This is a genomic window from Amycolatopsis thailandensis, assembly GCF_002234405.1.
Lineage (GTDB): Bacteria > Actinomycetota > Actinomycetes > Mycobacteriales > Pseudonocardiaceae > Amycolatopsis > Amycolatopsis thailandensis.
The window spans coordinates 1-43976 of the sequence record NZ_NMQT01000163.1 but is presented as its reverse complement, the minus strand read 5'-3'; the positions used below and the strand labels follow the sequence as shown (position 1 = coordinate 43976).

Sequence of the window (43976 nt, the reverse complement as noted above, 5' to 3'; positions counted from 1 at the left end):
CCGTGCGCGGAACCGGACATATGGGCATTAAGGGGATGGGTATCCCATAGAATCGTCCTTTGTGGACACTTTGATCGGCAGTGTGCCGAAGTCCCTGCCCGTGACCGCGACAAGGTTGTCGTATCTCTCAAACAGAGTCAGCCTTGTCCTTCGTGAGCCGGGTGGATGGCGCTGAACATGTCCTGAAGGGTTCCTTTGAGGTAAGTCCGCCGCGACTGGGTCGAACCCGGGCCTTCGGCCTCCACGCCTTTCGTGGGTTGCGAGCGTGAGGCCCATCACGTAGCGTCCCGGCCACGAACATGAAGTCGGTTCATGTTCGTGGCCGGGAGGTGCGACTCATGACGGTGAGCCGGAGGCGGGTTCTCGCGGGTGTGGCGGCCTTGCCCGTCGCGGCGGGTGTGCTCGGCGCCCCGCAAGCGCAAGCGGCGTCGGCAAAGGGTTTCCGCGTCGGCGCGGGCATCTCCGACGTCACCGGCCCGGCCGCCGAGAACGGCATGATGGGCTACTCGATGCCGCAGCAGCAGACCGCCGGCATCCACCTCCGCACCAGGGCGCGGGCCTTCGTGGTGGACGACGGCGCCAAGCGGATCGCGTTCGTCACCGCCGAACTCGGCGCGCTGTTCCAGTCGGTGCACCAGGGCGTGATGCGCAAGCTCCAGGCCGCGTACGGCGACCTGTACACCGAACAGAACGTCCTCCTCAACGCCACGCACACGCACTCCGCGTGCGGAGGCGATTCCCACTACGCCGCCTACGATCTGGCGATCCTCGGGTTCCAGCAGGAGGTCTACGACGCCGTCGTCGACGGGATCTTCGAGGCCATCAGCCGGGCCCACGCGAACCTCGCGCCCGGGTCGATCCGGCTCGGCCGCGCGGAACTGACCAAGGCGAGCGTCAACCGCTCCCGCAAGGCTTTCGATCTGAACCCGCAGGCCGACAAGGATCACTTCCCGCAGGCGATCGACCCGGCCGTCACGGTGCTGCGGTTCAGCCAGAACGGCGTCGACGTCGGCGCGATCAGCTGGTTCGCCACGCACGGGACGTCGATGAGCAACGGCAACCACCTGATCAGCGGCGACAACAAGGGTTACGCCGCCTACGAGTGGGAGCACGACCACGCCGGCGTGCGCTACCTCGACGGGAACCCGCGGTTCGTCGCCGCGTTCCCGCAGACCAACACCGGCGACATGAGCCCGAACCTGAACCTTTCGCCGGGGACACCGGAGACGGAATTCGAGAACACCCGCACCATCGGCGATCTCCAGTTCCGCGCGGCGAAGAGCGCCTTCGACGCCGCCGCCGAAGCCGTGACCGGCGGTGTCGACCACCGGATGTGCTACGTGGACATGTCCGATGTGGCCGTCGACGCGAAGTACACCCCGAACGGACGGCCACAGCGCACCTGCACAGCCGCGATCGGGGTGTCGATGCTCGCGGGCAGCCGTGAGGACGGCCCCGGCCTGCCGCTTCCGGAAGGCGTGAAGAACCCGTTCATCGACTGGCTCGGCGGCATCGACGCGCCGATCCCGCAGGCGCTCGCCGACGCGCACGCCCCGAAGGTGATCGCGGTGCCGTTCGGCGCGATGAAGCCATATCCGTGGACACCGGAGGTCCTGCCGCTGCAGATCGTCCGGATCGGACAGCTGCACCTCGTGGCCGTGCCCGCCGAACTGACCATCGTCTCCGGACTGCGCTTGCGCCGGACCGTCGCCGGCGAACTCGGTGTCCCGCTGGAGAACGTGCTCGTCCAGGGCTACTCCAACGCCTACAGCCAGTACGTCACCACGCCCGAGGAGTACGACTCGCAGCAGTACGAAGGCGCGTCGACCCTCTACGGCCGGTACACGCTTCCGGCCTACCAGCAGGAATTCGCCAAGCTCGCGGCCGCCATGAAGGCGGGGAAGACGGTCCCGCACGGCCCGACGCCGCGGGATCTGCGCGGCAAGCTGATCAACTTCCAGCCCGGGGTCGTCTTCGACAGCGCGCCCGCGTTCAAGAACTTCGGTGACGTCCTGGTCGACGCGAAGAGCACCTACGCCCGCGGAGAGCAGGTCGCGATCGAGTTCGTGACCGGGCATCCGAAGAACGACCTCCGGCGCGGCGGCACTTTCCTGGAGATCCAGCGGCTGGTCGAGGGCAAGTGGGTCCGGCACGCCGACGACGGCGACTGGGATACGAAATACCACTGGGCGCGGACCTTCGTCGCCGAATCGAAAGCCGTCGTCCACTGGAAGATCCCCGCGAACGCCCCGATCGGCAAATATCGCGTGGTCCACTTCGGCAACTGGAAGAACGGCTGGAACGGAGCGATCTCCGCGTTCAGCGGAACCTCCCGGACGTTCGTCGTCTCCTGACATCGAAAGGGTCTTTCGTGCGGAAGCTCGCCGTGGTCGCCATCGCCGCCGCCCTGTTCGCCGGAACCGCCGTGCCCGCCCAAGCGGCGGTCTCGGTCAAGGTCATGGCGTTCAACATCTGGCAGCTGCCCTGGATCGCCAGCCCGAACACCTCGGACAAGCAGGCCAGGGCCCGCGCCGCGGAGGACGTCATCCGCGCGAACGACGCCGACGTCGTCGTCCTGGACGAGGCTTTCAGCGCCCAGGCCGAGGAAATGCGGAACCGGCTGAAGGACGTCTGGCCCTACCAGACGCCACTCGTCGGCCAGTACTGCAAGACGTCGCCGGGCTGGACCACGGTGAACGGGAACTGCTCGAATTCGCCCGTGGTGGTCAACGGCGGCGTCACCGTGCTGAGCAAGGCACCGGTGACCGAGCAGCACCAGCTGGTCTTCCGCAATTCCTACTCGGGCACCGCGGACTACCTGTCCAACAAGGGCGCCGCGCTCGCCCGGCTGGTCGTGAACGGGAAACCGCTCTGGATCGCGGGCACCCACATGCAGGCCGACGAGGGGCCGGAGACACTGCCGAAGGCGCACGACGTCCGGATGGCGCAGCTCGGCGAGATCCGTGACCTGGTCACGAAATACGCGCCGCCGGCCGAGCCGGTCGTCATCGCGGGCGACCTGAACATCGAGTACTGGGCCGGGCAAGCGCGCAAGGACTCCCTCGGCCGGACCCAGGTCCAGCAGGGCGAAGCCTTCCTCGGCGGCGTCCTCCGCACGACCGGCGAAGGCTCTTACACCTTCGACGCGGCGACGAACCCGAACGCCGCGAAGTCCGTTCCGGCGACCTACCGCGACTCGCTGGACTACGTCGGCGCCGTGCGCGCGGGCGGCCGTCCACTCGCCGCTGTCGGCCCGGTACAGCTCGTGCATTACGACGGTGGCACGATTCCCTCCGACCACTACCCGGTGGTGGCCAAGATCCAATACTGAGGCCTTCATCGGGAGAATCGCCTCGAGGAGGATCATGGCAGCCCTGCCAGCACGGACGAGGTACCGCTACTCGCTCGGCTCGTTCGTCACCGGCCCCTTCGGCACGGTTCCCGGCCTGCTCCTCCTGAAGTACCTGACCGACACGATGGGCGTCGCGGCGGGCGTCGCCGGGGTGATCGTGTTCGTGCCCAAGGCCTGGGACGTGCTGTTCAACCCGATCGCGGGCAGGCTGTCGGACGCGGACATGGTCCGCACCGGCAGCCGCCGCCGGTTCCTGCTCTTCGGCGGTATCGGCGTCTCGATCCTCTTCGCCGCCCTGTTCGCGCACCCGGGCTTCGGCGGCCCGGTGCCCGACGCGATCTACGTCGTCGTCGTGTTCCTGTTGTGCGCCACCGCGTACGCGTTCTTCCAGGTGCCGTTCAACGCCCTGCCCGCCGAGCTGACCGACTCGGCCGACGAACGCACGAAACTGACCAGCATCCGGATCGGCTTCCTCGCGGTCGCCATCCTGATCTGCGGCGGCGGCGCCCCCGCGATCACCGAGGCCGTCGGCGGCATCGCGGGCTACCGCGTCATGGGCGTGTTCATCGCCGTGATCATCCTGCTGGCGACCCTCGGCGTGTACTTCGGCCTGAAGGACGCCCCGGTCGGCGCGTTGCGGCCGAACACGGTGAGCCCGCGCGAACTGCTCCGGACGCTCGCGCAGTGGCGGCCGTTCCGCTGGCTGCTCGGGGTCTACTTCGTCCAGGCGCTCGGCATCGGCACGGTGCTGGCCGCGATCCCGTACTTCGCCGAGCGGATCCTCGGCAGCTCCGGCTACTCGACGCTGCTGTTCGTCGGCTTCGTCGGCCCGGCGCTGCTGACCATGCCGCTGTGGCCGAAACTCGGCGCGAGCGTGGGGAAGCTGGTCGGGTTCCGGCTCGCCACCGCCGCGTTCGGCATCGGTCTCCTCGGCCTGCTGGGCGCCAAGCTGTTCGGGCTCCCCGTCACCATGGTGTTCGTCGCCTTCTGCGGGGTCGGCTACGCGGGGATCTCGGTGTTCCCGCTGGCGATCCTGCCGGACCTGATCAGCGACGAGGAAGAGCGGACCGGGGAAACCAGGGCGGGCGTCGCGGCCGGGGTCTGGACGGCGTCGGAGACGCTGGGACTCGCGCTCGGCCCGGGTATCTGGGGTCTGGTCCTGCAGTTCGGCGGCTACCAGGCCAGCCTCGCCCCGGGCGCCGCCCAGCCGGACAGCGCGCTCACGGCGATCCTGCTCGGCGCGTCGATCCTCCCGGCGGTGCTGATCCTGTTCGGTATCCCGCTGCTGCGGAAGTCCGTGCTGGAGCGCCGGTCGTGACCGCCGAGGAGGTCCTGGCGGAGTTGCGGGAACTGCGCGCGGGCGACCTGCCGACGCATGGCGGCCGGACGCTCGCCTACGTCTACGACAGCGGTCTGTCCGAAGTGGACGAACTCGGGGCGGCGGCACACGCGCTGGCGTCGTCGGCCAACGGCCTCGACCCGACGGCGTTCCCGAGCCTGCTGCGGATGGAGAACGACCTCGTCGGTACCGCCGCGCGCCTGCTCGGCGGGACGGCGGAAACGGTCGGTTCGGTGACCTCGGGCGGCACGGAGTCGTGCATGCTCGCCGTCCTGGCCGCTCGCGACGCGCGTCCCGACGTGTCTTCGCCGAACATCGTGCTGCCCACGACGGCGCACGCCGCGTTCAACAAGGCGGCGCATTTCTTCGGTGTCCGCGCGGTTGCGGTGCCGGTGGACCCGGTGACCTTCCGCGCCGTTCCCGAGGCGATGGCCGCCGCCGTCGACGAAAATACGGTGCTGGTCGTCGCGAGCGCCCCGTCGTACGCCCACGGCGTCCTCGACCCGATCGCGGAGATCGCGGCACTGCTGGACGGCGTCCGGTTCCACGTCGACGCCTGCATCGGCGGCTGGGTGCTGCCGTACCTGAAGCCCGGCCCGTTCGGCTTCGACGTTCCCGGGGTCACCAGCATCTCGGTGGACCTGCACAAATACGCGTACTGCCCGAAAGGCGTGTCGGTTCTCCTGCACGCGGACGCCGCGTTGCGCCGCTCGCAGTACTTCGCCAGCGCCGACTGGCCCGGCTACACGATGCTGAACACGACGCTCCAGAGCACACGTTCCGGTGGTCCGCTCGCCGCGGCGTGGGCGGTCGTACGCCATGTCGGCGACGAGGGTTACGCGAAGCTGGCGGCGGCCGCGCGCGAGGCCGCGGTGGAGATCCGCGCCGGGGTCGAGGCGCTGGACGGGCTGCGCGTCCTCGGCGACCCGGTGTCGACCCTGCTCGCGTTCACGGTGGACGCGGATGCCGGGTTCGACCTGTTCACCGTGGCGGACGAGATGCGGGAACGCGGTTGGTACGTCCAGCCGCAGTTCGCCCACGAGGCCTCGCCCGCCAACCTGCACCTGACCGTGACGGCCGCGAACCGGGGGAGCGAGAAGGAGTTCCTGACCGATCTCGCCGCCTCGGTCGCCGCCGCCCGCGAGTCCGGACCGGTCGTCATCGATCCGCAGGTGGCCGAGTTCGTCGCGGCGCTGGACCCCGCGACCTTGACGCCGGAGCAGTTCGCCGGCCTGCTGGCGGCCGCGGGACTCGGCGGCGACGGCGGCCTGCCCACCCGGATGGCGGAGATCAACGCCCTGCTGGCCACGGCACCCGGTCCGCTGCGGGAGCGGCTGCTGCTGGAGTTCCTCGGCGCGCTGTACAAGGCTTCCTGAACCGACCTTGACGCAATCGGGCGGTTGCTATACAAAGTTATAGCAACCGATTGATTGCTACTTGAGGAGGAAGTCATGGGATTCCCCGATCGCATCGAACGCACCGTCGAAATCGCCCATCCGCCGGCGAAAGTGTGGGCCGCGCTGACCACGGCCGAAGGGCTCGGCACCTGGTTCGGGAACCAGGCGAGCATCGACCTGCGGCCCGGTGGCGACGCCGAGATGAAGTGGGACGAGGGGCACCAGGCGAACATGCGTGTCGAACGCGTCGAAGAGCCGGAGGTCTTCGGCTTCACCTGGAACATCTACGGTCTTCCCGACGACGACCCTCGCCGCACCTACGTCGAGTTCACCCTCGCACCGGCCGGCGCGGGCACGCGGCTCACCGTCGTCGAGACCGGTTTCTCCCAGCTGCCGGACGAAGTCCACAGCGTCGCGTTCGAAGGGAACACGAAGGGGTGGGCGGCCGAGCTGGGCGAACTGATCGAATACCTCGATGCCGTCTGACATCGAAGCGATCGCCGAACAGGTCTTCGTCGCACTGGCCGACCCGAGCAGGCGGAGCATTCTCGCCACCCTCGCCTCGGGCGGCCCCGCCACGGCGACCGACCTGGCCGACCGGCTGCCCATCACGCGGCAGGCCATCGCCAAGCACCTGGCGCTGCTCACCGACGCCGGACTGGTGACCCCGGAGCAAGGGGAGCGGCGCCGGGTCCGCTACGCGCTCCGCTCCGCCCCGATGCAGGTCGCCCAGCAGTTCCTCGCCGCGCTCGCCCGCGATTGGGACGGGCCGCTCGCGGCTCTGAAAGACCATCTGGAAGGTTCAGCATGAGCTTCACGACGAGTTTCACCGTGGACCGGACGCCACAACAGGTCTTCGACGCCTTCACCGACGTCCGCCGGTGGTGGTCGGAGGAGATCGAGCACGCCGGCGACGAGTTCGAGTACCACTACGAAGAAGTCCACCGTTGCCGCGTACGGGTCACGGAGTCCGTGCCGGGCCGGAAGGTCACCTGGCTGGTCCCGGAGTACGAATGCTTCGACGTCTGCCACAAGGCCTGGACCTTCTACGTCGGAACCAGTCTGAGAGACCTCATCACCACTGGTGAGGGGCAGCCGAACCGGCGGAATGTCCTGCCCGCGGAGCCGGCGCGATGAACACGGTGTCCCAGGCCGAATGGGAAGAGGCCCGGCTTCGCCTGCTGGTCAAGGAAAAGGAGCTGACCCGCGCCCGTGACGCGCTCGCGGCCGAGCGTCGGCGGATGCCGTGGGTCGCGGTCGAAAAGGCGTACGAGTTCGAGGGGCCGTCCGGGCCGGTGAGCCTGCTCGACCTGTTCGAGGGACGCCGTCAGCTGATCGTCTACCGGGCCTTCTTCGAACCCGGTGTCGAGGGTTTTCCCGACCACGCCTGCCAAGGCTGCTCGCTGGTGGCCGACCAGGTCGCCCACGTCGCCCACCTGAACGCCCGCGACACGACGCTCGCCTTCGCCTCACGCGGGCCGCAGCCGGACCTCGCGCGGATGAAGGCCCGGATGGGCTGGACGATGCCGTGGTACACGATCACCGGTGACTTCGACACCGACTTCGGGGTCGGGGAATGGCATGGCACCAACGCCTTCATCCGCGAAGGCGACCAGGTTTTCCGGACGTACTTCGTCAACGGTCGCGGCGACGAGGTCATGGGTGGCACGTGGAGCTACCTCGACCTCACCGCGCTGGGGCGGCAGGAGGAGTGGGAGGACTCGCCGGAGGGATACCCGCAGAGCCCGCCGTACGAGTGGTGGAACTGGCACGACTCGTACGAGGATTCCGCTTCGTCGGGCGAAGGGTGCTGCTCGGGGTCGTGAGCCTGGGTTAGGGTCCGGCCGGTGGAGAGTTTGTTTCTGACCCGGGTGCTGGACGCGCTCCGCTCGGGCGGCGAAGAGGCGCTGTTCGTCCAGGACGGTGTGGAGACCGGGTACGGGCAGGCGTTCGAACTGCTGCGCCGGCTGTACGCCGGATTGCCGGAAGGCGGGGTGGTCGCCATCGACGCCGGTAACCGGCCTGAAACCGTCCTCTTGCAGATCGCCGCACAGCTACGGGGTTCGACGGTGCTGCTCATCGCCGCGTCGGCGAGTTCTCCGGATCGCCTCGCCGCGGTCGAGATGGCCGGTGTCACCACCCTGGTGGCGGAGAACCCGGAGGACTGGCCCGCCGGCGACGCGAGGGTGACCACATTCGGCGAACTGGTGGACCGCGACGGTACCGACCCGGTGGGGCTGCCGGGGTCGGTCACCGTCGTCTTTCCCTCCGGCGGCACCACCGGAACGCCGAAACTCATCCGGCACAGCGGGATCTACGACGGGATGGCCCATATCTTCGCGCCGGATCCGTCCGCGCCGGGGCGCACCCTGCTGATCGCGCCGATGACGCATATGACCGGCAACGCCACCGTGCTGGGGGCGATCCTGCGGCGGGAAAGCGTGGTGCTGCTGCGGGACTTCGACGCGGGCGCGGTGCTGGACGCGATCGCGGAACACCGGATCACCACGTTGTCGCTCACCCCGGCACGGCTGGCCGCGGTGCTCGATCATCCGGCCATGACGTCGTGCGACGTCAGCAGTGTGCGCGGGCTTTCGCTGGGCGCCGCCCCGCTTTCGCCGCGGCGGCTGGCGCAGGCGCTCGACGTGTTCGGGCCCGTGGTCGGGCAAGGATACGGGCTCACGGAGGCGCCGATGATCGCGAGCATCTCCGCGGCGGAGCTCGACGGCAGGCCGGAGCGGCTCGAATCCGTGGGCCGGATCGTCCCGGGTATGGAGGCCCGGATCGAGGACGGAGAGGTCCTGGTGCGCGGACTGTCCATGATGGACGGCTACCACGGGGCGGAGCCGATCGGGGACGGCTGGCTGCGGACCGGTGATCTCGGGCGATTCGACCAGGAAGGGTATCTCTACCTCCTGGACCGGGCGAACGACGTCATCGTCACCGGCGAGCACGGCACCAAGGTGCACTCGACCGTGGTCGAGGACGCGCTCGCCCGGCACCCGCTGGTCCGTTCCGCGGCCGTGTTCGGTGTGCCGGGCGAGGACGGCGAGCTGGTCCACGCCGTGGTGGTCCCGGTCGCGTCAGGAGCGCTGTCGGCCGACGAGGTCCGGGCACACGTCCGGGAGTTCTTCGGGCGGGAGCATTTCGTACCGTCCGATGTGGACTTCGCCGAGGCGCTGCCCCTGACCGCGATCGGCAAGGTCGACAAGCAGGCGCTCCGGGCGCCGTTCTGGGCCGGGCGTCGTCGCCACATCGCCTGAACCGGTACCGAGACGGCCCCCTTCCTTGCGCTAGACGCAATGGTCTCGGCAAAGTCGCCTCTCCGCTGGTCAAGTAGGTTGTGAAAGCCACTTTCGCAACGTTGAAGGTTGCGAAAGTGGCTTTCGCGACACAACCACCCCGGCCCAGCGGTTCCGGCGGCATTGAGCGTCGCGAAAGCCACTTTCGGGACACTGGACGTTCTGAAAGCGGCTTTCGCGACCCGGCGCACTGAGCCACTGAACGCCCCGGGCCGCCGGACCGGCGCGATCCCGACACCATTAACGACACCCGCTTACGCGACTTTGCCGAGACCCTGGCGCTAGACGCAAGGAAGAGGGCCTTCATGTACCCGGGGCCGGACCTGTCAGTGAGCGTGTACCGCTTCCCAAGCCGGAAACGGATCCGCGCCGGCCGAACCGGTCGCCAGGCAAGCCCGCAGCGAGTCCAGCAGCGCGTCCTTCTCCAGCCCCACCCCGATGAACACCAGTTCCTGCCGCGGCGCGTCCTCGACACCCTGCGGTTCGAACCGCGCGACCGACCCGGCCTGCGACCACAGCCCGGTCACCCCGGGCCGCGACGTCAGCGAGAAGAACCCCTTCGATCGCAGGACGGTCCCGAACTCCCCGGAATCGAGCCTGCCGAGAAAGTCCCACAGCCGTTCCGGATCGAACCCCGAAGCAGCGCGGAAGACCACGCTGGAGATCCCGTACTCCTCGGTCTCCGGGACGTGGTCGCCGTTGAGTTCGGCCACCCAGCCGGGCGCTTCCTGCGCCCGTTCGACGTCGTAGCGCCCGGTGCCGAGCACCTTGTCGAGCGGGACCCGGCCGTGCGTGGAGACGACGACCTCGGCGGCCGGGTTGAGCCGCCGCAGCACCGCGGTCAGCCGCTCCAGTGAGGCGGCCGCGACGAGGTCCGCCTTGTTCAGCAACAGGACGTCCGCGAACTCGATCTGGTCCATCAGCAGGTCGCTCACGGTGCGGGAATCGTCCTCGTACTGGTCCAGCCCGCGTTCGGTCAGGGCGTCCCCGGACGCCAGTTCCCGCTCGAAGTTCACCGCGTCGACCACGGTCACCATCGTGTCGAGCCGCGCGGAGTCCAGGAATGAGAACGTCGCCGCCACGGGCATCGGCTCCGAGATCCCGCTCGACTCGATGAGCAGGTAGTCGAACCGGCCGTCCGCGCAGAGCCGCGACACCTCTTCCAGCAAGTCGTCACGCAGGGTGCAGCAGATGCAGCCGTTGGTCATCTCGACGAGCCGCTCCTCGGTGCGGGACAGGCTGTTCCCGTCCCGCACCAGCGCGGCGTCGATGTTGACCTCGCTCATGTCGTTCACGATCACCGCCACCCGCAGCCCGTCGCGGTTGCCGAGGATGTGGTTGAGCACGGTCGTCTTGCCCGCGCCGAGGAACCCGGACAGCACCGTGACCGGCGTCGTCACTCTCCACCCTGATGGAAGTGCTTCATCAGCTTGCGCGGCACGAGTTTCGTCTCGCCGTTCACCTTGATCGGCACCAGATCCGGCACGGCCGCCTTCCACTGCGACCGCCGGGACCGGGTGTTGCTGCGCGACATCTTCCGCTTCGGGACGGCCATTACTTCGAGCCTCCCCGGCGACCGTAGCGGCGGTGGAACTTCTCCACCTGGCCGGCGCTGTCCATGATCCGCTGGTTACCGGTCCAGAACGGGTGCGACCACGAGCTGATCTCGACGTTCACCACCGGATAGGTGTTGCCGTCGCTCCATTCGATGGTCTGCTCCGACGTCGCGGTGGACCGCGTCAGGAAGGCGTCCCCGGTGGAGAGGTCCTTGAACACCACGGGGTGGTAGTCGGGGTGGATTCCGGGTTTCACTGCGTTTCGTCCTTTCGGTTCGACGCGTTCACGTCGTGCTTTTCAGGGTCGGTCTCCGTGTCTTCGCACGGTTCTTCGTGCCACTCGCCGAACGGATCCGGGTAGCGGAGCCATTCCCGTTCACCGGCGGCGAGTTCGTCTTCGGTCAGCAGCGCCCCGTTCAGGGCTGCCTCGATCTCGTCGGGCGTGGCCTGATCGGTGACGACGACCAGTTCCTGCGCGCGATCGCCGAACGTCGGGTCCCAGCGCAGGGAAGCGAGCGTGCGGCGCTCGGGGGAGACGTCGGCCCAGTCCGGCCCGCCGGGGGCGGCGAGCCACGCCCCCGCGTGCCCGACGCCGAGGCCGCCGCCCGCGGACTCGATCCACAGCGCCATGTCCGGCTGGCTCGCCACCCACAGCCGTCCCCGGGTGCGGACGACGCCGTCGAGCAGGACGTCGATGGCGTCGTGGAGACGCTCCGGGTGGAACGGGCGCTGCGAGGTGAAGGTGAGCAGCCCGATGCCGCAGTCGGTGTGCAACGGCGGTTCTCCGCGCAGCAGCGGTCCGTGCATGTCGGTGACCTCGCCACGCCGGGCGTCGGCCGGGACAGCGTGGAGCACGGTCCCACCGTCCACCGCGGACAGTTCGACGCGGGGAATCGAGGGCGCGACCCTGTCGAGCACCGCCGACGCCTTCGCCGCGGACCAGGCGTCCGTCGCCGAGCCGGCGAGGACGAGCAGGTCGGCGAACTCGACTTGGGACAGAGCGACCTGGGCGACGGTGCGCTCGTCTTCGGGGCTGGCCCGGATGTCCCGTTCGGCCAGGGTGTCGTCGCCGGTGCTGTCGGCGAGCCAGGTCGCACAGTCGACGACGGCCAGCACGGCCTGGAGATCGACGTCCTCGATCACCGGTCGCTCGCCGACGAGGACGTTGTGCAGCGCCCAGCTGACCGGCTCGGGCTCCATGGCCTCGTCGAGCCGCACCACGATCCGCCGCACCTGTGGCATCCGCGAAAGCTTGCGCAGCAACGGAAGGAGGTCTTCGCGCAGCGTGCAGGAGACGCAGCCGTGCGCGAGTTCGAGGACGGTCAGCTGGTCGCGGTCGCCGAGCCGGATCCGCCGCCTGACCACGCCGGAGTGGATCTGCCTCAGGTCGTGGTGCACGACGGCGGTGCCGGGTTCGGCCAGGCGCAGCCGCTCGGCGAGGTCGGCGTTCGGTCCCGGTGCGAGGCCACTGATCAGGACGAGGGGCACGCGGGGGTTGTCGGTCACTGAAGCTCCGGGGCGTCGAGGGCGTTCGGGTTCGGCTGTGTAGAGTAAATGAAAACGACAACCGATATCAACTCGGGAGGGTGTATGTCCGCCGTGTGCCAGGTCACCGGCCGCAAACCGGGCTACGGGAAGCAGGTGTCGCATTCGCATCGGCGCACGTCCCGGCGCTGGGAGCCGAACCTGCAGGCCAAGCGGTACTTCGTGCCGAGCGAAGGGCGCTGGGTCCGGCTGCGGGTTTCGGTGAAGGGCATGAAGACCATCGACAAGCGGGGGATCGAGGCCGTCGTGGCCGAACTCCGCGCGAAAGGGGTGAAGCTCTGATGGCCAAGAGCACCGACATCCGGCCGATCATCAAGCTCCGCTCGACGGCCGGCACCGGCTACACCTACGTCACGAAGAAGAACCGCCGGAACGACCCGGACCGCATGGTGCTGCGCAAGTACGACCCGGTCGCACGCAAGCACGTCGAGTTCAAGGAGGAGCGCTGATGGCCAAGAAGTCCAAGATCGCCAAGAACGAGCAGCGCAAGGTGGTCGCCGCTCGTTACGTGGAGAAGCGCCGTGAGCTGAAGGCCACCATCGCCTCGCCGTCCGCGTCCCCCGAGGAGAAGGCGGCCGCGGTGTCGGCGCTGCAGGCGATGCCGCGAGACGCCAGCGCGACCCGGATCCGCAACCGCGACACCGCCGACGGCCGCCCGCGCGGCTACCTGCGGAAATTCGGGCTCTCGCGGGTCCGGATGCGGCAGATGGCGCACAACGGTGAACTGCCCGGCGTCACGAAGTCGAGCTGGTGAGCGCGATGGCCAAGCCGAACCGGGACCGCCCCGCCAAGCGTAAGACGAACTTGTTGCACGCCAACAAGATCACCGAGGTCGACTGGAAGGACGCCGATCTGCTGCGGAAATTCATCTCCGACCGCGGCAAGATCCGCGCCCGCCGGGTCACCGGGCTGACACCCCAGCAGCAGAAACAGGTCGCCACCGCGATCAAGAACGCCCGCGAGATGGCTTTGCTGCCCTACCCCAACGCGGCTCGCTGACACCGCCGGTCCGGGCGGTGCGACACGCCGCCCGGACCCCGGTTCCTGTGGAAGAATCGTTCCCATGACGGAGAACCCCGGACAGGCCGAGGAAATCGATCCCGAACTGCTGGAGCTGTGGGCGAAGGTGTTCGGTTTCGCCCGCTCGGGAGCGACGGCGGAGATCATCGCGTACGTCGACGCCGGCATTTCGGCGAATCTGACCAACGACCGGGGTGACACCCTGGTCATGCTCGCGGCCTACCACGGGCACGCGGACACGGTCGCGGCCCTGCTCGAACGCGGCGCCGACCCGAACCGCGAGAACGACCGTGGTCAGAGTCCCCTCGCGGGCGCTGTCTTCAAGAACGAACCCGAGGTCGTGAAGGCGCTCCTCAAGGGCGGCGCGGACGCGGCGGCGGGGGAGCCGTCGGCGATCGACGCGGCCAAGATGTTCGGCAACACCGAACTGCTGGCTCTGCTGGAGGGCTGAAGTGGTCGGCGGAGCTCGGGACATCGGATAGCCAAATGGCCCCGCGCCTGAACCCGCGACCGCTATCGCGGGTTCACCGATGGATGCTGAGGCGGTTCTCACTCGGATCGCGGTCCGGGCCTCTGAATCCTTACACTGCCCCGCATGGATGACCCGCACTACCTCTCCGGCCTCGACCTGGCAGGCCGTCGTGTCGTGATGATCGGCGGCGGGACGGTCGCCCAGCGCCGCCTGCCCCGGCTGATCGGCGCCGGCGCGCGGGTCGAACTGGTCTCGCCGCACACCACGCCGTCGGTGAGCGCCATGGCCGACGCCGGGGAGATCGTCTGGCACGAGCGCCACTACACCGAGGGTGACCTCGCCGACGCCTGGTACGCGCTGGCCTGTACGAACGATCCCGAGGTCAACGCCGCCGTCTGCGCGGAGGCCGAGAGCGCGCGAGTGTTCTGCGTCCGAGCCGACGACGGGGACCTCGGCAGCGCGGTCACCCCGGCGTCGGGCAGGCACGGCGGACTGCTGGTCGGCGTCCTCTCCGGGGGCGAGCCGCTGCGGTCGGCCTCCGTCCGGGACAGCATCCTCGACGGCCTTCGCGCCGGCACCGTCGCCGACGGCCGCGTGCCGGACGAGCGCGACGACCTCCCCGGCGTCGCCCTGGTGGGCGGTGGTCCCGGCGACCCGGAACTGATCACCGTGCGCGGCCGCCGTCTCCTCGCCAGGGCCGACGTCGTCGTCGCCGACAGGCTCGCCCCGCGCGAGCTGCTCGACGAACTCTCGCCCGAGGTCGAGATCGTCGACGCCGCGAAGATCCCGTACGGCCGCGCCGCCAGCCAGGACGTGATCAACTCGACGCTGATCGATCGGGCCAAGGCGGGCAAGTTCGTCGTCCGGCTCAAGGGCGGCGACCCGTACCTCTTCGGCCGCGGCTTCGAAGAAGTCCTCGCCTGCGCGGAAGCGGGCATCCCGGTGACGATGGTCCCCGGCATCACGAGCGCGTTCTCCGTCCCCGCCGCCGCGGACGTCCCGGTGACCCATCGCGGCGTCGCCCACGAGGTCGTGGTGGTGTCCGGTCACGTCGCGCCGGACGACGAGAAGTCACTGGTGGACTGGGGGCTGCTGGCGAAGATGCGCGGCACGATCGTCCTGATGATGGGCGTCGAGCGGCTTCCGCTGTTCACCAAGGCGCTGCTGGAAGGGCGGCCCGGGGACACGCCGGTGGCGATCGTCGAGGACGGCACGATGCGCACCCAGCGGGTTCTTCGCTCTACTTTGGACAGTGTGGTCGAGGACGCCGCCGCGGCGGGCGTCCGGCCGCCCGCGGTGATCGTCTTCGGGCCGGTGGCGGGGCTGGCTCAGCCTTCGGAGACGTAGAGCCAGTCGGTCCCGTCGTCGCCGGGGGTGTCGAGGTGCTCGGCCCTGGCCAGGCCCGCCCGCAGCGCCACCCGCTGCGAGGCGAGGTTCCCCGGCCGGACTCGGGCGATCACGAGGTCGTCCGGCCGGTGGGCGCGTGCCCAGTCCACCGCCGCGCCGGCGGCCTCGCTCGCGTACCCGGAACCCCAGGCGGACGGGAAGAACCGGTAGAAGAGGTTCAGGACCGGCCCTCGCCGGAAGCCGACGATCTTCACCCCGCAGAAGCCCAGCGCCTCCGCCGAGTCGTGCCGCCGGACCGTCCAGTACCCGAAGCCGTACCGGTTCCACTGGTGCGACCAGCGGAGCAGCAGCAGTTCCGCGTCCTTGCGCGTTTCCAGCAGGTCCGAGGGGTTGTGCGCGCAGGCCTCCGGATCGGTGTGGAGAGCGAAGATCGCGTCGAGGTCTCCGGGCCCGGGACGGCGCAGGAGCAGACGCCCGGTCCGCAGCTCCTCGGCGCCCGTGTCCCGGGTCGGTGCCGGATCAGCGGTCATGGCACCGGGCCGAGAAACCGGTGATGGCGTCGGTCAGGCGGGTCGGGTCGAAGCGCAGCTCGACCGGGCTGCGGGCCTGGACGAACTCGGCCGCCGGCATGTCCGCGGCCAGCGTGTCCGCGTCGCCGAAGGGATGGATCGGGTCACCCTCGTGCCCGATGACCAGGGCCGGGGTCTCGATCTTCCGCCGGATCGACTTCGGCGGCGCGATCCGGCCGAAGAGCACGCCGTGCAGGAGCGCGGCCATCGGCGCGGGCTCCTGGGACAGTGTGTCGGTGACGACGTCGACCCACTGGTTGCCGTGCGGGACGAGCTTCGCCGCCAGCGCCACCCCCTGCACGGTCACCGGCAGGAACCGGGCGGCCATCAGCAGCGGCGCGAAGGTGATCAGCCCGGCGACGATCGCGTTGTCCAGCACCGGCATCTCGACGATCAGGCCGAGCGCGCGTTCCGGCGCGCTGACCGCCACTTCGAGCGCGACGTTGGCGCCCAGCGACGTCCCGCCGATCACGGCGGCGTCGATCTCCAGGTGGTCGAGCAGCGCGACGGTCTGCTCCGCGAACGCGGGCATCGAGTACAGCCACGAGTCGGTGGGCCGGTCCGAGTCGCCGTGCCCGAGGAGGTCGAGGGTGATGGCCCGGAAACCGGCCCGCGCCAGCCTGCGGGCGAGCGGCGCGTGCATCCGCCTGGTCAGCATGATGCCGTGGGTGAGCACGACGACCCGGTCGCCGGAGCCGAACTCGGTGTAGGCGAGCCGGTGACCCTCATGAGTGAAAGACCCCGAGAGCTCGATCGGGCGTGAGGAACGTTCTCGCCGCCGCCCGGGGATGAGTGCGGGCAGGTCGGCGACCGCGGTGGCGCTGCTGGCCGGGCTCATGTCCCACCGTCCTTCGTCGATCGTCGGTACTCACCGGTAGTACTCGCTGGTACCAGGAAAGCATCTTGTGACCACCGTGGCACAGTGGCCGTTGGCAGCCTGTCAATCACATGAGTCAAGATGACCTCATGACCGCTACAGCTGACAGTCTTCCCGATCTCGTTTCGCTCAAGGTGGAGATCGACGGGCACGTCGCCGAAGTGACGCTGCTCGGTCCGTCCAAGGGCAACGCGATGGGCCCCGATTTCTGGCGTGAGCTGCCGATCGTCTTCCGCGCGCTCGACGCGGACCCGCAGGTGAGGGCGGTCGTGCTGACCGGGAGTGGCAAGCACTTCTCCTACGGGCTCGATCTGCCCGCGATGATGCCCAGCTGGGGCGAAATGCTCGGCGGCGACGCGCTCGCGGGCCCGCGGACGAAGTTCCTCGACGAGGTCAAGACCCTCCAGGCGAGTGTGTCCTCGATCGCCGAATGCCGCAAACCGGTCATCGCGGCCATTTCCGGCTGGTGCATCGGTGGCGGCGTCGACGTGATCGCGGCCGCGGACATCCGCCTGGCGAGCGCGGACGCGAAGTTCAGCGTGCGTGAGGTCAAGGTCGCGATCGTGGCCGACCTCGGCAGCCTCCAGCGGCTCGCGCCGATCATCGGCGAAGGGCATCTGCGGGAGCTGGCCTACACCGGCAAGGACATCGACGCCGCCCGCGCGGAGAAGATCGGCCTGGTCAACGACGTCTACGCGGACCAGGACACCGTGCTCGCCGAGGCGCGCAAGATGGCGGGGGAGATCGCCACCAACCCGCCGCTGGTCGTCCATGGCACCAAGAACGTCCTCTCGGCCAACACCGAACGCCAGGTCGCCGAGGGCCTGCGCTACGTCTCGGCCTGGAACGCGGCCTTCCTGCCCAGCAAGGACCTCGGCGAGGCCGTGCAGGCGTTCCTCGAGCGGCGCGCGCCCGAGTTCAAGGGAGAGTAGAAAGAACCGGCGGCCACCCAGGACCAGGAGGACGATCGTGAGCGCTTCGGAGGCATACCGCACGTTCCGCGAGGCGCGGGACTATCTGCAGGCCCATCGCGAGGATTACGAGACCGCCTATCGCGATTTCACCTGGCCACGGCCGGACGAGTTCAACTGGGCGCTGGACTGGTTCGACGTCATCGCCGCGGATCCGGCCAATCAGGAGCGGTACGCGCTCTGGATCGTCGAAGAGGACGGCATCGAGAACCGCTGGACCTATCCGGAGATGGCGCGCCGGTCCAACCAGGTCGCGAACTGGCTGCGCTCGCTCGGCGTCTCCCGGGGCGACAGGCTGATCCTGATGCTGGGCAACCAGGGTGAGCTGTGGCAGACCATCCTCGCCGCGATCAAACTGGGCGCGGTCATCATCCCGGCCTCGACCCTGCTCGGCCCGGCGGACCTCGCCGACCGGGTCGAGCGGGGCGCCGCGAAGCACGTCGTGATCCGCTCGGTCGACGCGCACAAGTTCGAGAACGTCGACGGTGACTACACCCGGATCACGGTCGGCGAACCGGTCGAGGGCTGGCGGTCCTTCGTGGACGCCTACGAGGAAGCGGAAGACTTCACGCCCGACGGTCCCACGGCGGCGGGCGACCCGCTCCTGCTGTACTTCACGTCGGGCACGACCGCGAAGCCGAAACTGGTGCAGCACACGCAGGTCTCGTACCCGGTCGGGCATCTGTCCACAATGTACTGGATCGGCCTCGAACCGGGCGACGTCCACCTGAACATCTCGTCGCCGGGCTGGGCCAAACACGCGTGGAGCAACGTTTTCGCGCCGTGGAACGCCGAAGCGACGGTGTTCCTCTACAACTACGCGCGCTTCGACGCGGTTTCCCTGATGGCGCAGATGGAACGCTGCGGCATCACCAGCTTCTGCGCCCCGCCGACGGTGTGGCGGATGCTCATCCAGGCGGACCTGACCGTGCTGAAGACGCCGCCGTCCAAGGTGGTCGGCGCGGGTGAACCACTCAACCCCGAAGTGATCGACCAGGTCGAAAAGGCTTGGGGCGTCACGATTCGCGACGGTTTCGGGCAGACCGAGAGCAGCGTCCAGATCGCCAACACCCCCGGACAGGACGTCGTCCCGGGCTCGATGGGCCGCCCGCTTCCCGGCTTCGCCGTCGCGCTGGTGGACCCCGTCACCGGCGAGCGCGCGCAGGAGGGCGAGATCTGCCTCGACCTCGACAAGCGACCTGTCGGGCTGATGACCGGCTACGCGGACGACGACGAGCGATCCGCTGCCGCCTTCGCGAACGGCTACTACCACACCGGCGACGTCGGTTCGATCGACGAACGCGGCTACATCACCTACGTGGGCCGCACGGACGACGTCTTCAAGGCGTCGGACTACCGGATCTCGCCGTTCGAACTGGAAAGTGTCCTGCTGGAACACGAGGCCGTCGCCGAGGCGGCCGTGGTTCCCGCGCCCGACCCGATCCGGCTCGCGGTGCCGAAGGCGTACGTCGTCCTCACGAACGGGCACGAGCCCACGGCCGACACCGCGGTGTCCATCCTGGCCTTCGCCCGGGAACATTTGGCCCCGTACAAACGGATCCGGCGGCTGGAGTTCACGGACCTGCCGAAGACGATCTCCGGCAAGATCCGCCGCGTCGAACTCCGTGGACGCGAAAACGACGCCGCCGAGCGGCCGGCGGGGGAGTTCCGCGAGGAGGACTTCCCGCAGCTGAAGGGCTGACCCCGCCCCCGCCACGCCACACTCACGTGATCAGCCCCGAAACTCGCGTGCTTGAAGGCGGAACACGCGTGATCAGAGCCGTGACTCGCGTGCTTGGAGACGTGACTCGCGTGTTCCGCCTTCAAGCACGCGAGTCACGGCTTCAAACACGCGTGTTCCGTCTTCGAGCACGCGTGACGGCCGCGCCGGAGCGGGTGTGTGGGTCGAACGACCCACAGCGCGGTAGCAGGAACCGCGTTAGCATCCCGGGCAGTGAATCGTTGACAACCCGTGGGGGTCACGGGTCTCACCTTCCCTGCCTTGAAAGGTGTTCCTGTCATGCGCATTCGTTTCCTCCTGCCGATGCTCGCCCTCGTGGCGGGCCTCGGTACCGCGGTGGCCGCCCCGGCCGCCGCGGTACCGGGCCCGGTGACGGCGGGCGAAATGTCTGTCTCCGACGCCTGTTACAGCTGGGGACGCACGTTGTCCGAGGGCGCGTCCGGTGAGGACGTCCGGCAGTTGCAGATCCGGGTCGCCGGTTACCCCGGTTATGGTGGCGTCCTCGCCATCGACGGCCAGTTCGGCGCGGGCACCAAGGCCGCGGTCACCCGCTTCCAGCAGGCCTACGGGCTGGGCGCGGACGGCATCGCCGGATCGGCCACGTTCACGAAGATCTACGCGTTGCAGGACGACGACTGCTCGCCGGTCAACTTCACCTTCGCCGAACTGAACCGGTGCAACTCCGACTGGTCGGGCGGCAACGTCTCGGCCGCGACGGCGAAGGCCAACGCGCTGGTGTCGATGTGGAAGCTGCAGGCGATGCGGCACGCCATGGGTGACCGGCCGATCACCGTCAACGGCGGCTTCCGTAGCGTCTCCTGCAACAACGCGGTCGGCGGCGCGACCAACAGCCGTCACCTCTACGGCGACGCGGTGGACCTCGGAGCGGGCTCGCAGGGCTTCTGCGGGCTGGCGAAGCAGGCCCGCAACCACGGGTTCAGTGAGATCCTCGGGCCGGGCTACCCCGGCCACAGCGATCACACGCACGTCGCCCACCGGTCCAGCCGGTTCTGGTCGGCTTCGGCCTGCGGGATCTGATCCCGCTATTCCCAGCGCCACAAGGACGGCGGCCGTCCTCCCTTGGGGAGGGCGGCCGCGTGTTCCGTGGTGCGCCGCAAGCCGGGGACCCGCTCCATGGTCCGGCCCAGATTGGCCGGATAGGGGCGGTCCCCGGTCAGTGCCTCGGTCGCGTCCAGCGCCTGCGCGGTGGTGAAGATCGGCCCCAGCAACCCGGCCGTGAACGTGACGTCGCGCCACAGTTTGTCGGCCAGCAGCGGACGGCAGTCCGCCACGATCCGGTCGTGGTCGAACGCCAGCGGGGGCACCTCGTCCAACGGCGCCCACACGACGTTCCCCGGATCGTCGAGCGCCGGGGAAGTGGTGGCCCACAAGGCGACCGAAAGCGTCGGACCCCGGGGATCACGGTTCGGCTCGTCGAAGGTGGCGAGCTGTCCCGTCGCCGAAAGCGCGTCGGGCGGCAGCCCCAGTTTGGTGACCGCCGCCCGGCCCGCGGCGTCCCGCAGCCGTTCCCCGACCCCGAGCAACACCCCGGGAAGGGCGAGCTCGCCCGCGAACGGCTCGGCGGCTCGCGGTGCGATTCCCAGCAGCACTGTGCGGGTGCCGGGGGCGAACCGCACCACGAGCACGTCCACGGACACCGGCGTCGACTCGATCACGCGTAGATTGTCGACCTTGCCTCCGCGACCCGGTAACCCGCCCTGTCCGGGCCGTACCCGGCGACAGCCACCGGCAGCCGCGCGGCGAACCACGCCAGTGGATCCGGCAGCTCGACGGCGGGGGAGCCGTCACCGGGCACGACTCGCAGGCCGGTCGCGTCGAGGTGGGTCACCGCGAACGCGTCCACGCCGTCGCAGGCCGCGAGCGCGTAGTCCAGTAGCGCCGCGTCGAGGTGGCCCGCCCGCCACGCGCCCTGGAACTCGCCGGTTTCGTTGTGGACCTCGGGAAACCGGGCCAGCACGGCGGCGGACTCGCTGGGAAGCGGCCCCGCGCCGTGCCGGGTGAGGTACGTCCGCGTGACCCCCAGTACGGCATGCGGACGCCCACCCAGCAGTGCGCGGGCGTTGTGCGGGGTGGTGGTCGACCAGGTCGTATGCGGATGGAACCCGTGGTGCTGGTCGAGGAGAACCCCCTGCGCTCCCTCGAAAACCAGCCGTCCGGCGTCCGCGAGCCGACCCGTTTCGTCCCCATCGGTGATCCGCACCGCGCCCGCGAAGTCGCGGTACAGCGCCACCAGTTCGTCCACGCTGTGCGACGGTGTGGCGAGCGGCGCGTAGAACCGCGCGAGCGCGTCCAGTTTGCGCCGCAGCACCGACGGCCGGACGCAGTCGCCGACCGTGGGCGCTTCCCCCGGTGTCCCGATCACCTCCTGGTTCTCCACCACCTCACCCGGCACGGCCCCGGCCAGCAGCGAGTACCAGACGGTCTCGCCGATGCCCTTTCCGCACGAGCCGTGCCGATTCACGCCACGGGCCTCCTCCCTGGCCCGGTTGGCGTGGATGTGGAACGGCGTCGTGAGCAGCGCCCGGCCGTCCACACTCAGCAGCGAAAGCGGATCCCGGACGCCGCCGGTTTCGAGCAGCCGGGCTTCCGCCGCCAGCGCGAACGGCTCGACCAGCACGAACCGCGACAGGTGGGTGGGCACGCCGGCGAACGTGCCCGCCCCGAACTGGCTGAAGGTGTGGTGGCGCCCGTCCACGACGACGTTGTGCGCGGCCTGCGCGCCCCCGTTGAAGCGGACGACGGCGGTGGTGGGCCGGGCGGCGCAGAGGGCGTCGACGACGGCGCCCTTGCCCTCGTCGCCGAAACCGAGCCCGACGACCACCACGTGCCCGTCCAGGAGGCTCACCGCAGCACCACGTCGCTCGGGCCACCCGGCTCGGGGACCGCCGAGGTGACGACCGATTTGGTGCCCAGCTTCGCCAGCGCCTTGCCGACGGCCTTGCTCTCGGCGACCGAGCCGACGTCCGCGAGATCGGCGAGCGCCCTGTCGACGTCGACGACCCGTTCCTCCAGTCCGATCGTGGCCGCGATCAGCTCGCACACCGCGCCGGGGTCGTCGAGTTTGAGGAAGTTCTGGCCGAGCAGGCCACTCCAGTGCTCGCCGATCTGCGGGTCGTTGTAGTACGAGGACTGGTTCGGCAGGACGAAGTAGACGTGCCACTTGCGGGCCAGCTCCCGGTAGACCGAGGCGGGGTCGATGTCTTCCCGCACGTCGTCGCCGATCACCCGGCGGATGTGGCGGGCCTCCAGCGCCGGCTTGTTCAGCTCGTCACCGATGAGGAACAGGTAACCCTTGCGGCCGCGATTCTGCCAGGCGTCCGTGACCACGTGCCGGGCCATGAAATAGGCGGCCAGTTCGTAGGACTCGCTCTTCTGCCCGCCGCCACCGCCTTCGAGGAACATCGTGCGCAGCTGCTCGTCCATCCGGTTGTCCGATTCGAACTGCCCGACCTGCAACGGGACCCGGTCGCTGTCGGCGTCGCCGATCGCGCCGAACAGCACCTGCGGGTCGGCCAGGTAGCCGCGGCGCTTCAGCAGCCCGTGCAGTTTGCCGAGTTTGCCCTGCATGATCCGCGGCACCCGGCGCATCGAGCCGGTGACGTCGAACAGCACCGCGATCGGCGTCGAATCGCTGTGATCGGCCGAATCCCGGCATTCCCGGACGGCGTTCTTCGGGTCGAGCGCGGGCGCGGCCTTCCAGTCCTTGGCGGGTTTGGCGCGCAGATCGGCGCTGTAGCCGAAATCGTCCTCGCCCTTCGCCGCGCGGAAGGTCTTCGCGGCGGCGTAGGCGTTGTCGTCCCAGTGTCCGTGTCCCATGGTCAGGCTCCTGTCTCGGGGATGATGAACGGGCGGAAGGTGCGGGGGCCGTACAGCTCGCCGAGCAGGTCGTCGTACTCGTCGAGGAGGTCGACGACGTCGGGTCGCTGTGCCGGGTCTTCCTGCGTGCACCACGTGGCGAACTCGCGTTGCCGGGTTTCCGTGGGCGCCAGCAGGGAAAGCGTCAAACGATGGAGCATGTGGACGTCGGTGGCCGCGGTCATCGGCAGTCCTTTGTGGACCTCCGGCGGATACTCGGCCGAGTTGTCCGTCGCCAGCGGGAGGGTGCCGCTTTCGACGGCGAAGGACCAGCCCACCAGGACGATCCCGTGCTGTCCGGGGTGGACGAGCACGTTGTCCGCGGTGAGATGGCCGTGGACGAGACCCGCGCGATGCGCGCCCGCCACGGCACGCAGCAGGCGACGGTGCATCCAGGCGTAATCGCGGCCGTCGAGCCCGTCCGGGAACGCCTCGCCGATGTCGGCGAGGGTGACGAACCCGTCGACGAGCGGATCGAGGACGCTGAACGCGCGGTCACCCCTGGCCACCGGGCCGGAGGTGTCGAGCAGCCGCGGGTAGTAGGGCCGCAGCCAGCGGTGCCGTTCGGTGAAGCCGTCGAGAGCGCGCAACGCCGCCCACTCGGCGTGGATCAGCGGGTTGAGCGCCGGGTCCCGGACGAGTTTGACCAGATGCGGCCCGGTGGTCCGGTAGGTCGTCGCGATACTGCCCACCGCGTGCGGAACGGTGAGGGTGTAACTCGACGTCGCCGTGGTGACCGTCTGACGGCGGGCACGTTTCCAGTCGTCGTAGTGGCGATTGAGGGTCGCGGCCGCCTGGTGTGCCCGAGTGTCGCCGGGATTGCGGTCGGGGTGAAGTACGGCGGCCAATTCCCGGTAGGGGTATCGGGCGAACAGAGTGGCCGCGTCGACCGAGTTCTCGATCATCGTCACGGCTTCGTCCCTGGTGAGCATAGTTTGAGTCTAGACGACTCTTACCTCGGACGGCAAGGGGTCCTCGGGTGACCGCGAGCACGTGGGCACAAATCCCGTGCCGTCGCGGCGCTTCGGTGAATAGGCTCAAACAGCCGAACGGAAAGGACTTTCGTGCCGGGAAAACCGCGGAAATCCAGGATTCTCTTCTCGGTGCTGGCCGGGGTCTCGTTCGTTTATCTGATCTGGGCCATCGTGGGATCCGTCGGTGATCGCGTGCATGAGTTGAAGACCGGCGAGGACGTCACGGTCTCCACTGTCTCCGGATGCACGAAGGGAGGGCCGCCGATGAGCGGCCCCCTTCCCTACTGCGAGGTGGAATGGCGGTTCGACGACGGGCGCGCCGGACGAGGGAGGATCGAGGGCGAAAGGGTCGCGGAGGGCGACAGGGTCTTCGCCGGTGACGGGGTCGCCTACCAGTCGAGGGCCTCGCGGATCTGGGGTCTGTCGCTGATCTCGCTGTTCGGCCTGGCGCTGTCGGGCATGTGGATCAGCCTCCTTGTCCTCGGTCGGAGGGAGCAGATCTGGCGGCGCCGCAAGGAGTGACGCCGCCGGGCGTGTTCAGCTCCGGGTGGCTTCGATCTGCCGCTCGTCCTCGGTCGAGCAGCTCGTCACCGGATCGTTCGGCCCGCTCCCGCAGGTCCAGGCGCCGATCACCACCGGTCCGGGACCCTGAGGTGACGCGGCTTCGGCGGGCGTCAGCTTGGCGAAGTAGTCCGTGAGCACCTGTGTCGCTTCGGCGCATTCGGTCTTCCCGTGCGCGACGACCTTGTTCTTCGCGCCCTGGAGCCCGGAGACCTCGCCGCAGGGTGTCCCGGCGGCGGCCGGCACCGCGGCGGGGGAGGACGGCGGCGGAGCGGCCGCGGGGGCGGGATCGGCGCCGCAGCCGCTCAGCAGGACGACGGCGAGCGCGGCGGGAAGTACGGAGAGGGTCTTCATGGGCCCTTCTTCTCGGGGATGGTTCATTCGACGGGGACTACGGCGGCGAACACGTTCTGCTCGCCCTTGCTGCAACTGGTACCGCCTTGTGCGGCCGGGGCGCCGGAAACGCACAGCCAGCCGTCGACGGTCTCGCTGACCGGTTCGTCCGAGCCGGCGGACTGGCGTCCGGCGATCCTCTTGTGGAACGAGCCGACGATCCCGGTCGCGTCCGCGCAGGAGACCCCGGGCCCGTTGAGCACCTGGAGGGTCAGCCCGCTCGCCGCCGTCACCGTCCCGCACGAACCCTGTACCGGTTCAGCGGGTTTCGGCTGGGTGGTGGGTTTCGGGGCGGTGGACGGACTTGGCGCGGTCTGCGACGGAATCGGGGGCAGCGACGTGATGGAGATGGGCGACGGAGGAGTGGGAGGCAAGACCGTCATCGAGGTGACAGGCGGTGGCGGATCTTCGCCCGAACAGGCGGCGAGCGTCGCGGCGATCGCGCAGACCGCGAACAGGCGCCGGCACGTTCCCGTGGTCGTCGAGACGGGCAAGGCGATCCTTTCGTCGGCCGGTCGTGGCCGGCCCATTCTGACCCGGCCGGGCCCGATGCCGTGGCATTGAGCCACGTTCGATTCGCGGGAGGTTATCGCGCCGTCCGCGTGGCGGTACGCGAGGACCGCCCAATCATTGTCCATTGTGGACAATTAACATGCCGTTCACAGCGCGACAACACCCTGCTGTCGTCGCGAACCGATCGGACGAATCCGGCGCCGAACCGTTAACGCGCGGCCCCGTTCTGCCGAAAACAAAGGTAGCGCTCCGGCGTGTCCCAGTCCCCGTCACCGAAACCGTGAGAGCGATGAAGACCGACGAACAGACCGATCCCGCGTCACCCCAGGCCACCGCACCGGCGAACACGGAGCTGCCACCGACGGCACCGTGCACCGTCGTCTGGTGTGGCGGCCGCCCGTACGTCCTCGAAAGCTCCGCCGGCCACACGCGCTGGATGGGCACCGACCACCGAGGCAGGCCCGTGGCGCTGACCAGCGCGGACCTGCAACGCCGCGGCTGGACCCACACCCGGGCCAGCTGACGCGGGAGGACCTGCCGCCGCTGGATAGGCTGAGCGGGTGAGTACGCCCCCCGAACCGAGCGTGACCAGCGAAGAGCCTTCTTTGCTGCGGCAGGCCCTGAACGTTCCCAACATGCTTTCGATCCTCCGGCTCGCCGGGGTGCCCGTCTTCCTGTGGCTGCTCCTCGGCCCGAAGGAGGACAGCTGGGCGCTCGCGCTGCTCGTGTTCAGCGCCCTCACCGACTGGCTCGACGGCAAACTCGCCCGCTGGCTCAACCAGATGTCGCGGCTCGGGCAGCTGCTCGACCCCGCCGCCGACCGGCTCTACATCCTCGCCACGCTCATCGCCTTCCTGATCCGCGACATCATCCCGTGGTGGCTGGTGGTCCCGCTGGTCGTCCGCGAGGCCGTGCTCGGCGTCTGCGTGCTGTTGCTGCGGCGCCGCGGGTTCGCACCGCCGGAGGTCACCTACATCGGCAAGGGCGCCACCTTCGTGCTGATGTACGCCTTCCCGTTCCTGCTGCTCACGCAGGGCGGCTCCGACATCGCCGCCATCGCCCGGCCGATCGGGTACGCCTTCACGGCGTGGGGCGCGGTCCTGTACGTCTATTCGGGCGTGCTGTACATCGTCCAGACGGCTCGGGCACTCCGGACGGCCGAACCCGCGGACTTGCGGGAGGCGCCGGGCGCGTGACCCGGCGGGATGCGAAACTGCGCGCGTCGGATTCGAGCGAGGGCGTCAGAAAGGGGAGCGGCGTTGTCCACTCCAGAAGAACTGCGGTACACCGAGGAACACGAGTGGATCTCCGTGCGCGACGGAGGTCTCGTGCGCGTGGGCATCACGGAGTACGCCCAGGACCAGCTCGGTGACGTGGTGTTCGTCGAACTGCCCGAGGTCGGCAAGCAGGTCGGCTCCGGCGACGCGTTCGGCGAGGTCGAGTCGACCAAGAGCGTTTCGGAGCTGTTCGCCCCGCTCGACGGCGAGGTGGTCGCGGTCAACGAAGCGGTGACCGAGTCGCCCGAGCTGATCAACAGCGACCCCTACGGCGAGGGCTGGCTGATCGAACTCCGTCTCGACGACGCGAGCTCGGTCGAATCCCTGCTCGAGGCCGAGGCCTACCAGGCGCTGATCAAGGAATAGCCGCAGGCCGCGGCCCTTCGGGAAGAGTAGGGGGAGCCGCGGGCCGGAGTTTCGATCAGGCACGGTACGTTTGACCTCCACACGTTCTTGAGTAGTGGCAACACACATGCGTTAGGAGAGCTCAGGTGAGCACGAACGACGGGCCCGGCGTTCCCCCGGAGCAGTCTCCGGAGCGGACTTCTGTCTTCCGGGCCGACTTCCTGGCCGACGTCGAAGGCACTGAGGCTCCTCCGGCTGCCGAGGCCCCCGTCCAGGGTGTGGACGCGCTGCCCGCGGGTTCCGCGTTGCTGGTCGTCAAGCGGGGACCGAACGCCGGTTCGCGCTTCCTGCTGGACCGCGACACCACCAGCGCGGGACGGCACCCGGACAGCGACATCTTCCTCGACGACGTCACGGTTTCCCGGCGGCACGCCGAGTTCCGCCGTGAGGGTGGCGAGTTCGTCGTCATCGACGTCGGCAGCCTCAACGGCACCTACGTCAACCGCGAGCCGGTCGACCAGGCCGTGCTCGCCGGTGGCGACGAGGTGCAGATCGGCAAGTTCCGCCTGGTCTTCCTGACCGGCCCGGGTCACGGGGGCCAGGGGGCACGGTGACGGCGGCCGGGCGGCCTGATCGGGATGCGTCGCAGCGCGATGGGTTGAGTATCGGGGCCGTGCTGGCACAGCTGCGCGGCGATTTCCCCGATGTCACCATCTCCAAGATCCGGTTCCTCGAGGCGGAGGGTCTGGTCCAGCCGGGCCGGACCCCGTCGGGGTACCGGCAGTTCGCTGCGGCGGACGTGGAGCGGTTGCGGTTCGTCCTGTCCGCCCAGCGGGATCACTACCTTCCGCTGAAGGTCATCAAGGAACAGCTGGACGCGGCGGATCAGGGGGCCGCGCCCTCGGCGGTGCTGCCCAAGCCGCCGCGGAAACTCGTTTCGCTCGACGCCCCCGGGGAAAACGGTGGATTGCCGTCCCCCGGGGACTTCGAGACCGATCGCGAGATCAGGCTGACCGAGGAAGATCTGCTCCGTCAGGCGGGCATCGACGCCGCCACCCTGGCTGAGCTGCGGCAATACGGGCTCGTCCGGCCGGGAGCGGCGGGATTCTTCGATCCCGACGCGGTCCTCGTGGCGAAGACCGTGAAAGCGATGACCGAATTCGGTATAGAGCCGAGACATCTGCGTGCCTTCCGGGCCGCCGCCGACCGCGAGGTCGGCCTGGTGGAGCAGATCGTGACCCCGGTGTATCGGCATCGTGACGAGGACGCCAAGGCGAGGGGCGACGAGGTCGTCCGAGAGCTCGCGGCACTGACCGTGGCGTTACATACGCTCTTGGTGAAGGCCGGAATACGGGCTGTCACGGGCGGTTGAACGGCTCAAGGAGCCGCGAACCGTTGTGAGGCCACTTGTCAATGACTGAATGTTCGGCATCCGATGCCGTACCGTGGAGTTGGGTTTGCCACGGGCGAACCGGAATGTCGGAGACAGCGAGCACAGCGCGCGGAAGACGGGTAGCGTCGGGACTGCCGTCGCTTGGTCGTCGAGACAAGCGTTGCAGCCCGTGCGCACGAGAGGGAGGCGAAGCCCGATGAGCGAGATGCGCGTCGTCGGCGTGCGGGTGGAGCTGCCCGCGAATCAGCCGATCTTGTTGCTACGGGAAACCGAAGGCGAGCGGTACCTGCCGATCTGGATCGGCTCGGTCGAGGCCACCGCCATCGCCTTGGAGCAGCAGGGAGTCCGCCCGGCCCGTCCGCTCACCCATGACCTGCTCAAAGAGGTCATCGGAGCGTTGGGCCGCGAGCTGGAACAGGTCGTCATCACAGACTTGAAGGAAGGCACGTTCTTCGCGGAACTGGTCTTCGACGGGGACATCCGGGTTTCGGCGCGGCCGAGCGACTCGGTGGCCCTGGCGCTGCGGGTGGGGGTGCCGATCCACGCCGTCGACGCGGTGCTGGAGGAAGCGGGCCTCATCATCCCCGACGAGCAGGAGGACGAGGTGGAGAAGTTCCGCGAGTTCCTCGACTCGGTCTCGCCGGAGGACTTCCGCGGCGCGGACACCTGATCCCTTGGTTCTGGAGGAGGGGCGGCGCCGGATGGCACCGCCCCTTCTTCATGCTTGCGGTGTCGATCGCAAAGTCCGTGAAGGTGGCGGTGACGTGTCGGTACAGATGGTCGTGAGTGGCGAGGCCGGTTCCGGAGGATCCGTATTCGCCTGCCTACTGGTGTGACTGGCGAGTGTGGAGGATTTGGGACGTTGAGTGTCCCGGATCTTCCGTTGATCAAGGTCCGAAGCCGGGGCGACCCCACGGTGAACGAATTGGGACGTTCAACGTCCCAATTCCTTCACCGTCGAACCCGGCAGACGCTGAACCGCCACCCTCGCGCAGGTCAGACGTAGGTCGGTAAATGCCGGTCCGCTCTAACCGTCCCTACCACTCACGAGGGTGAGCCCGGCACTCAGGACGCGGTCGCCTTGACGAACAGGTCCGCGAGTTCCCGCCCGTACCGCTCCAGGTCCAGCTTCGGGTCCGCCGCGAACTTCGCGGCCACACCGTCGACGGCCTGCGCGATGGACAGCGCCATCACGTCCGCCGCGAAGTCGCCGAAAGTGCCGTCCTGTTGGCCCTGCTTCAGCTGGCGTTCGAGCCGCCCGGTCCGGAACTCCTCGACCATCGGCGCCGACATGAACCAGCCTTCGACGTCGGAGCCGCTCGAAGCCATCTCGACCATGACCCGCACGAGCTCCGGGTACGAGCCGAGGAACGCGATCTCCGACTCGATGTAGCCGCGCAGGAGCCCGGCCCGATCGGTCGTGCCCTGGATGCGCTCTTCCAGGAACTTGTCCTTCATGCCGGTCACGGTGGTGACCACGGCCTGCATCAGGCCGGCCTTGTTGGTGAAGTGGTAGGAGATGATCCGGGTGCTGGACAGCCCGGCTCGCTCCTTGATCTTCGCGAACGACGTCTTGTGGTAGCCGAGCTCGGAGATCGTCGCGATGGTGGCTCCGACGATCTGGGCCCGCCGCGCGGCTTCCGTGACCGACAGCCCCAGCTCCGCCTGAACTTCTTGCATGGCACTTTGGGTGGAGGGATTTACTTGCATGAGTAAAAAATAACACGACTGAGTAAAACGGGCAAGCGTGCGGCCGAACGGGGGAGTGTTCCCTGGCAAGCCTCAAGAAGAGCTTGAGGCCGACCGCGCGTCGCGTTGACCGCTTTGCCGGACGCGCTTACCGTCAATGAAGGTGAATCGCCAAGGTGTGATTCGGATGTCTGGGGCATTCGTCTTGACGGTTCACTCCGGTGCGGACTCACGTGGGTCCGCGCGGCTTTGTTCGCCGGCCGCCAGGTCGGGCGAGGGGAGGCATGGCGTGGTCGAGGCTGGTAGCCCTCAAGAGCCGCTCGTTCCGGTCGCTGACGGCGAGCAGGGCGAGCTGTTCCCCGACTCTTCCCTTCCGGACGAACTCGTCGGCTACCGCGGTCCCGCCGCCTGTCAGATCGCCGGGATCACCTACCGGCAGCTCGACTACTGGGCCCGCACGAAGCTGGTCGCGCCGAGCATCCGGACGGCCCACGGTTCCGGTTCGCAGCGGCTCTACTCGTTCAAGGACATCCTCGTCCTGAAGGTCGTCAAGCGGCTCCTGGACACCGGTGTCTCCCTCCAGAACATCCGCGTCGCCGTGGACCACCTGCGCCTGCGCGGCGTCCGCGACCTCGCCAAGGTCACCCTGTTCTCCGACGGCACCACCGTCTACGAGTGCACCTCGCCCGAAGAGATCGTCGATTTACTCCAGGGCGGGCAGGGCGTGTTCGGCATCGCGGTCAGCGGGGCGATGCAGGAGATCAGCGGCACCATCCACGAGTTCCCGGCCGAGCGGGCCGACGGCGGCGTGATCGAAACCGTCACTCCGGACGAGCTCACTCAGCGCCGTAACGCACGTCGCACCGGCTGATCATGAAGCCGCGCGGGCGGCAGGGTAGGCTCGCTTCCGCGGTCGACGAATCCGCGCGGGAGAGTCCGAGCTGATAACAGCTCGGCGCCGAAGGAGCAAGTCCTCCCCGGAACCTCTCAGGCACCCTGGACCGCGCGGACGAGACGCCTCTGGAAAGTGAGTCGCCAGGTCACCACCTGGCGGCCCCGCCGACGGTGCAAGCCCGAATCAACCCACGGGCGAAACTCTCAGGCGCCCCCGCTGGGGGTACGGACAGAGTGGGGAGGGCCAGGACAATCCGTCCCGGCCCCACCCCCGCGTCTTGGGAGGTCCCCGATGGAGCCCGTTTCACTGGCCGCTCTCGAATCCGGAACCCCTTTCGCGGACCGGCACATCGGTCCCGGTGCCGAAGACCTCGCACGCATCCTCGACGTCGTCGGCGTCGCCTCCCTCGACGAGCTCGCCGAGCGGGCCGTTCCCGCGTCGCTGCGGGAGTCCGCGACACCGCCGGAGCTGCCGCCACCCGCCACCGAGACCGGCGCGCTCGCCGAACTCCGTGCTCTGGCCAAGCGTAACCGGCCGATGACGCAGATGATCGGCCTCGGCTACCACGACACGGTGACCCCGCCGGTGATCCGCCGCAACGTGCTGGAGAGCCCGGCCTGGTACACCGCGTACACGCCGTATCAGCCGGAGATCTCGCAGGGCCGTCTCGAAGCGCTGCTCAACTTCCAGACCATGGTCGCCGACCTGACCGGCCTGCCTATCGCCAACGCGTCGATGCTGGACGAGGCGACGGCGGCGGCGGAGGCGATGACGCTGGTCCGCCGGGCGGGCAAGGCGAAGTCGAACCGGTTCGTGGTCGACGAGGACACCCTGCCCCAGACGATCGAGGTCCTGCGCACCCGCGCCGAACCGCTCGGCATCGAGCTGGTGACCGCCGACCTGTCCCAGGGCATCACCGGACTGGGCCTCGGTGGCGACTTCTTCGGGGTGCTGCTGTCGTACCCGGGGGCTTCGGGTGCCGTCCGCGAATGGGACCACACCATCGCCGAGGCCAAGGCGCTGGGCGCGGCCGTGGTGATGGCCGCGGATCCGCTCGCGCTGACCCTGCTGCGGCCGCCGGGCGAGCTCGGCGCCGACGTCGCGATCGGCTCGACGCAGCGGTTCGGCGTCCCGATGGGCTTCGGCGGCCCGCACGCGGCGTACCTCGCTGTCCGGCGAGGTCTCGAACGGCAGTTGCCGGGCCGGCTGGTCGGGGTGTCGAAGGACGCGGACGGCGCGCCCGCGTACCGGCTCGCGCTCCAAACCCGCGAACAGCACATCCGCCGCGAGAAGGCGACGAGCAACATCTGCACCGCTCAGGTGCTGTTGGCGGTCATCGCGTCGATGTACGCGGTGTACCACGGCCCCGAAGGCCTGCGTGCCATCGCGAGCCGCGCGCACCGGATGGCCACCGTGCTCGCGGCGGGGCTCGCCGAAAGCGGTGTCGACGTCGTGCACTGCGAGTTCTTCGACACCGTGAAGGTCTCCGTCCCCGGCCGCGCGGCGGTCGTCGTCGGCACGGCGCGGGAGCTCGGGGTCAACCTGCGGTTCGTGGACGCGGACCACGTCGCCGTCGCCTGTGACGAGACGACGACCCGTGAGCACCTTTCCTTGGTGTGGAAGGCTTTCGGCGTGGCGGTGTCCGATGTGGACTCGCTCGACGCCGACACCGCCGACGGCTTCCCGCCGGATCTGCGCCGTACGAGCGACTACCTGACCCATCCCGTCTTTCACGCGCACCGCTCGGAGACGGCGCTGCTGCGGTACCTGAGAGCGTTGTCCGACAAGGACGTCGCGCTCGATCGGAGCATGATCCCGCTCGGCTCGTGCACGATGAAACTCAACGCCACGGCGGAAATGGAGCCGATCACCTGGCCCGAGTTCGCCGGTCTGCACCCGTTCGCGCCCGCCGAAGACGCCGCCGGACTCCTCACGATCGTGAAGGATCTGGAGGGGTGGCTGGCCGGCATCACCGGCTACGACGCCGTTTCCCTGCAACCGAACGCCGGGAGCCAGGGCGAGTTCGCTGGGTTGCTGGCGATCCGGGCCTATCATCGGGAACACGGGAACGCGGCGCGTGACGTCTGCCTGATCCCGTCGAGCGCGCACGGGACGAACGCGGCCAGCGCGGTCATGGCGGGAATGCGGGTGGTCGTCGTGAAATGCGACGACGAGGGCAACATCGACCTCGGCCACCTCAAGTCCACAGTGGGCGAACACGCGGACGACCTGGCCGCGATCATGATCACCTATCCGTCGACGCACGGCGTCTACGAGGACACCGTCCGCGAGGTCTGCGCGCTGGTGCACGACGCGGGCGGCCAGGTGTACGTCGACGGCGCGAACCTCAACGCCCTGATCGGGGTCGCGCAGTACGGCAGGTTCGGCGCCGACGTCTCGCATCTCAACCTGCACAAGACCTTCTGCATCCCGCACGGCGGAGGCGGGCCGGGTATCGGGCCGATCGGCGTCCGCGCGCATCTGGCGCCGTACCTGCCGAACCACCCGCTGCAGCCGGACGCCGGACCGGCCACCGGCGTGGGCCCGATCAGCGCCGCGCCCTGGGGGAGCGCGTCGATCCTGCCGATCTCCTGGGCCTACGTCCGGATGATGGGCGCGGAGGGCCTGAGGCGTGCGACGCTGATCGCGGTCGCGAACGCCAACTACGTCGCCAAGCGCCTCGCGGAGCACTATCCGGTGCTGTACTCCGGGCACGACGGCCTGGTGGCGCACGAGTGCATCCTCGACCTCCGCGCGCTCACGAAGCGGACCGGCGTCACCGTCGACGACGTCGCCAAACGGCTCGCCGACTACGGCCTCCACGCGCCGACGATGTCCTTCCCCGTCGCGGGAACCCTCATGGTCGAGCCCACCGAGAGCGAGGATCTCGGCGAACTCGACCGGTTCTGCGACGCGATGATCGCGATCCGTGGCGAGATCGACAAGGTCGCGGCGGGGGAGTGGCCGGTGGAGGCGAGCCCGCTGCGGAACGCCCCGCACACCGCGCGGTGTCTCGCGGGTGAGTGGGATCGTCCGTACAGCAGGGAGATCGCGGTCTTCCCGGCCGGCTTCGGGGCGGCGAAGATCTGGCCTCCGGTGCGGCGGATCGACGGGGCGGCGGGGGACCGCAACCTCGTCTGCTCCTGCCCGCCGCCGGAGGCCTTCGCGTGAGTGTCAGCCGGGCATCTTGTCGAGAAAGCCCAGCACCTGCTTGATCCGCCCGTCCTCGACGGTGATGACGTCGAAGCCGATCGCCAGCGGCTCGTCCGCGCCCTCCGGGCCGAGGTACCACTGGAACCGAGCGATGTCGTGGTGCGCGTCGGGTGCCGTGGGCAGGCTGAACCTCAGGCCCGCGAACTGGGCCTGCGCCCCGGCGATGAAGCCGTCGACACCGCCGTGGCCGGTGACGGCGCCGAGCGGGTCGGTGTAGACGGCGTCCTCGGTGAACACTTCGGCGATGAGCGCGCGGCGCTTGTCCGCGTCGGTCTCGTTCCACACGGCGATGTACTGCTCGGCGACGCGCTGGATGTCCGACATGGTGTCCTCTTTCGTTGGTGGGTAACCGATGAGGCAACTCTGTCGGCCGGAGGCGGGTCCCGTCGATTACGCGGGAGGTAATGGCGGCGCGGCACCCGCGGTGCGTAGGTTCGTGATCGTGACGACCACAGTGACCGCGAGCCGCGCGGGGCGATCCGTCGGCGAACTCCTGCGGGAATGGCGCGACCGCCGCCGGATCAGCCAGCTCGACCTCGCCATCTCCGCGGAGATCTCCACCCGGCATCTGAGCTTCGTGGAGACCGGCCGGTCCAAGCCCAGCCGGGACATGGTGCTGCGGCTCGGCGAACACCTGGAGGTGCCTTTGCGGGAACGCAATCAGCTGCTTTTGGCGGCGGGTTACGCGCCCGCCTACGCCGAGAGCGGCCTGGGAGCCCCGGAGATGGCGGCGGTCAGCAAGGCGGTCCGTCAGCTGCTGACCAGCCACGAGCCGTACCCGGCCGCCGTCGCCGATCGCTGGTGGAATCTGGTCGACGCCAACGCGAGTGTTTCGATCATGACCGACCTCGTCTCGCCGACCCTCATGACACCGCCGGTCAACGTCCTGCGGCTGACGCTGCATCCCGAGGGGATGGCGCCGCATGTGCTGAACCTGGGGGAGTGGCGTGCCCACCTGCTCGGCAGGCTGCGGCGGCAGGTGACCCAGACGGCCGATCCGGTGCTGACCGATCTCCTGGAGGAACTGCTCACCTATCCCTGCGCGGACCCCGTCCCCGAGGTGGAGGTCCCCGGACCGGGTGACATCTTCGTCCCGTTGCGGCTGCGGCACGAGGGCGCCGATCTCACGTTCTTCAGCACGGTCTCCACTTTCGGTACGCCGTTGGACATCACGGTCGCCGAGCTGGTGATCGAATCCTTCTTCCCCGCCGACGCGGACACGGCGGAGCATCTGCGCGCCTACGCGGCCCGCGGGATGGAATGATGCGGGACAAGAAGCCCTGCGACAGAGCCCAGTGAGGATTCTTCATCCATGGCCGTGCCTTCCGTCGTCCTGAACAACGAGGTAGCCATCCCCCAACTCGGTTTCGGTGTCTGGCAGGTGCCCGCGGGCGACACGGCCAAGGTCGTCCGGACCGCCATCGAGGCCGGGTACCGCAGCATCGACACCGCCGCGTCTTACGGGAACGAAGCCGGTGTCGGCGAGGCGATCCGCTCGGCGGGGGTGCCCCGCGACGAACTGTTCATCACCACGAAGCTGCCGAACCCGGCGCATGGCTACGACGAGGCGCTCCGGGCGTTCGACGCGAGCCTCGCGCAGCTCGGCCTGGACCGCGTCGACCTGTACCTGGTCCACTGGCCGATGCCGACGCGCGGGAAGTACGTCGAAACCTGGCGGGCGCTGGAAAAGCTCTACGCGGATGGCCGCACGCGAGCCATCGGCGTGTCGAACTTCCACGTCCCGCATCTGCGGCGGCTGTTCGGCGAAACCGGGATCGTGCCCGCGGTCAACCAGGTCGAGTTGCATCCCCGGCTCCAGCAGAAGGCGCTGCGGGAGTTCCACGCCGAGCACGGCATCGTCACCGAGGCGTGGAGCCCGCTGGCGCAGGGGTCGCTGCTCTCGGACGCGACGCTGACCGCGCTCGCCGCCAAGTACGGCAAGAGCCCGGCCCAGCTGGTGCTGCGCTGGCATCTGCAACTCGGCACGGTGGCCATCCCGAAGTCCGTGACCCCGTCCCGGATCCGCGAGAACCTCGACGTCTTCGACTTCGAACTGGCCGAAGACGATCTCGCCGCCCTCTCCGAGTTCGACGACGGCACTCGCACCGGCCCGGACCCGGACACCTTCGACCTGATCTGAGTAACGTGAAGGCCCCCTTCCTTGCGCCTGGCGCAGGGAAGGGGGCCTTCACGTACTTCCGGGTGGAAGCTCAGGTGGCCTTGATGCCCGCGGCGGCGAAGTCGGCCTGCTGGGCCGGCTGCTGCAGGAACTGGCGGAACGTCTGCGAGGCGCGCATCTGGACCTCGTCGATGTTCTTGCCGGCGAGCCCGACGAGCGGGTAGTCGGCCGAGCGTGCCGTCGCGACCGACTGGGCGGGCGAACCGACCAGCTCGGGCTTCGCGGTGTTCAGCTCGGTGACCCAGTAGGAGGACTCGGGGATCCAAGCGGCGGGAAGGCCGCCGATGGCGTCCAGGTTCGTCCGGCCGACGAGACCGTCGAGCACGGCCCCGGAGGACAGCGCGTCGATCTGGATGATCACGCAGTGGTCGCGGACCACGGTCGCGGCGTTGTTCCACCGCTCGGCCGCCGCGCGGACCGGCTTCTCGATGCTGGGGGTGACGACCACCCGCATCGGGGTGTCCCCGGCGACACAGGCCTTGGCCTGGGCCTCGGCGCGGGTGCTCAGCTCGCCGTCCGCCCAGTTCCAGCCGAAGACGCCGATCGCGATCAGCACCACCAGGACCACGGCGGCGATGGGCCACTTGGCGACCTTGCGCCGCGGTGCCTTCTTCCCGACGATCCGGTGCGAACCGGTCGCCTCACCGCGACCCTGAGGCCGCTTCGGCGGGTCGAGGGGATGCGGCACCGGCTCCTCGGCCACGCTGTGTCGCCCCATCGTTGTCCTTTCGAAACGTGCGCGCTCGCGCTGCGTATGCAATCAAACCGTTATCACTCTAACAGGGGAGAGTGTTACGGGGAATGCGACGACTCACAGTTGTTTTCCGCGTGTCGCGGGTGCCCTCATTAACTCGCTCAGGAGCCGTTGGCAATGCGCTATCAGGTGCTCACGCAGCGGCGTGGCCCGGTGGGCGAACCCGGCTTGCGCGCGGGCGTACTCGGCGCGGCCTTCCGGGGTCTCGATCCGCACGGGCGAGTACCCGAACGACGCCAGATCGTACGGGCTCGCCCGCATGTCGAGCTCCCGGATGTCCGCCGCCAGCTCGAAGCAGTCCCCGACCAGCTCGGCGGGGACGAACGGGTCGAGCTTGTACGCCCACTTGAAGAGGTCCATGTTGGCGTGCAGGCAGCCCGGCTGCTCGAACTCGATCTGGTTCTCCCGCTCCGGCCGCAGCGTGTTGCGCGGCCTGGCGGGCTCGGTGAAGAACCGAAAAGCGTCGAAATGCCCGCACCGGATCTCCAGTGACTCGACGACGCCGTCCGTTCCGGCCGAACCGAGCCGGAGCGGAAGTTGTGAGTGACGCACCTCATTCGCCGATTCCCGGTAAACCATTGCCCATTCGTGAAGGCCGAAACAACTGAGCCTCGGCGCGCGGGACGCGGTCGCGGAAAGCAGCCCGAGGACGAATTCGGCGGTCCTCGCCCGGCCCTCGGTGAAGCCCGCCGGATCCAGCATGACGCCGTCCGGCGTCTCGACGTAGCCCTTCCGCTCCAGGTACCGCCGCGCGGACACGCCTTCGAGCACGACACCCGGCCCCGGCTGCCAGCGTTCGACATGCCCGGGACGGTGCGAGTAGTAGGTGAAGAGGAAGTCGAGCACCGGATGCTTCTCGCCCCGTGCGCGGCGGCGCTGGTGCGGTGTCGTCCAGCGCCGCATCCGCGTCACGTGCTCGTCCTCCCGAGCCCGCCAAGCGGGCTCAGGAAGGACGATCGGGCCGGTCATGACATGACGTGGGTGCCGTCGCGGACAGTTCCCACGTACTCCTCGACGAGGTCCTCCAGCGCGACGACGCCGACGGCGGCCCCCGCCGGGCTCAGCGCCCGCGCCAGGTGACTGCCTTCCTTTCGCATCGCCGACAGCGCCTCGTCCAGCCGGGCGTCGGCGTGCAGCTCGGTCAGCGCCCGGGTCTTGTCCGAGGGCACCACGGTCGTCGGGTCCTCGCCCACGAGGTCGAGGATGTCCTTGACGTGGATGTAGCCCGTCAAGGTCCCGTCGTCGGTGCACACCGGGAAGCGGGAGAACCCGGTCGAGGACACCGCGCGCTCGACGTCACCCAGCGTGGGCGAGCAGGGCAGCGTGGTCAGCTGCGCCGTCGGGACCAGGACGTCGGCCACCGTCTTCTCCACCGACGACAGCGTCTTGCTCAGCCGCTGGTGCTCGGAGTGCTCCAGCAGACCCTCGCGTCGCGACTCGCTGAGCAGCTCGGCGAGTTCGTCGGAGGTGTAGGCGGTTTCGAGCTCGTCCTTCGGTTCGACCTTGAACACCCGCAGCAGCGAGTTCGCCACGAAGTTCAGCAGCCAGATGAACGGGTTGGCGACCTTCACCCAGGCCACGTGCACCGGGACCAGCCACAGCGCCAGCCGCTCCGGTTCGGCGATCGCGAGGTTCTTCGGCACCATCTCGCCGATGAGGACGTGCAGGATGGTGATGAACGCCAGCGCGATCGCGAACGAGATCGGGTGCAACAGGACGTCGGGAATCCCGAGCACTTCGAAGAACCCCGCCAGCTGATGCGCGATGGCCGGCTCACCCAGCCGTCCCAGCAGCAGCGAGCAGATCGTGATGCCGAGCTGTGCGCCCGCGAGCATCAGCGAGACGTTCCTGCTCGCGTTGATCACGATCCTGGCGCGGGTCTTTCCCTGCTCCAGCAAGGCTTCCAGCCGGTCGCGCCGGGAGGAGATCAGCGCGAACTCGGCGCCGACGAAGAACGCGTTGGCCAGCAGCAGGACCACGACGAGGAAGATGTTGAACCAGTCGCTCATCGGGCGGGCTCCTGCTCGGCGGACGTGGCGGTTTCGCTGACCCGGCGGACTTCGACCTCGGCGATGCGCAGCCGGTCCATTTTGGTCACCGTGAGCCGCCAGGCGTCGAGATCGGTGGCGTCGCCGGGCGACGGGATCCGGCCGAGCCGTTCGAGGATCAGCCCGGCGATGGTCTCGTAGTCGCCGTCGGGCATCCGGAACCCGGTCTCATCGGTGACCTCGTCGGCGCGCAGCTGCCCGGACACGAGCCAGTTGTCGGCGCCGACCTGCTGGGAGGAGGGTTCTTCCCGGTCGTCGTGCTCGTCACGGACGTCGCCGATGATCTCCTCGACGACGTCTTCCAGCGTCACCAGCCCGGCCGTGCCGCCGTACTCGTCGACGACGATCGCGAGCTGGAACCGGGAATCACGCAGCCGGTTGAGCAGCGAGTCGCCCGGCAGCGATTCGGGCACCGTCGGGATCGGCCGCATGACCGAACCGATCCGCACCGTGGCGCGCTGCGCGACCGGGACGGTGAACGCCTGCTTGATGTGCACCGCGCCCTGCACGTCGTCGAGATCCTCGGTGTAGACCGGGAAACGCGAGAAGCCGGTGCGGCGCGAGATCTCGATGAGGTCGTAGATCGTCTCGTCCACGGTCAGGGATTCGAGCTGGACGCGCGGCGTCATCAGCTCCTCGGCCGTCCGCTCGCCGAAGCGAAGCGACTTGTCCAGCAGTTCGGCCGTCGAGGTGTCGAGCGTCCCGCTTTCGGCGCTGGAGCGGACGATCGAGCCGAGTTCCTGCGGCGAACGGGCCGACCGCAGTTCCTCCTGCGGTTCGACGCCGAACTTGCGGACCAGGAAGTTGGCGCTGTTGTTCATCAGGGTGATGAGCCAGCGGAACAGCGACGAGAACCGCGAGTGGTACCCCGCGACGGCGCGCGCGGTTTGCAGCGGCCGGGCGATCGCGAGGTTCTTCGGCATCATCTCGCCGAGGATCATCGACAGCGACGTCGCCAGGATCAGCGCGACCGCCAGCGACACGCCGTTCGCCACGCTTTCGGAGAACCCGATGGCGGTGAACAGCGGGTGCAGCAGGTCGCCGATCACCGGCTCCGCGAGGTAACCGGTGATCAGGGTGGTGATGGTGATCGCCACCTGCGCGCCGGAGAGCTGGAACGAGAGGGTGCGGTGCGCCTTCTGCACGGTGTGCGCGCGCCTGTCGCCGACTTGGCGGACGTTCGCGTCGACCGTGCTGCGCTCGAGCGCGGTGAGGGAGAACTCGGCGGCGACGGCGAGGCCGGTGCCGACGGTCAGGAGAAGGAACAGGACGATGCCGAGAACGGCCAGCAGGATTTCCATCATTTCCTGCCGGCGGGGACGGGATCGGCTAGAAGGTCCGCGGAAGAGCCGGGTGTGCCACCCGGCTCGATACTGTCACCAGGTGACTGCGCGTCGCGCACGAAAAGAGTCACTCCTCGATCGGAATCAACAGACACCGCCGCTGTACTGCGGCGATAGGACAATCTTAACGTGTTCCCCCGGTCGCGTGGGCGCGGTGCCGCCGTACGCTCTCCTCGACCAGGTCGAGGACGGGACCGAGATCGTCACCGGGCTGGCCCATCGCGAGGTGGGAGACCAGCCCTTCGAGGACCAGTTCGAGGTACGCGGTCAGGACGTCGACGTCGACGTCGTCACGCAGGATCCCGGCGTCGCGCTGGCGCAGCAGACGGCGGCGGGTCGCGGCGGTCAGCTGATGGGACCGCTCGGCCCAGCGGGCGCGGAACTCGGGATCGGTGCGCAGCCGCCGGGAGACCTCCAGCCGAGTGCCGAGCCAGTCGGCGGGGTGCTCGCTGCGGTTCGACAGCAGCTCACGCATCACCTGGACGAGGCCCTGTTCGGAGACGACGTCCGCCATCCGGACCGCGTCGTCCTCGGCCAAGGCCAGGAAGAGGGACTCCTTGTCCCGGAAATGGTGGAAGATGGCGCCGCGGGAAAGACCGGTGGCTTCCTCCAGCCGCCTGACGGTGGCACCCTCGTAGCCGTAGCGTGCGAAGCACACGCGAGAGCCGTCGAGGATCTGGCGCCGGCGTGCGTCGAGGTGATCCTGGCTGACCCGTGGCATCCTGGAATCCTGTCACCGGGAACGGGGTTAATGCAATCCGTACGTACGTACTGTGACCAGTTCGCGGGATGATCGATCCGTCCGGGGAACCTTGCGGCTTCGCAACACGTCCGAGCACTCGGCCGGATCGGCTGACACGCCGTCGGCCACTTGGCTACTCTTTGTCCATCACGGTGAGTGAGTGCTGAGGGGAAGGTACGGGCGTGAACATCATCGACAGTGCCGCGAGCGCGATCCAGGCCGTCTGGGGCGACCTGACCACGCCGAAGGAACCGACCGTTTACGGCGGTGGCGGCGGTGGCGGCGGCGGGTTCGAGATGAGCCCGGAGGAGCTGAAGACCGTCATCGGGATGTGGGAAGACGAGCTGAAGAAGGTCGTCAAAGACGGGGACAAGATCCAGCGGATCATGGACGACCTGATGCCGCCAGGGCAGGACGAAGCCAGCTCGAGCTATGTCGATTCCGGAGTCGACTCCTTGCTGTCCCTGCAGAAGCAGAACGATTCGATGAAGGCCTATATCGAGGGCTACATCGCCAAACTCGAAGTCGCCCGTTCGAAGACCATGGCCACCGACCAGGCCAACACCCTGCGCACGACCTGAGGATGCCGAACGTGTTGAGGAATCGCGCCGCGGTGGCGGCGCTCGTGTTCGTTTCCGTCGCGGTCGCCGGGTGCACGGGGGAGACCCCGGGCACACCGACGCCGACCCCGGGAACGGTGCCGTCGTCAGGTTCGTCCGCCGCGCCGGAAGATCCGAACGTCCCCAAGGTGGCGAATCCACTGGACGCCTCGGCGTTCATCGGTGACCCGTGCAAGCTCGTTCCGGCAGCCACGGTCGCGGAACTGGGGCTGGCCCAGCCAGGCGAACAGGCGAACGACACCAGCAACCCCAGTTGCAGTTGGGGAATCCGCGGCAAGGCCGACGGTCTGCAGCTCATCCTCGGCAGCGGGAACCGGGAAAAGGGCATGGGCGGGCTGGCCGGTCTGAACAAAGCCAAGGGAACCGGGCAGGTGAGGTTCCTGGAGCCCGGCCCCGACGTCGATGGCTATCCGACCGTCTATTACGGAGTGCAAGACCGGCGGGCTGGTGGCAACTGCGACCTCGGAGTCGGTGTCGCCGACGACCTGGTGATCAGCGTGCATGCCGGGGGCTACGACAACGAACAGGTTTCCTGCGGAAACGCGCAGAAGGCCGCGTCGGCCATGATCAAGACACTCAAGGGGGCATGAGGGTGGACGGCAAACAGATCTATGAGAACTTCACCCAGGGCGATACCCGCAACCTGCGCAGCGCCGCCGACCGCGTCGCGGAACTCTCGGACGCCTATGTCGAGCGCGGTATGGCTATCAAGGGTCTGCAGTCGCGGATGACGGCGTCCTGGACCGGGTCCGCGGCCGATGCGGCGAACGCCGGCGCGGGCCCACTGGAGCAGGCATTCAAGGAGACAGCGGATCCGCTGTTCACCACGAGGGACTCGGTCTCTGTGCAGGCCGACAGCTTCGACGACTCAGGGTCGTCCGTCGTCCCGGTGCCGCCGAAGCCGGACAAGCCCAACCCCTGGACCACCGGCCTCAAGGGCGCGATCCCGATCGCCGGGCCGTTCATGGTCAACAACGACATCAAGAACTACCAAGAAGGTGTCGCGAAGCACGAGGCGGCGAACCAGAACAACGTGCGCGTGATGGACCAGTACGACTCGGTCACGAGCAGCACGCGCTCCAGCTTGCCGACCGACTACGGCGTGCTGAAGAACGACGGCGCGAACGTCAGCGTGAAGGTCGGTGGCGGTCCGCCGCCGATCAAGCCGCCGCCCGTCATCCCGCCGGTGAAGCCGGGCCGCAACGGCGGCGGGGACGACAACGACGGCACCGACACCAGCGGTACGAACGACAACGGCACCGACCAGAACCAGAACAAGCCGGGCGGCGACCACAACCAGACCAAGCCGGGTTCGACCGACGATCGTCCGGTCAACCCGAAGGACCGGACGAATCCCCCGGACATCACCACGCCCACGAGGAAACCGGGTCCCGGGGACACGACGCTCCCGTCCGGCGGTGGCCGCGGCAAGCCCGGCGGCGGAACCACGGAGATCCCCGGCCGGAACCCCGGGCGCGGTACCGGTGACCTGGACGACGTCATCGGCCTGCCGAACGGCACCGGCCAGAATTACGGCCCCGGCGGCGGCGGGCCCAACCAGCCCGGTGGCGGCGGTGGACGCAACGTCCCCGGGCCCAACAGCGCCGCGGGCAGGCTCCTCGGCGGCGAAGGCGGCACCGGAGGCCGCGCGGGTGGTCCCGGCGGACCCGGTT

The 43976-nt window shown here is 68.8% G+C and carries 52 protein-coding genes and 1 riboswitch; of the genes, 33 read left to right on the top strand and 19 right to left on the bottom strand.

The window, feature by feature from the left end; genetic code table 11:
• Positions 1–338 precede the first annotated feature (338 nt).
• The 9 genes from CFP71_RS38270 to CFP71_RS38230 all read left to right on the top strand — a co-directional run bounded on the left by CFP71_RS38270 (position 339) and on the right by CFP71_RS38230 (position 9351).
• Positions 339–2354 (top strand): neutral/alkaline ceramidase, encoded by a 2016-nt coding sequence (locus CFP71_RS38270; RefSeq protein ID WP_093938779.1) that lies wholly within the window; start codon positions 339–341, stop codon positions 2352–2354.
• 17 nt (positions 2355–2371) lie between these two features.
• Complete coding sequence (locus tag CFP71_RS38265; RefSeq protein WP_093938778.1) at positions 2372–3331, top strand: sphingomyelin phosphodiesterase; 960 nt, start codon at positions 2372–2374, stop codon at positions 3329–3331.
• A 34-nt stretch (positions 3332–3365) separates the two neighbouring features.
• Positions 3366–4670, top strand: a complete 1305-nt coding sequence (locus tag CFP71_RS38260) for an MFS transporter (protein ID WP_093938777.1) — start codon at positions 3366–3368, stop codon at positions 4668–4670.
• The gene (locus CFP71_RS38255) at positions 4667–6067 is read left to right on the top strand and encodes a pyridoxal phosphate-dependent decarboxylase family protein (protein ID WP_093938776.1); all 1401 of its coding nucleotides are present in this window, start codon (positions 4667–4669) and stop codon (positions 6065–6067) included. Before CFP71_RS38260 ends, CFP71_RS38255 begins: the two co-directional genes overlap by 4 nt.
• A gap of 75 nt (positions 6068–6142) precedes the next feature.
• On the top strand, positions 6143–6574 hold the full coding sequence (locus tag CFP71_RS38250) for an SRPBCC domain-containing protein (protein ID WP_093938775.1): 432 nt from the start codon (positions 6143–6145) through the stop codon (positions 6572–6574).
• Positions 6564–6899, top strand: coding sequence for an ArsR/SmtB family transcription factor (locus CFP71_RS38245; protein ID WP_093938774.1), 336 nt, complete (start codon positions 6564–6566; stop codon positions 6897–6899). Before CFP71_RS38250 ends, CFP71_RS38245 begins: the two co-directional genes overlap by 11 nt.
• Positions 6896–7225, top strand: a complete 330-nt coding sequence (locus CFP71_RS38240) for an SRPBCC family protein (RefSeq protein WP_093938773.1) — start codon at positions 6896–6898, stop codon at positions 7223–7225. Before CFP71_RS38245 ends, CFP71_RS38240 begins: the two co-directional genes overlap by 4 nt.
• The gene (locus CFP71_RS38235) at positions 7222–7914 is read left to right on the top strand and encodes a DUF899 domain-containing protein (protein WP_093938772.1); all 693 of its coding nucleotides are present in this window, start codon (positions 7222–7224) and stop codon (positions 7912–7914) included. The genes CFP71_RS38240 and CFP71_RS38235 overlap by 4 nt, the downstream gene beginning before the upstream one ends.
• Positions 7915–7935: 21 nt before the next feature.
• Entirely contained in the window at positions 7936–9351 is a 1416-nt protein-coding gene (locus tag CFP71_RS38230) for an AMP-binding protein (RefSeq protein ID WP_093938771.1), read from the top strand.
• A 365-nt stretch (positions 9352–9716) separates the two neighbouring features.
• Here CFP71_RS38230 and CFP71_RS38225 read toward each other — a convergent pair whose 3' ends face one another.
• From CFP71_RS38225 to mrf, 4 genes are read right to left on the bottom strand one after another with little or no spacing between them, the layout of a single operon-like run.
• Positions 9717–10790 carry a GTP-binding protein gene (locus CFP71_RS38225; RefSeq protein WP_093938770.1) on the bottom strand — a complete coding sequence of 358 codons (1074 nt, stop codon included), beginning with the start codon at positions 10788–10790 and terminating at the stop codon, positions 9717–9719.
• Positions 10787–10945, bottom strand: a complete 159-nt coding sequence (gene rpmF / locus CFP71_RS38220; protein ID WP_005149940.1) for a 50S ribosomal protein L32 — start codon at positions 10943–10945, stop codon at positions 10787–10789. Before rpmF ends, CFP71_RS38225 begins: the two co-directional genes overlap by 4 nt.
• On the bottom strand, positions 10945–11202 hold the full coding sequence (locus tag CFP71_RS38215) for a type B 50S ribosomal protein L31 (protein WP_020635049.1): 258 nt from the start codon (positions 11200–11202) through the stop codon (positions 10945–10947). The genes rpmF and CFP71_RS38215 overlap by 1 nt, the downstream gene beginning before the upstream one ends.
• The gene (gene mrf / locus CFP71_RS38210; RefSeq protein ID WP_093938769.1) at positions 11199–12452 is read right to left on the bottom strand and encodes a ribosome hibernation factor-recruiting GTPase MRF; all 1254 of its coding nucleotides are present in this window, start codon (positions 12450–12452) and stop codon (positions 11199–11201) included. Before mrf ends, CFP71_RS38215 begins: the two co-directional genes overlap by 4 nt.
• An 84-nt stretch (positions 12453–12536) precedes the next feature.
• On the opposite strand from mrf, the gene rpmB reads away from it, so the two are divergent.
• From rpmB to cobA, 6 genes are all read left to right on the top strand, one after another.
• Positions 12537–12773, top strand: coding sequence for a 50S ribosomal protein L28 (rpmB, locus tag CFP71_RS38205; protein WP_005149951.1), 237 nt, complete (start codon positions 12537–12539; stop codon positions 12771–12773).
• On the top strand, positions 12773–12940 hold the full coding sequence (rpmG, locus tag CFP71_RS38200; RefSeq protein ID WP_005149953.1) for a 50S ribosomal protein L33: 168 nt from the start codon (positions 12773–12775) through the stop codon (positions 12938–12940). The genes rpmB and rpmG overlap by 1 nt, the downstream gene beginning before the upstream one ends.
• On the top strand, positions 12940–13245 hold the full coding sequence (gene rpsN / locus CFP71_RS38195; protein WP_093938768.1) for a 30S ribosomal protein S14: 306 nt from the start codon (positions 12940–12942) through the stop codon (positions 13243–13245). The genes rpmG and rpsN overlap by 1 nt, the downstream gene beginning before the upstream one ends.
• Positions 13242–13490 carry a 30S ribosomal protein S18 gene (gene rpsR, locus CFP71_RS38190; protein WP_093938767.1) on the top strand — a complete coding sequence of 83 codons (249 nt, stop codon included), beginning with the start codon at positions 13242–13244 and terminating at the stop codon, positions 13488–13490. Before rpsN ends, rpsR begins: the two co-directional genes overlap by 4 nt.
• A gap of 64 nt (positions 13491–13554) precedes the next feature.
• Positions 13555–13962, top strand: a complete 408-nt coding sequence (locus CFP71_RS38185) for an ankyrin repeat domain-containing protein (protein WP_093938766.1) — start codon at positions 13555–13557, stop codon at positions 13960–13962.
• 144 nt (positions 13963–14106) lie between these two features.
• Entirely contained in the window at positions 14107–15330 is a 1224-nt protein-coding gene (cobA, locus tag CFP71_RS38180) for a uroporphyrinogen-III C-methyltransferase (protein ID WP_093938765.1), read from the top strand.
• Here cobA and CFP71_RS38175 read toward each other — a convergent pair.
• Both CFP71_RS38175 and CFP71_RS38170 read right to left on the bottom strand, forming a co-directional pair.
• A complete protein-coding gene (locus CFP71_RS38175; RefSeq protein ID WP_093938764.1) occupies positions 15312–15860 on the bottom strand; it encodes a GNAT family N-acetyltransferase in 549 nt (182 codons plus the stop codon). The genes cobA and CFP71_RS38175 overlap by 19 nt on opposite strands.
• Positions 15850–16737 (bottom strand): alpha/beta fold hydrolase, encoded by an 888-nt coding sequence (locus tag CFP71_RS38170; protein ID WP_167406422.1) that lies wholly within the window; start codon positions 16735–16737, stop codon positions 15850–15852. Before CFP71_RS38170 ends, CFP71_RS38175 begins: the two co-directional genes overlap by 11 nt.
• Before the next feature lie 128 nt (positions 16738–16865).
• On the opposite strand from CFP71_RS38170, the gene CFP71_RS38165 reads away from it, so the two are divergent.
• The 3 genes from CFP71_RS38165 to CFP71_RS38155 all read left to right on the top strand — a co-directional run bounded on the left by CFP71_RS38165 (position 16866) and on the right by CFP71_RS38155 (position 20526).
• Positions 16866–17708 (top strand): crotonase/enoyl-CoA hydratase family protein, encoded by an 843-nt coding sequence (locus CFP71_RS38165; RefSeq protein ID WP_093938763.1) that lies wholly within the window; start codon positions 16866–16868, stop codon positions 17706–17708.
• A 37-nt stretch (positions 17709–17745) separates the two neighbouring features.
• Positions 17746–19449, top strand: coding sequence for an AMP-binding protein (locus CFP71_RS38160; protein WP_093938762.1), 1704 nt, complete (start codon positions 17746–17748; stop codon positions 19447–19449).
• 318 nt (positions 19450–19767) lie between these two features.
• Positions 19768–20526: a D-Ala-D-Ala carboxypeptidase family metallohydrolase gene (locus CFP71_RS38155; protein WP_093938761.1), complete on the top strand. Its 759-nt coding sequence runs from the start codon at positions 19768–19770 to the stop codon at positions 20524–20526.
• Positions 20527–20531: 5 nt separating this feature from the next.
• On the opposite strand, the gene CFP71_RS38150 is transcribed toward CFP71_RS38155, so the two are convergent.
• Genes CFP71_RS38150 through CFP71_RS38135 form a run of 4 tightly spaced genes read right to left on the bottom strand, consistent with a single transcriptional unit; the run spans position 20532 to position 24296 of the window.
• Positions 20532–21164, bottom strand: coding sequence for an NUDIX domain-containing protein (locus CFP71_RS38150; protein ID WP_093938760.1), 633 nt, complete (start codon positions 21162–21164; stop codon positions 20532–20534).
• Entirely contained in the window at positions 21161–22354 is a 1194-nt protein-coding gene (locus CFP71_RS38145; RefSeq protein WP_093938759.1) for an adenylosuccinate synthetase, read from the bottom strand. The genes CFP71_RS38150 and CFP71_RS38145 overlap by 4 nt, the downstream gene beginning before the upstream one ends.
• A complete protein-coding gene (locus CFP71_RS38140) occupies positions 22351–23325 on the bottom strand; it encodes a hypothetical protein (protein WP_093938758.1) in 975 nt (324 codons plus the stop codon). The genes CFP71_RS38145 and CFP71_RS38140 overlap by 4 nt, the downstream gene beginning before the upstream one ends.
• A gap of 2 nt (positions 23326–23327) precedes the next feature.
• A complete protein-coding gene (locus tag CFP71_RS38135) occupies positions 23328–24296 on the bottom strand; it encodes an adenylate cyclase (protein WP_093938757.1) in 969 nt (322 codons plus the stop codon).
• 132 nt (positions 24297–24428) lie between these two features.
• Between CFP71_RS38135 and CFP71_RS38130 the strand changes: the two genes are divergently transcribed.
• Complete coding sequence (locus CFP71_RS38130) at positions 24429–24860, top strand: hypothetical protein (protein ID WP_093938756.1); 432 nt, start codon at positions 24429–24431, stop codon at positions 24858–24860.
• A gap of 15 nt (positions 24861–24875) precedes the next feature.
• On the opposite strand, the gene CFP71_RS38125 is transcribed toward CFP71_RS38130, so the two are convergent.
• Together CFP71_RS38125 and CFP71_RS38120 are read right to left on the bottom strand one after the other, a co-directional pair.
• Positions 24876–25253, bottom strand: coding sequence for a hypothetical protein (locus tag CFP71_RS38125; RefSeq protein WP_093938755.1), 378 nt, complete (start codon positions 25251–25253; stop codon positions 24876–24878).
• A 23-nt stretch (positions 25254–25276) separates the two neighbouring features.
• Complete coding sequence (locus CFP71_RS38120; protein WP_244199987.1) at positions 25277–25495, bottom strand: hypothetical protein; 219 nt, start codon at positions 25493–25495, stop codon at positions 25277–25279.
• Here CFP71_RS38120 and CFP71_RS38115 point away from each other — a divergent pair.
• From CFP71_RS38115 to CFP71_RS38085, 7 genes are all read left to right on the top strand, one after another.
• Positions 25488–25856, top strand: a complete 369-nt coding sequence (locus CFP71_RS38115; protein WP_244199986.1) for a hypothetical protein — start codon at positions 25488–25490, stop codon at positions 25854–25856. The two genes, CFP71_RS38120 and CFP71_RS38115, sit on opposite strands and share 8 nt — an antisense overlap.
• Positions 25857–26094: 238 nt before the next feature.
• Positions 26095–26328, top strand: coding sequence for a hypothetical protein (locus CFP71_RS38110; RefSeq protein WP_005150017.1), 234 nt, complete (start codon positions 26095–26097; stop codon positions 26326–26328).
• Positions 26329–26365: 37 nt separating this feature from the next.
• Complete coding sequence (gene clsA, locus CFP71_RS38105; RefSeq protein WP_093938754.1) at positions 26366–27001, top strand: cardiolipin synthase ClsA; 636 nt, start codon at positions 26366–26368, stop codon at positions 26999–27001.
• Positions 27002–27064: 63 nt separating this feature from the next.
• Positions 27065–27448, top strand: coding sequence for a glycine cleavage system protein GcvH (gene gcvH / locus CFP71_RS38100; protein WP_093938753.1), 384 nt, complete (start codon positions 27065–27067; stop codon positions 27446–27448).
• A 125-nt stretch (positions 27449–27573) separates the two neighbouring features.
• On the top strand, positions 27574–28041 hold the full coding sequence (gene garA, locus CFP71_RS38095; protein ID WP_005150023.1) for a glycogen accumulation regulator GarA: 468 nt from the start codon (positions 27574–27576) through the stop codon (positions 28039–28041).
• Positions 28038–28799: a transcriptional regulator FtsR gene (ftsR, locus tag CFP71_RS38090; protein WP_167406421.1), complete on the top strand. Its 762-nt coding sequence runs from the start codon at positions 28038–28040 to the stop codon at positions 28797–28799. Before garA ends, ftsR begins: the two co-directional genes overlap by 4 nt.
• 217 nt (positions 28800–29016) lie before the next feature.
• Positions 29017–29490 (top strand): bifunctional nuclease family protein, encoded by a 474-nt coding sequence (locus CFP71_RS38085; RefSeq protein WP_005150031.1) that lies wholly within the window; start codon positions 29017–29019, stop codon positions 29488–29490.
• Positions 29491–29885: 395 nt separating this feature from the next.
• Here CFP71_RS38085 and CFP71_RS38080 read toward each other — a convergent pair whose 3' ends face one another.
• Positions 29886–30500: a TetR/AcrR family transcriptional regulator gene (locus CFP71_RS38080; RefSeq protein WP_093938751.1), complete on the bottom strand. Its 615-nt coding sequence runs from the start codon at positions 30498–30500 to the stop codon at positions 29886–29888.
• 298 nt (positions 30501–30798) lie between these two features.
• On the opposite strand from CFP71_RS38080, the gene CFP71_RS38075 reads away from it, so the two are divergent.
• Together CFP71_RS38075 and gcvP are read left to right on the top strand one after the other, a co-directional pair.
• Positions 30799–31380 (top strand): MerR family transcriptional regulator, encoded by a 582-nt coding sequence (locus CFP71_RS38075; RefSeq protein WP_005150040.1) that lies wholly within the window; start codon positions 30799–30801, stop codon positions 31378–31380.
• A 46-nt stretch (positions 31381–31426) separates the two neighbouring features.
• Positions 31427–31523, top strand: a riboswitch (glycine riboswitch).
• Positions 31524–31695: 172 nt separating this feature from the next.
• Complete coding sequence (gcvP, locus tag CFP71_RS38070) at positions 31696–34575, top strand: aminomethyl-transferring glycine dehydrogenase (RefSeq protein ID WP_093938750.1); 2880 nt, start codon at positions 31696–31698, stop codon at positions 34573–34575.
• Between the two features lie 3 nt (positions 34576–34578).
• On the opposite strand, the gene CFP71_RS38065 is transcribed toward gcvP, so the two are convergent.
• On the bottom strand, positions 34579–34941 hold the full coding sequence (locus CFP71_RS38065; RefSeq protein WP_093938749.1) for a nuclear transport factor 2 family protein: 363 nt from the start codon (positions 34939–34941) through the stop codon (positions 34579–34581).
• A gap of 112 nt (positions 34942–35053) precedes the next feature.
• On the opposite strand from CFP71_RS38065, the gene CFP71_RS38060 reads away from it, so the two are divergent.
• Positions 35054–35881, top strand: coding sequence for a helix-turn-helix domain-containing protein (locus tag CFP71_RS38060; protein ID WP_167406420.1), 828 nt, complete (start codon positions 35054–35056; stop codon positions 35879–35881).
• 48 nt (positions 35882–35929) lie between these two features.
• Complete coding sequence (locus CFP71_RS38055; protein WP_093938748.1) at positions 35930–36757, top strand: aldo/keto reductase; 828 nt, start codon at positions 35930–35932, stop codon at positions 36755–36757.
• A 70-nt stretch (positions 36758–36827) separates the two neighbouring features.
• Here the strand turns inward: CFP71_RS38055 and CFP71_RS38050 are convergent, their stop codons facing one another.
• The 5 genes from CFP71_RS38050 to CFP71_RS38030 all read right to left on the bottom strand — a co-directional run bounded on the left by CFP71_RS38050 (position 36828) and on the right by CFP71_RS38030 (position 41662).
• On the bottom strand, positions 36828–37514 hold the full coding sequence (locus CFP71_RS38050) for a hypothetical protein (protein WP_244199985.1): 687 nt from the start codon (positions 37512–37514) through the stop codon (positions 36828–36830).
• Between the two features lie 93 nt (positions 37515–37607).
• Positions 37608–38519, bottom strand: coding sequence for a 3-methyladenine DNA glycosylase (locus CFP71_RS38045; RefSeq protein ID WP_093938746.1), 912 nt, complete (start codon positions 38517–38519; stop codon positions 37608–37610).
• Positions 38516–39559: a hemolysin family protein gene (locus CFP71_RS38040; protein ID WP_093938745.1), complete on the bottom strand. Its 1044-nt coding sequence runs from the start codon at positions 39557–39559 to the stop codon at positions 38516–38518. Before CFP71_RS38040 ends, CFP71_RS38045 begins: the two co-directional genes overlap by 4 nt.
• Positions 39556–40902, bottom strand: a complete 1347-nt coding sequence (locus CFP71_RS38035; protein ID WP_093938744.1) for a hemolysin family protein — start codon at positions 40900–40902, stop codon at positions 39556–39558. The genes CFP71_RS38040 and CFP71_RS38035 overlap by 4 nt, the downstream gene beginning before the upstream one ends.
• Positions 40903–41065: 163 nt before the next feature.
• Entirely contained in the window at positions 41066–41662 is a 597-nt protein-coding gene (locus CFP71_RS38030) for a TetR/AcrR family transcriptional regulator (protein WP_093938743.1), read from the bottom strand.
• A 203-nt stretch (positions 41663–41865) separates the two neighbouring features.
• Between CFP71_RS38030 and CFP71_RS38025 the strand changes: the two genes are divergently transcribed.
• The 3 genes from CFP71_RS38025 to CFP71_RS38015 form a co-directional block, all read left to right on the top strand.
• On the top strand, positions 41866–42264 hold the full coding sequence (locus CFP71_RS38025; protein ID WP_093938742.1) for a hypothetical protein: 399 nt from the start codon (positions 41866–41868) through the stop codon (positions 42262–42264).
• A 2-nt stretch (positions 42265–42266) separates the two neighbouring features.
• Positions 42267–42893, top strand: coding sequence for a DUF3558 domain-containing protein (locus CFP71_RS38020; protein ID WP_093938741.1), 627 nt, complete (start codon positions 42267–42269; stop codon positions 42891–42893).
• Positions 42890–43976: hypothetical protein (locus tag CFP71_RS38015; RefSeq protein WP_093938780.1), on the top strand; the 1087-nt coding region annotated here is incomplete at its 3' end. The genes CFP71_RS38020 and CFP71_RS38015, both read left to right, overlap by 4 nt.

Coding starts and splice junctions, on each gene's coding strand:
- CFP71_RS38270 (WP_093938779.1), top strand. CDS start 339: ATGACGGTGAGCCGGAGGCGGGTTCTCGCGGGTGTGGCGGCCTTGCCC.
- CFP71_RS38260 (WP_093938777.1), top strand. CDS start 3,366: ATGGCAGCCCTGCCAGCACGGACGAGGTACCGCTACTCGCTCGGCTCG.
- CFP71_RS38250 (WP_093938775.1), top strand. CDS start 6,143: ATGGGATTCCCCGATCGCATCGAACGCACCGTCGAAATCGCCCATCCG.
- CFP71_RS38245 (WP_093938774.1), top strand. CDS start 6,564: ATGCCGTCTGACATCGAAGCGATCGCCGAACAGGTCTTCGTCGCACTG.
- CFP71_RS38240 (WP_093938773.1), top strand. CDS start 6,896: ATGAGCTTCACGACGAGTTTCACCGTGGACCGGACGCCACAACAGGTC.
- CFP71_RS38235 (WP_093938772.1), top strand. CDS start 7,222: ATGAACACGGTGTCCCAGGCCGAATGGGAAGAGGCCCGGCTTCGCCTG.
- rpmF (WP_005149940.1), bottom strand. CDS start 10,945: ATGGCCGTCCCGAAGCGGAAGATGTCGCGCAGCAACACCCGGTCCCGG.
- rpmB (WP_005149951.1), top strand. CDS start 12,537: ATGTCCGCCGTGTGCCAGGTCACCGGCCGCAAACCGGGCTACGGGAAG.
- rpmG (WP_005149953.1), top strand. CDS start 12,773: ATGGCCAAGAGCACCGACATCCGGCCGATCATCAAGCTCCGCTCGACG.
- rpsN (WP_093938768.1), top strand. CDS start 12,940: ATGGCCAAGAAGTCCAAGATCGCCAAGAACGAGCAGCGCAAGGTGGTC.
- CFP71_RS38185 (WP_093938766.1), top strand. CDS start 13,555: ATGACGGAGAACCCCGGACAGGCCGAGGAAATCGATCCCGAACTGCTG.
- cobA (WP_093938765.1), top strand. CDS start 14,107: ATGGATGACCCGCACTACCTCTCCGGCCTCGACCTGGCAGGCCGTCGT.
- CFP71_RS38175 (WP_093938764.1), bottom strand. CDS start 15,860: ATGACCGCTGATCCGGCACCGACCCGGGACACGGGCGCCGAGGAGCTG.
- CFP71_RS38170 (WP_167406422.1), bottom strand. CDS start 16,737: ATGAGCCCGGCCAGCAGCGCCACCGCGGTCGCCGACCTGCCCGCACTC.
- CFP71_RS38165 (WP_093938763.1), top strand. CDS start 16,866: ATGACCGCTACAGCTGACAGTCTTCCCGATCTCGTTTCGCTCAAGGTG.
- CFP71_RS38155 (WP_093938761.1), top strand. CDS start 19,768: ATGCGCATTCGTTTCCTCCTGCCGATGCTCGCCCTCGTGGCGGGCCTC.
- CFP71_RS38140 (WP_093938758.1), bottom strand. CDS start 23,325: ATGGGACACGGACACTGGGACGACAACGCCTACGCCGCCGCGAAGACC.
- CFP71_RS38135 (WP_093938757.1), bottom strand. CDS start 24,296: ATGCTCACCAGGGACGAAGCCGTGACGATGATCGAGAACTCGGTCGAC.
- CFP71_RS38125 (WP_093938755.1), bottom strand. CDS start 25,253: ATGAAGACCCTCTCCGTACTTCCCGCCGCGCTCGCCGTCGTCCTGCTG.
- CFP71_RS38110 (WP_005150017.1), top strand. CDS start 26,095: ATGAAGACCGACGAACAGACCGATCCCGCGTCACCCCAGGCCACCGCA.
- CFP71_RS38085 (WP_005150031.1), top strand. CDS start 29,017: ATGAGCGAGATGCGCGTCGTCGGCGTGCGGGTGGAGCTGCCCGCGAAT.
- CFP71_RS38080 (WP_093938751.1), bottom strand. CDS start 30,500: ATGCAAGAAGTTCAGGCGGAGCTGGGGCTGTCGGTCACGGAAGCCGCG.
- gcvP (WP_093938750.1), top strand. CDS start 31,696: ATGGAGCCCGTTTCACTGGCCGCTCTCGAATCCGGAACCCCTTTCGCG.
- CFP71_RS38065 (WP_093938749.1), bottom strand. CDS start 34,941: ATGTCGGACATCCAGCGCGTCGCCGAGCAGTACATCGCCGTGTGGAAC.
- CFP71_RS38055 (WP_093938748.1), top strand. CDS start 35,930: ATGGCCGTGCCTTCCGTCGTCCTGAACAACGAGGTAGCCATCCCCCAA.
- CFP71_RS38050 (WP_244199985.1), bottom strand. CDS start 37,514: ATGGGGCGACACAGCGTGGCCGAGGAGCCGGTGCCGCATCCCCTCGAC.
- CFP71_RS38045 (WP_093938746.1), bottom strand. CDS start 38,519: ATGACCGGCCCGATCGTCCTTCCTGAGCCCGCTTGGCGGGCTCGGGAG.
- CFP71_RS38040 (WP_093938745.1), bottom strand. CDS start 39,559: ATGAGCGACTGGTTCAACATCTTCCTCGTCGTGGTCCTGCTGCTGGCC.
- CFP71_RS38035 (WP_093938744.1), bottom strand. CDS start 40,902: ATGATGGAAATCCTGCTGGCCGTTCTCGGCATCGTCCTGTTCCTTCTC.
- CFP71_RS38030 (WP_093938743.1), bottom strand. CDS start 41,662: ATGCCACGGGTCAGCCAGGATCACCTCGACGCACGCCGGCGCCAGATC.
- CFP71_RS38020 (WP_093938741.1), top strand. CDS start 42,267: ATGCCGAACGTGTTGAGGAATCGCGCCGCGGTGGCGGCGCTCGTGTTC.